We start from the raw sequence: 57,671 nt of genomic DNA, 5'->3' as shown, positions 1-57,671 counted from the left end.
TGCCTTCGACCCGCGTTGCGAGGGTGCGCCTGCCCCCCTGGCCCTCGCCGGAGCGCGGCCGTTGTTCACCTGGGGCCTGGCGGCGGCCGGGCGCGGGCGCAGGCCAGGCGGGTTCCGGCTGATGCTGGCGCCGGACGCCGAGGGGGCGACGGACTGGGAGGCGCCGCTGTGGGACAGCGGCCCGCGCGAATGGACGGGCCTTCCGCAACTCCGGTACGAGGGGCCGGCGCTGGCGCCGTCCACCGCCTATCGCTGGCGTGTGCGGATGCGCGACGAGGCCGGGCGCTGGGGCGGCTGGAGCGAAGCGCGGCTGGAGACCGCGCCCGATCGCTGGCGCGGCGAATGGATCAGCCAGATCCTGCCGCCCGCGCCCTGCTGGCGCCCGCGCCGGCCGGAGTTGCGCGGCGAGATCCATCGCAACCATTTCGGCGCGCTGCCCGCGCTGCTGCTGCGCGGCGGTTTCATGGTCCGGGGCGCGGTGCGGCGCGCGCGGCTGCATGCCACGGCGCGGGGGCTGTACCTGGCCAGCGTGAACGGCGAGGCCTGCAATCCGGGTGCGCTGGCGCCGGGCTGGACCGATTATCGCAGGCGGATCGCGTACCAGACCCATGACGTCACCGCGCTGTTGCGGCCCGGCGCGAACATGCTGGCGGCGGTGCTGGGGGAGGGGTGGTACAGCGGCCGCATCTCCGAACACGCCAAATATCCGGCGGGGCATTATGGCCCGCAGCCCTGGTTCACCTGCCAGTTGATGATCGAATATGCCGACGGCCAGACCGAGTGGCTGGGCAGCGGCCCGCAATGGCGGGTGGCGCAAGGCCCGATCGCCTATTCGGACCTGTTGAACGGCGAGGTGTTCGACGCGCGGCAGGACTGGGAGGGCTGGATGCTCCCCGGCTTCGACGACGGCGGCTGGGCGCCGGTTTCGGTGCGTCCGATCGACGGGGTGCCGATCGAGCCGGACATCGCGCCGCCCGTGCGCACCACCCAGGTGCTGGCGCCGGTTTCGATCATGCGCGAGGGCGGGCGGGCGCTGGCGGACTTCGGACAGAACCATGCCGGGCGGCTGAGGCTCCGGGTGTCGGGCGAGGCGGGGGCGGCGCTGCGAATCCGCCATGCCGAGATACTGGACGCGGACGGGGCGCTCTATTCCGCCAACCTGCTGCGCGCGGCACAGACCGATACCCATGTGTGCGACGGCGCCGGCCCGCGCGATTGGGAGCCGGCCTTCACGATCCACGGCTTTCGCCACGCCGAGCTGACCGGGCTGGACCGGGTGAAGCTGCACGCGATCGAATCGCGCGTGCTGCATGCCGATCTGGACGCGGCGGGCAGCTTCGCCTGCGGCCATGCGATGGTGGAGCGATTGCTGCGCAACATCGGCTGGGGGCTGCGCAGCAATCTGCAGGCGGTGCCCACCGATTGCCCCAGCCGCGACGAGCGGCTCGGCTGGCTGGCGGACGCGCAACTGATCGCTGGGACTGCGGCGTGCCTGTTCGACGTGCGCGGCTATTTCGCCAAATGGTTGCAGGACATCCGCGACGCCCAGGCGGCGGACGGCACCGTGCCGGACATGGCGCCCTTCCTGTCGCCCGCGTTCGACTTCTTCGCGGATGGCGCCGCCGGCTGGGCCGATGCCGCGGTGATCGTGCCCTGGACGCTGTGGCGGCGATATGGCGACCCCGGGCTGGTGGATAGCTGCTGGCGATCGATGGCCGCGTGGATGGCCAGCCTGGACCGGCGCTTCCCGGATGGGCTGCGGCGCGGCGTGGGGAACAACTATGGCGACTGGCTGGCGATCGACGCGGGCACGGATCGCGACCTGATCGCGACCGCGCTCTACGTCCAGGCCGCGGCGATGATGGCGGACATGGCCGAAGGGACGGGGCGCGAGGCCGAGGCGCTCTATTACCGGGCGCTGGAGGGGATGGTCCGGCGGCGCTTCTGCGCGGCGTTCCTAGTGGAGGGCGGCAGCCTGAGCACCCCGACCCAGGCGGGCTATGCCATCGCGATCGGCACGGGGGCCGTTCCCGCCGGGGTGCGCGGGGCGATGGCGGACCGGCTCGCGGGCCTGATCGCTGCGAACGGCGGGGCGCTGTCGACCGGGTTCCTGGGCACCCGCTACCTGCTGGCGGCGCTGAGCGACCATGGGCATGCGCGGCTGGCCTATGACCTGTTGCTGCGCACCGCCTATCCCTCCTGGGGGTATATGATCGGGCAGGGCGCGACGACGCTGTGGGAGCGCTGGAACAGCCTGGGCGGCGATGCGGCGCCCGCGGACCCTTCGATGAACTCGTTCAACCATGCCGCGCTGGGATCGGTGGGGCAGTGGCTGTTCGAGGATGCGGCGGGCATCCGCGGCGCTGCGCCCGGATGGAGCGCAGTGACGATCCGCCCGCGCTTCGATGCGCGGCTCGGCTGGTGCGAGGCGAGCCAGCGCGCGGCGAGCGGCGTGGTGCGCGTGCGCTGGGAGTTTGCGGGGGCGGACGTGCGGCTGGACTTCACCGTGCCGCCGGGCACCCAGGCCGAGGTGCTGCTGCCCGTCGCGCCCGGCGCGATCGGCGGGGCGGATGCGGCGGCGCTGGCCGGGGTGACGGCGCGCGACGGGGCCGGGACGCGGATCGCGGCGGAATCCGGCGATTATTCGCTGCTGATCGCGGGCGTGGGATTGGAGGGATCGAGCCAGGCGTAGAGCCCGCTGTGATCGAAGGCGCCAAGCCCGTCGGCGCACATGCTGTCGAACAGGTCGCGGACCAGCGACAGGGTGGGCAGCGTCACCTTCGCCGCGTCGGCCAGGCCGCGGGCGGTGGCGAGATCCTTTAGCTGGGTGGTGGCATGGCCGCCGGGGCGGAAATCGCCCGCCACCATCCGCGCGCCATGGACGCGCAGGATCGTGGAATCGGCGAACCCGCCCGAAAGCGCGGCGATCACCGCCGCCGGATCGGCGCCGCCCGCGCGCGCCAGCAGCAATGCCTCCGCCACCGCGGCGATGCCGATGCCGACGATCGTCTGGTTGGCGAGCTTGGCGACCTGGCCCGCGCCCACCGGGCCGACATGGGTGACGCGGCCCATCGCCTCCAGCACCGGACGCGCGGCCTTCACCACCGCCGCGTCGCCGCCTGCCATGATCGCGAGGCTGGCCTGCTGGGCGCCGATCTCGCCGCCGGATACCGGCGCGTCGATGAAGGACACGCCAAGCGGCGCCAGCCGCTCCGCCTGGCGCCGCGCGACATCGGGCGGGATCGAGCTCATCACGACGACGGTGCTGCCGGGCCTGAGCGCATCCGCGATGCCCGCGGGGCCGAACAGCACCGCGTCGGCGGCGTCGCCGGTGCTGACCATGAGGACGGTGAGGTCCGCGCCGCGAACCGCCTCCGCCGCATCGCCGGCGATGGAGACCCCCGCCGCGCGCGCTTCGTCCAGGTCGCGGGGGTTGCGGTTCCACCCGCGCACCGCGTGCCCGGCGCGCGCCAGGCATGCGGCCATCGGGCGGCCCATGATCCCCAGGCCCAGGAATGCGATCTCGGCCATGCGTCCCTCCGCGCTCAGAAGCCCGTCTGATGGGCTCCCTTCAGGGAGAGCATCTCGCGGACATCGTCCGGGCCTGCAATGTCGAACGACAGCGCCTCCAGGATCGAGCGCACCTTGCCGACCTGTTGCGCGTTGCTGGTCGCAAGCTCGCCGCGGCCGATGTACAGGCTGTCCTCCAGCCCGACGCGCACCGATCCGCCCATGATCGCGCCCAGCGTCACGAAGCGCATCTGATGCCGCCCCGCCGCGAACACCGACAGATAATAATCGTCGCCGAACAGCTTGTTGGCGGTGTTGACCATATAGGTCAGGTTCTCCGGATCGGCGCCCGCGCCGCCCATCAGGCCGAAGATGCACTGGATGAAGAAGGGCGGCTTCGCCAGCCCGCGCTCCGCGAAATAGGCGAGCGCGTAGAGGTGGCCGATGTCGTAGCATTCATATTCGAAGCGCGTGCCGTGCTCCAGGCCGATCTCGGTCAGGATGCGCTCGATCGTCTCATAGCTGTTGGCCGCGATCCCGCCCCTGAAGGCTTCGAGATAGGGTTTCTCCCATTCGTGCTTCCATTGGGTATCCGGCCGTACCGGCATCACGCCCGCGTTGAACGATCCCATGTTGAGCGAGGCGAGCTCCGGCCGCGCCGCCTTGGCCGCGAGCAGGCGTTCGTCCACCGAGATGCCCGGGCCGTGGCCGGTGGTGATGTTGAGCACCGCGTTGGTCTGTTGCTTGATGCGCGGCAGGAAATCCATGAACAGCGCGGGATCGCCGCTCGGCCGCCCGTCCCTGGGATCGCGCGCGTGGAGGTGGATCACCGATGCCCCCGCCTCGGCCGCCTCCACGGCGGCGGTGGTGATCTGGTCGGCGGTGATGGGCAGGTGATCGGACATGGTCGGCGTGTGGATCGACCCCGTCACCGCGCAGGTGATGACGACCTTGCGGGTCCGCTGCATCGTGAAATTCCCCTTGATGGTCAGCGCCGTGCGGGCGCTTCGAGAAGCTGGCGCAGGCGCAGCAGGTTGCGGTCGCGCCAGCCCATGCGCTTGCGCAGCGCGGCGATCGGCAGCGCGGCGCGCCGGCTTTCGATCGCGGCGGCCACCGCCTCCTCGCGCCAGGGCTCGGCGATGCCCAGCTTGCGGCTGAGCGCCTGATAATCCTTGCCGAACTTGCCGATATAATCGGCGATGCCGCCGTCGGCGTTCAGGTCCATCGTCTCCAGCGGCCCCATCATCGCCCAGCGCAGGCCCAGGCCCAGCCGCAGGCATGCGTCGATGTCCGCCGGGCTGGCGACGCCTTCGCCGATCAGGTGCATGATCTCGCTGACCACCGCGGCCTGGAGGCGGTTGCCGATGAAGCCTTCCACCGGCTTGTGCAGCAGCACGGGATGCTGGCCGAACCCGGCGAGCAGGCGCCGCGCGCGCGCCACCACCTTTTCAGCCGTGCCCGGCGCGGGCACCAGCTCGACCAGCGGGATCAGGTGCGGCGGGTTGAACGGATGCGCGATCAGCGACCGCCATTCGCCCGCCAGCCCGCCCAGGAACTCCGCGGGAGGGATCGACGAGCAGGAGCTGGCGAGGATGCACTCGCGCGGCGCAACCGCGTCCATCTGTTCGAAGATCGCGCGCTTGGCGGCGACGGTCTCGGCGATGCTTTCCTGCGCATATTGCGCGCCGCCGAGCGCTTCGGCCAGGCTGTCCACGGGCAGCAGCGCCGCCTCGATCGCGCGGACCTCGGCCGCCTTCATGCCCTGGCCGCGCAGCGTTTCCGCGATCACTGCGGGCGCGCGCTGGGCGGCGTCGCCATTCTGGTCGTAGAGCCGCACCTCGGCACCGGCGCGGGCGAACACCACCGCCCAGCTCCGCCCGATCACCCCGCAGCCGATTATCGCGACGCGCATCCTGCGCCTCAGCATGCTCATCCCCAAAGCTCCCGTGAAGGAAAGTCCATCCGGCCCTGGTGATAGGCGATCGGGTGATCGACGTCTTCGGACTGGAGCAGCGGCCCATCGAGATCGACGAAGCGGCAGCGCTGCGCGAGTACCGCGGCGGGCGCCATCGCCAGCGAGCTGCCGATCATGCAGCCGACCATCAGCCGGAGCCCCGCCGCCTCCGCCGCGTCGGCCAGCGCCAGCCCCGCGGTGAGCCCGCCGGTCTTGTCGAGCTTGATGTTGACGAAATCGAACAGCGGCGCGATCCGCGCCAGATCGTCCGCATCATGCAAGCTTTCGTCGGCGCAGATCGGGATGCCGCGCGCGATCCCGGCCAGGTCCGCGTCGGCCTCCGGCGGCAGCGGCTGTTCGATCAGCACCACGCCCAGCGCCATCAGATCGGGCAGCAGCCCTTCGAGTTGCGCGCGCGTCCAGGAGGCGTTGGGATCGAGGATGATGCTCGCCTCAGGCGCTCCCTCGCGGACGGCGCGGAGGCGTCGGAGCGGGTTGCCGGCGTCGACCTTGACCTTGAGCAGCGGATAGCCGGCGCGGGCGGCGGCCTTCTCGCGCATCCGTTCGGGCGTGCCGATGCCGATGGTGTAGGCGGAGACCATCGCGCGAGGCTCGGCGATGCCGGCGCGCTGCCAGGCGGGGATGCCGGTCGCCTTGGCCTCCAGATCCCACAGCGCGGCATCGATGGCGCAGCGCGCGCCGCCCTTCGGCAGCAGGCCGAGCAGCGCGTGACGATCGATCCCGGCGCGGATCGCGGGGGCCGCCGCCTCGATCTCGGCGAGCATCGATGCCGGCGTCTCGCCGCGATAGTTGACGCCATAGGCCTCGCCACGGCCCGTGCGGCCTTCGCCGTCGGTTAGCGTGACGATGATCCCGTCGGCGGTGGAAACGGCGCCGCGCGCGATCACGAACGGCTCGCTCATCGGCCAGCTTACCGGCCGCGCCTCCAGCGTCAGCGTCACAGCGTTTCGAGCTGCGCGAGCAGCGGCGACAGATCGTGCTTGATCGGATCGAAGGCGGGTAGCCCGGTCTCGCTCCCGGCCGCGGCGATCGCGGCGGCGGTGGCGGCCTCGTCCAGCCCCTTGGTGTTGAGCGCGACCGCGACGATCCGCGAGTCCGGATTGGTGCGCCGGGCGAGCGGCAGGTGAAGCTCCATCGCCTGGGTGAGCGTGGGCAGGCGATAGCCCTCGAACCCGTTGATGCGCTCGCGCGTGGGGTGGTGGCACAGCACCATCGCGTCGGGTTGCGACCCGTGGAGCAGGCCCAGCGTCACCGCGGCATAGGCGGGGTGAAACAGCGATCCCTGGCCCTCGATCACGTCCCAGTGCGCGGGGGCGGCATCGGGCGAGAGCTGTTCGGCCACGCCCGAGATGAAGTCGGCGACCACCGCGTCGATCGCGGCGCCCTCGCCCGAGATCATGATGCCGGTCTGGCCGGTCGCGCGGAAGCTGGCGTCCCAGCCCGCCGCCTGCATCGCGCGGGTGATGCTGAGCGCGGTGTATTTCTTGCCCAGCGCGCAATCGGTGCCGACGGTCAGCAGCCGCTTGCCGCTGCGCTTGATGCCGGTGCCGACGCGGCGTTCATACTGGCCGTGGCGGATATCGATGAGCTGCCCGCCGGACTTCGCGGCGGCCGCGGCGATCTCCGCGAAGGAGCCGAGCGGAGTGTGGAGCCCGCTCACGATGTCGAGCCCGGCCTCCAGCGCCTCCACCACCGCGCCGATCCAGTGCGCGGGCAGGGCGCCGCCCGGAGGCGCCGCGCCGATCAGCAGCGACTTCACGCCCTTCGCCCGCGCCTCGGCGGGGGTCAGGACCGGCAGCGCCAGGTCGATCGTACAGCCAGGCAGCGACCATTGGCCGGCGCAGGATTCCGGCGCCCAGTCGCGGACGCCATAGGCCGTCTTGGCGTTCACCTCGTTCCGGAGGTCGCCGGTGAACACCAGATAGGGGCGGGGCAGCGCGATCATGCTCAGGCCGCCAGAACCGCGTCGATCCGTTCGAGCGCGGTATCGATCACCGCCTCGTCCATCGGCGTGGAGAGGATGAACAGCAGCGTCGAGGTGCAGAAAATGCCGCTGTCGAGCAGCCCGCGGTGGAGCCGCGCCGCCAGCTCCATGTCGGCGCCGTCGGTCACGATGTCGCGATAGTCGTTCGCGGGCTTGTCCGAGAAGCGGATGCTGGCGAGCGATCCCTGGCCGCGGACCGTGCCGGCGATGCCGCGCCGCGCGAGTATCTCGGCCATCCCCGCGCGCAGCCGGTCGCCGAGCCGTTCGAGCCGCGCGAAGGCCTCGCGATCGAGCATCTCCATCGCGGTGCGGCCGGCCACCATGGTGACGGGGTTCGCGTTATAGGTGCCGCCGTGGACCAGCTTCGGCCCGCCCTCGACGAACACCCGCATCACGTCCGCCCGGCCGCCGACCGCGCCCACGGGCATGCCGCCGCCGATGATCTTGCCCAGCGCGGTAAGATCCGGCCGGATACCGAGCGCCTCCTGCGCGCCGCCGAAGCCGAGGCGGAAGCTGTAAACCTCGTCAAAGATCAGCAGCGCGCCGAGGCGCTCGGTCTCCTCGCGAAGCATCGCGAGGAATTCCGGCGACGTGCCCATGAAGTGGAGCCGCGAGGGCAGCGGATCGATCAGCACGCCGGCAAGCTGCTCACCGGCCTCGCGCAGCAGGCGGCGCGAAACCTCCACATTGTTGTGCGGGATCACCACCGTATCGGCGAGCGACGAGGCGGGTGTGCCGTGGCACAGCGCCACCGCGGCGGGGCGATCGATGCCGCCCCAGTTCTCCGGCGTCGATGCCAGGCTGGTTTCCGAGGGATCGTAGCTGCCGTGGAAGGCGCCTTCGATCTTCGCGATCTTCGGCCGGCCGGTGAAGGCGCGCGCGGCCTTCACCGCGAACATCACGCCCTCCGTCCCCGAATTGGCGAAGCGGATATGCTCGATCGACGCGACGCGGCCGGTGATCAGCTCGGCGAGGTCGATCTCGCTCTCCGTCGGCAGGCCCACCGCGAACAGATCGCCCACCTGGCGGCGCACCGCCTCGACGATCGCCGGCGGGCAATGGCCGTGGATCAGCGAGGAATAGTTGTTCACGAAATCGATGCGCTCGACGCCGTCGACGTCGGTGATGCGGCAGCCGCTGCCGTGATCGGCATAGGGCGGGTGCGGCGGGAAGAAGATCGTCACGCGCGAATTGCCGCCCGGCATCACCTGTTGCGCGCGGCGATAGAGGTCCGCGGACCGGGGGCGCAGCAGCTCGGTATCGTTCTTCTGCAGCGACAGCGTCATGCCCATCCTTTCCGGCAACACCCGGGTGCAGGAGGAGCTGCCCCGTTTTCCTTGAATGGGATATCACCTTGAAGAATATTTATGTCAATATGGAATATTCCTTTTCGGAATGACCTGGCGTGGAAGCGCTTGCCATTTTCTCCGCACAGGATAACCGGGGGTGGAGGAGAGGCAGATTTGCGCAAGGAGAAAGCGGTGAGCGAAAAGACCGGCCCCAGCCTCGGCAAGAACATGCGCAGGCTGCGCACCGAGCGCGGCTGGAGCATGGTGAAGATGGGCGACGTGGTGGGGCTGACCCAGTCGAGCCTGTCGAAGATCGAGAATGATCTGATGTCGCTCTCCTACGAAAAGCTCGTCGAGGTATCGCGCAAGCTGGATTGCGACATCTCCGAGCTGTTCCGCGACGACGAGCAGTTCGGGCGCAACATGGCCGCCTCCGCGCGCATCGCGGTGGACCGCAACAACGACCGCAAGCTCGTCCAGTGGCGCAACATCCGCCACCGCCAGCTCGCCGTCGAGGTCAAGGACCGGCTGATGATCCCGACCTATGGCGAGGTCACCGGCGATGGCCAGGAGCCGACGCTGGAGCTGGGCGACTATTTCGGCGAGCGCTTCATCTATGTCCTGGAAGGCAATGTGACCTTCCACAGCGAATTCTATGAGGCGTACAAGCTCAAGGCGGGCGACAGCATCTACCTGGACATCCGCATGCGCCACACGATGACCACGCCCAAGGGCAAGACCGCGCGGGTGCTGGTGATCACCACGTCGGAGGACAAGAAGTTCCTGGCGATGGAGCGCGCGCTGGCCGCGCAGGGGCTGACCAACATCGCCGAGTTCGAGCAGTTCCAGCGCCCCGCCTCGCGCAAGCGCCCGGAATAGCCCCGCGCGCTATCCGCCGCCCGCCACCGGCAGCGTGACGAAGTCGCTCTGCGTCGGCGGGCCGCCCGCGACGTGGAGCTTAACCGTCTCCCCGATCTCGAACACGGTCGCGCCGATCGTCATCCAATAGGGGTCGCGCTCGTCCAGCTCGGTCTCGCGGCAGACGGGGAAGTCGGCGTCGTCGCGGGCGCGCAGCACCGCCATCGCCTCCTCCACGCTGCTGGCGCCCTGACGCGCGGCGAAGCGCTCCATCAGGCTGTCGAGCCGGCGGCGGCTGCTGGTCTCCAGCAGCGGATCGAGCGCGGCGCGGATGTCCGCGCAGGCCAGCGGATGGTTGGTGTGGACCACGCGGTCCGCGCGATCGCCCAGGCGATATGGCGTGGCACCGGTGCCGCAGCATTCGAGATTATACACGCCCGCGCGCCCGCCGAGCAGATAGTTCTGGCCGGAGGCGTGGGGAATGGCGGTGAGGAAGCGATGGGCATCCTCCAGGCTGGCGCTCGCCAGCGTGCGGCGTACCACCGCCGCCACCGGCAGCCCGCCGGGATCGGGCGCGAGCTGGAGCAGCGTGTTGCAGCACATGCCGAAGCCGCGGCCGCTGACGCCGTTCATCGCCACCATCCCGGCGACGGTGAAGATCAGCGCCTCCGCCCCGTCCTCCGGATCGCGGGTGCGCAGCAGCAACTGCATCCCGTCCGCCCAGGAGCCGACGTCGATGTTCTGGGCAACGATGGCGGGGCGATCGCCCTCGCCGCGCGCGCCGATCGCGCTGCACCGGTCGCCGCGCTCGCCGGGCGCGGCGAAACGGTCACGAAAGAACCAGCGCGCCTCGTCGCCGAGCTGGAAGGCGAGGACGAGGCGCGGGTCCTGGTTGGCGCCCTCGGCAATCCCCGCGATCTCTTCGAGCAGCGCGGGGATGTGGCGGCGAATCTGATCGACGCAGCCGGTTTCGGTCAGCAGCAGTTCCTGCGCATCGGCAAAGCCCATGCCCGGCGGAAGCTGGGCGGTCTCCTGCCACAGGTCCAGAATCTCCGCGATCCGCGCGCGCATCGCCTCGCCGTGCCGCCGCCCGGCCTCGCGCGGCGGGCCGGACAGGTCGATCACGGGCATGTCCTGCGTCCTCATGCCGCCACCTTCTCGAACGCGCCGAACAGCGAATGCTCGAAGCCGGTGACGCGCCCCTCCGCGCTGCGCAGGCCCAGGCGCATCAGATCGCCGTACAGCTCCTGCTCCATGCCGACGAAATCGTGGCGCACCTCGAAATTCGCCGGGCCGACGGGTTCGAGCATGGCGGAGAGCATCGGCCGGTCGGATATCTCCAGCCGCAGCGCGCCGCCGGTCTCCGTCAGCGTGGCCTCGCCGAAGTTCGCGCTGGAATAGCGGCCCGGCGCGTCGGCGGGGAAGGGGGCGGCGTCGCCATCGGGAAAGCGCTTGCGGATGTCCGCGATCGCTTCGTCGACGCGCTTGACGAAGGCGTCGTGCATCAGCGTTTCCCAGTCCTTGCCCCCGGTGCCGAGCATGTGATCGAGCATCAGGTACACCGCGGGCATGAACGCCGAGCTGTAGAGGTTGACGAAGCACGCCACGCCCACCTGCTCCTCCGGGCAGAACATGATCATCGTCGATGCGCCCAGCTCGCTGCCGGTGTGCCGGTAGACCAGCCGGCCGTGGTAATCGAACTGCTGCCACCCCATCGCATAGAGCGAGAAATGCTCGCCGGTCGTCGGATTGGGGACGTCGATCGAATGCGGCTTGCGCGTTTCGCCCAGCGCCTCGCGCGAGATCACCTGGCGGCCGCCGGCCATGCCCTCATTGATCTGGAAGCGCAGCCACTGCGCCACGTCGTTGGCGGACAGGTACACGCAGCTCGAACCCTCCCATCCGACGCACAGCGGATCGGGCAGCGCCAGCGTGCGATCGTGCAGGCGGACATGCGGCCAGAAATGATCGGGATGGCCGGTCAGCACGCCCTCGCTGGATACGGCGGAGGCCATGCCGATCGGGCGGAACAGCTTCTCCGCGATCAGGTCCGGATAGGCGCGGCCGGTGCGCCGGGTGATCAGCTTCGACGCAGCGGCATAGCCGGCGTTCATATAGGTCGTCTTCTCGCGGAAGCCGGCCTCGCGCGGGATGAACTGCATCATCGGGAAATAGTCCTGCGACGGCCGCGACGGGTTGAACCCGAATTCGGGCGCGCCCTCGCGCTTGTAGCCGGTGCGCATGCCCAGCACGTCGCGCAGCCGCAGCTCGCGGGTGATCCAGGGATCGTCAGTGACGAATTCCGGCACCGTATCGGCGACGCGATCGTCCCAGGCGAGCACGCCTTCGTCGACCAGCGCCGCCGCCAGCGTAGCGCAGAACGCCTTGGAGCAGGACGCGATCGAAAAGGCGGTGTCCGGCCCCACCGGCTCCGGCTCGCCGATCCGCTTGGGGCCATGGGTGCGGATGAAGGTCTCGTCGCCCTTCACCGCGACGGCAACCGCTGCCGGAATGCCGAAGCGATCGAATATGGAGGCGAGGCCCGCGTCGAGCGCGGCGGGGAAGTTCGAGGTCACATGTCTCTCCTGAAGCTTTCGTCGGCGATGGCCTGGTCGATCAGCGCGGCGGCATAGGGTGCGAAGGATCGCCAGACCTCGATGTGGAAACGGTCCGCGGCCTGGCGCCACAGGACCACCTCGGCCTTGTGGAACAGCGTGCGGGTGGCGCGGCCGGGCGGGAAGGCGGCGGAATCGAGGTCGAGCGGACAGCCCGCCGCCAGCACCTCGGCGGCACCGGGGCCGGAAAGGGTGAAGCCGATCTGCCGTTCGGATACGTCCACCGCCGAATGCGGCAGCGCGCCCAGCGCATCGCCCGCCGCCGCGACGGAGGGGACGGCGCCGGGCTCGCCGATCAGCAGCCATTCGCCGGGGCCAAGCGTCAGGATCGCCAGCCCGGCGCGATCCGACACCGCGCCGGTTTCGCGCGGCAGCGGCAGTCCGGCCAGCGCCGGCGGGGCGGATTCGGGGCGCAGGCGCAGCGACAGGCGGCGGTATCCGGGCGTGCCGGAGCGCGTTGCCGGGGCGTGGAGGTCAGCCATCGGCGGGTTCTCCGGCAGGATCGAGGAAGGGGAGGGGCGCGGTGCGCACCGGATGGAAGCCGCGATCGCCGGAGACGTACAGACGGTCCGCGCCTGCGCCGCCTCCTTCGACCAGCGCCATCGCGATCGAACGGCCGAGCGCTTCGCTCCAATAGGCCGAGGTGACATGGCCGATCGCGTGCGTGCCCGGCGCGGGCGCGGGATCGTCCACGACCTGCGCGCCCTCCTCCAGCACCAGCCCCGGCTCCTCGGTCAGCAGCCCGACGAGCTGCTTGCGGTTCGCGGCGAGCATGTCGGGGCGGACCAGCGATCGCTTGCCGACAAAGTCCTTCTTGGCCTTGCCGATCATCCAGCCGAGCCCGGCGTCCGCGGGCGTCACCGTGCCGTCGGTATCCTGGCCGACGATGATGAAGCCCATCTCGGCGCGCAGCACGTGCATCGCCTCCGTGCCATAGGCGGTGCCGTCGAGCGCCCGGGCACGTTCCCACAGCGCATCCCACACCGCGCGCGCCTGTGAGGGGGGGACGTTGACCTCGAAACCCAGCTCGCCGGTGAAGCTGACGCGGAACAGGCGGGCGGGCACGCCGATGATGTGGCCGGTGCGAACGCTCATGTGCGGCATCGCCGCGTCGGAAAGGTCGATGTCGCCGACCAGCGGCGCGATCAGCCTGCGCGCGCGCGGCCCCTGCACCGCGATCACCGCCCATTGCTCGGTGACGGAGGTGAGCCAGACGTCCAGATCGGGCCATTCGGTCTGGAGGTAATCCTCCATATGGGCGAGCACGCGCGCGGCGCCGCCGGTGGTGGTGGTGACGTGGAACCGGTCCTCCGCCAGCCGCCCGACCACGCCGTCGTCGAAGATGAACCCGTCCTCGCGCAGCATCAGCCCATAACGGCATCGCCCGGGCTCCAGCTTGCGCCAGGCGTTGGTGTAGATTCGCTCCATGAAGGTGGCGGCGTCCGGCCCCACCACCTCGATCTTGCCCAGCGTCGAGGCGTCGAACAGCCCCACCGTGGATCGCACCGTGCGGCATTCGCGCGCGACGGCGGCGTGCATGTCTTCGCCCGCGCGCGGGAAATAGCGCGCGCGGCGCCAGTTTCCGACCGGCTCGAACACCGCGCCCTGCGCCTGCGCCCAGGGATCGATGGGCGTGCGGCGCAGCGGATCGAACAGCTCGCCGCGCGCCGCCCCGGCCAGCATGCCGAAGCTGACGGGGGTATAGGGCATGCGGAAGGTGGTGAGCCCCACCTCCGGGATCGGCTTGCCCAGCCGCGCCGATGCGATGGCGAGCGCGGCGAGGTTGGACGACTTGCCCTGGTCCACCCCCATGCCGGTGGTGGTGTAGCGCTTGATATGCTCGATCGAGTGGAAGCCTTCCTGCACGGCGATGCGGATGTCGCGCGTGGTGACGTCGCTCTGCAGGTCGATGAAGGCCTTGCCGCGATCGGCGTCCGGCCCGGGGAGCGATACGCCGCCGCCTTCCGTGCCATGCGGTAGCGCAGCGGGGGAGCGCGCCGCCGCGCGTCCCTCCGCCACCGCCGCGTCCAGCGCGAAGCTGCCGTTGCAGGCGCCCGCGCTGCCCACGCCGGGCACGGGGTCGCCGGGCAGGAAGATGTTGCGCGCGGGATCGAAAACCGCCCTGCTGCCCGTCTGGGCGTGGAGATGGATGGCGGGCAGCCAGCCGGCGCTGGAGAGCAGCAGGTCGCAGGCGATCCGCCGCCCGCCGATCGTCACGGCGCGGACGGCGTGGGTGCCCGACACGCCATCGATCCGCGCGCCGGGGCACACCGGGATGCCGAGCGCGGCGGCCCGGGCGGTGAGCTCCGGCGCCACGTCCGCGCGGACATCGGCGATCAGCGCGACCGGCAGGCCCAGCGCGGCCAGATCGAAGGCATCATGCCACGCGCGATCCGCCCCGGTCACCAGCACCGCACGGCTGCCCGCCAGCACGCCGTAGCGCCGGGCATAGGCGCGCGCGGCACCCGCCAGCATCACGCCGGGGCGATCGTTGCCGGGGAAGACCAGCGGCTGCTCGATCGCGCCGGTGGCGAGCAGGATGCGCGCGGCGCGCACCTGCCACAGCCGCTCGCGCGGGCCGTGCGCGGCGGCCGGGGACGGCAAGTGGTCGGTCACCCGCTCGGCGAGCCCCGCCATCCCGTCCGCGAACAGGCCGAACGCGGTGGTGCGCGGCAGCAGGCGGCAGTTGGGCAGCGCCGCCAGCCGCGCCAGCGCGTCGGAACGCCAGCGACGCGCGGGAACGCCCTCCACCAGCGCCTCCGGATCGTCGAGCAGCGACGCGCCAAGCACCGCATTCTCGTCGCACAGGATCACGCGCCGGCCCGCCTCGGCTGCGGTCAGCGCGGCGGCGATCCCCGCCGGGCCGGCGCCGGCCACCAGCAGGTCGCAATGCGCATAGCGGGTGGCGTAGCGGTCCGGATCGGGCGCGGCGGGCGCCTTGCCGAGCCCCGCGGCGCGGCGGATCACCGGCTCGTACACGCGATGCCAGAAGGCGCGCGGCCACAGGAAGGTCTTGTAATAGAAGCCCGCCGTCAGCAGCGGTGCGAACCAGCCCGTCACGGCGCCGACGTCGCGGTGCAGCGAGGGCCAGCGGTTCTGGCTGGCGGCCTCCAGCCCCTCGTGCAGCTCGACCATCGTCGCGCGCAGGTTGGGCGTGGTCCGCCCCCCGCCGCGATCGACGGTGACGAGCGCGTTCGGCTCCGCCGCGCCGATCGTCGCGATGCCGCGCGGGCGATGGTATTTGAACGAGCGTCCGGCGAGCCGCACCCCGTTGGCGAGCAGCGCGGAGGCGAGCGTGTCGCCGGCGAACCCGGTCATCTCGCGTCCGTCGAACTGGAACAGCACCGGCCGGTCGCGATCGATCAGCGGCGCATCGGGCAGGCGGGCGCGGCTCATCGTGCGGTCTCCGGAAGGTCCGGGCGCGGCTGGCCGGCCGGATAGGCGGCCAGGATTCGGTCGCCCGCCGTCTCGCGCAGCAGGTTGAAATAGCGCGCGCAGCCATGGACGTGGCGCCAGCGTTCGGCATGCACGCCCTTCGGGTTTTGCCGTTCGTAGAGGAAGGCGGCCCAGGCGTCGTCGTCGAGCGCGGAAGGATCCTCGGGGCGGGCGACATGCGCCTCGCCGCCATAGGCGAACTCGATCTCGGGCCGGGGGCCGCAATGCGGGCAGGGGATCAGCAGCATGGGACTCGGGTCAGTGCGCGACCGCCGCCGCCGCCGCCTCGTCGATGAGGCGGCCGGTGCGGAAGCGATCGAAGGTGAAGGGGGCGTTGAGCGGATGCGGCTCGCCGCGCGCGATGGTGTGGGCGAAGACATGGCCGGAACCGGGCGTGGCCTTGAACCCGCCCGTGCCCCAGCCGCAGTTGACGAACAGGCCGGGCACGTCCGTCTTGCCGATGATCGGCGAGCGATCGGGGGTAACGTCCACGATGCCGCCCCAGTTGCGCATCATCCGCACCCGCCGCAGCGTGGGGAACAGCTCGCAGATCGCCTCCAGCGTGTGCATCGGCACGTGCAGCCCGCCGCGCTGGGAATAGGAGACATAGGCGTCGGTGCCGGCGCCGACCACCAGCTCGCCCTTGTCGGATTGCGAGATATAGGCGTGGATGGTGTTCGACATGACGACGCAGGGGATCACCGGCTTCAGCGGCTCCGAAACCAGCGCCTGGAGCGGATAGCTCTCGATCGGCGCGCGCAGCCCGGCCATCGCCAGCAGCGTCGAGCTGTGCCCCGCGACGACCAGCCCCAGCCGCCGCGTGGCGATGGGGCCGCGCCCGGTGTCGATGCCGCAGACATGGCCGGCCGCGTCTCGGCGGATGCCGGTGACGGGGCAGTTCTCGATGATGTCCACGCCAAGCGCGGCGGCGGCGCGGGCATAGCCCCAGGCCACCGCATCGTGCCGCGCCACCCCGCCGCGCCGCTGGAGCGTGGCGCCGATCACCGGATGGCGCGCGGCGGGATCGATGCTGAGCGGCGGGCAGAAGGCCTTGGCCTCCTCCGGCGTCAGCCATTCATTGTCGATGCCCGCCAGCCGGTTGGCATGGACGTGGCGCTTGAGCACCTGCACGTCGTGAACCGAGTGCGCGAGCATCATCACCCCGCGCGGCGAGAACATCACATTGTAGTTCAGCGCCTGCGACAGCGGTTCCCACAGGCGCAGCGCGTGATCGTAGAGCGCGGCGCTTTCCTCCCACAGATAGTTGGAGCGGATGATGGTGGTGTTCCGGCCGGTGTTGCCGCCGCCGATCCAGCCGCGCTCCACCACCGCGATGTTCCGCATGCCATGCTCTGACGCGAGATAATAAGCGGTCGCCAGCCCATGGCCGCCACCGCCCACGATCACCGCGTCATAGGCGGCCTTGGGCTCCGGGGAGGGCCATTGCCGCCGCCACCCGCGATGCCCCCCTGCGGCGTTGCGCAGGATTTCCAGAAAGCTGAACCCCACCCCTGTCTCGCTTATGCTGATTACGAAAAAACTATTCCCAAAGCGAATATATTATGCAACTCTCCGTTGCAAGAGATCGAAAGCCTTGGGGGAGAGTATGATTCACGCCGACAAAGCCATCATCACCTGCGCGGTGACGGGCGCCGTCCACCTGCCGTGCCAGTCCGACTATCTGCCGATCACGCCGGATCAGATCGTGGAGGAATCGGTGGCCGCGGCGGAGGCCGGGGCGGCGATCATCCACCTTCACGCGCGCGATCCGATCGACGGGCGGCCGACCACCGATCCGGAGGTCTACGGACAGTTCCTGCCGCGCATCAAGCAGCAGACCAACGCCATCCTGAACATCACCACCGGCCAGCCCGGCACCTTTGAGGAGCGGATGCTGGCGCCGATGCGCTTCTCGCCCGAGCTTTGCTCGTTCAACATGGGGCCGATGAACGCCGCGCTGTTCGCGATGCTGCCGCGCTATGGCGACAAGGTGAAGCACGCCTGGGAACGCGAGTTCATGGCGATGACCAAGGGGCTGAACACCGTCAACACGTTCGAGGGGATGGAATATATCGCCCGCGAACTTGGCGAGAAGCGCGGGGTTCGGTTCGAGTTCGAATGCTTCGATATCGGGCATCTCCACAGCCTGAAATTCATCGCGGACCAGGGGTGGGTGAAGCCGCCCTTCTTCATCCAGTCGATCTACGGCTTCGTCGGCGGGCTGGGCGCCAATCCGGCGCATGTGCTGCACATGAAGCAGACCGCCGACGAGCTGTTCGGCGACCAATATTACTGGTCGAACCTTGCGGCCGGACGTAACCAGATGAAGTTCATCACGCTGGGCGCGATCCTGGGGGGCAACGTGCGTGTCGGGCTGGAGGACAGCTTGTGGGATGCCAAGGGCAAGCCGGCCCGATCGAACGCCGATCAGGTGCGGCGCATCCGCCGCATCCTGGAGGATCTGTCTATCGAGGTCGCGACCCCGGACGAGGCGCGCGCGATGCTGGGCACCAAGGGTGCCGACAAGGTCAACTTCTGAGCGGTGGCGGGCGTGAGCGATATCCTGGATAGCGGCCTGGCCGGTCTGATCGCGGCGTTGCGCGCCGAACGGGGCTTCCCGGGCGCGACCGCGGCGGTGGCGCTGGCGGACGGGCGGACGCTGGTGGCCGCTGCCGGCATGGCGGACCCGGACGCCGGCGCCGCGATGGCGCCGGACGCGGTGATGCTGCAGGCGAGCGTCGGCAAGATGTATGTCGGCGCGATCGCGCGGTTGCTGGCCGATCAGGGCGTGCTCTCGCTCGACGCGCCCGTGGCGGACTATCTGGGCGCCCGGCCGTGGTTCGCGCGGCTGCCCAACCATGCCGCGATGCGGCTGCGCCACCTGCTCAGCCACAGCGCGGGGCTGCACGACTATATGAACGTGCCCGCCTTCGCTCCGCTGGCGGCGCTGATCCTGGGCGATCCTGAACAGTTCTGCGATCCGGAGCGGCTGATCGGCTGTATCCTGGATCTGCCGCCGCTGTTCGCCCCGGGCGAGGCCTTTGCCTATACCGACGCCGCCTTCCTGGTCGCCGGGCTGGCGATCGAGGCGGCGGCGGGCGAGGGCTATTACGATCTGGTCCGGCGGCTCGTGCTTGAGCCCTGGGGCCTGGGCGAGACCTTCGCCGCGGACCGGCGCCGCATCCCCGGCCTGGTGCCCGGCTTCCGCGGGCCGAATCCGATGGGGCTTCCCCGCCGGTCGATGGAGGATGGGGCGCTGACGCTGCATCCCGGATCGGAATGGGCGGGCGGCGGCTGGGCGAGCAGCTCGGGCGACATGGCGCGTTTCGCGCTGCGCCTGCTCGGCGGCCCCGATTCGCGTCACCGCGACGCGGTGAAGGCCTGCGCCCAGCCCGCCGCCGCACCAATCGGCGGCAGCTATGGCCTGGGCGTGCTGGTGTCGGACAGCCCGCTGGGCGAGCGGTTCGGCCATGGCGGCTGGACCCCCGGATACCGCACCGACGTCCATTGCTATCCGGCGCACGGGATGGCCGTGGCGGTGATGGTCAACGCCGACGATCCCGCCTGCGCCTCGGGCGACGACCTGCTTGCCTTCGGCGCGCGCGTCGCCGCCTATGCCGCCGAACACCCGATCCTCCAGCAGGGAGATTCCCGCGATGTCTGATGCCCTGAACCGCCGTACCGCGCTGATCATGATGGGCGCCTCGATCGCGCTGGCCGGCTGCCGCGGCGGCGGCGGCGGGGCGGGGGGCACCAACGGCCGCACGCTGGTGGTGGGCCGCGCGCAGGACAATCGCAACCTGGACCCGGCGTTCGAAGGATCGCTGACCGACGGTTCGATCATGGAGCTGGCCTATGAACGGCTGGTGCGCGAGGAGCTGAGCCCGGAGGGCGTGCCCACCGGCAAGTTCGCGGGCGTGCTGGCGGAGAAATGGGAGTCGGACCCGAGCGGGCTCGTGTGGACCTTCCACCTGCGCCGCGATCACAAGTTTGACGACGGCTCGCCGGTCACCGCCCAGGCGTTCGATTTCAGCTACAAGCGCGCGCTGAAACTCCAGCCGGGGCTTGCCGCCAACTTCTTCTGGCTCAAGCGCTATGCGGTGGTGGACGATTACACGCTGCGTTTCGAGCTGGGCCAGCCTTTCCCGATCCTGCTCAACTTCCTGGCGGTGAGCGGCGTGTTCGTGAACCCCGCGGTGGCGGCCAAGGCCAAGGACGGCGACAGCGCCGCCGCCTGGCTTTCGGAGAACAGCGCGGGCAGCGGCCCCTATCGCGTCGAACGCTGGGAGCGCGGACAGCAGCTCGTGATGGTCGCCAACCCGCACCATCCCCAGCGCGACCGCTATTTCGACCGCGTCGTGTTCCGCTACATCCGCGAGGCGAACGCCCGCCGGCTGGAGATGGAGAAGGGCCGGATCGACGTGTGCGAGGGCGTGGGCATCGACGATGTCGAGCGGTTCAAGACGATCTCCGGCGTCACGCTGTTCAACCAGCCGGGGCCGTCGATGGTGTTCGTGGACATCAACAACCGCAATCCGGTGCTCTCCGACATCCGCGTGCGCAAGGCGCTGGCGCTGGCGATCGACTATGAAGCGGTCGTGAAATCGGTGATGCAGGGCTATGCGACGCCGCAGGCGGGGCCGATCCCGATCGGCATGCCGGGCTATGATCCCACGGTGAAGCATCCCAAGCGCGACGTTGCCGCGGCGCGCGCGCTGCTGGCGGAGGCGGGGCATGCCAACGCGGCCTTCACGCTCACCTATGTGCAGGGCGGATCGACGCTGAACTCCACCGTGCTGATGATCCAGGCCAATCTGAAGGAGATCGGCGTCACGCTGACGCTGGAGCCCGTCGCGCCATCGGCCGCGATGGAGAAGATCATGGGCGGCACCTATGAGCTGGCCATGAACAATTTCGTGGCGGCCATTGCCGACCCGTGGCTGGTCACCTTCCCGCTGTTCTTCTCGAAGAACGCCGGCCCCGGCGGCAACACCGCCTTCTACGCCAATCCTAAGGTGGACGCGCTGTTGCTGCGCGCGCAATCGGAGCCGGACACGCCGGCCCGCCTGGGCCTGTACCGCGAGGCGCAGACGCTGATCGTCGCCGATGTGCCGCGCATCTTCCTGTTCTCCGCCAACGGGCTGCTCGCCTATCGTTCGGAACTGGAGAATGTCGCGTACAGCGCGTGGCGGCCGCTGGTCTATGACGTGGCCGCGATGCGCCGCCGCGCGGGGGGCTGATCCGCCGTGCCGGTTGCCAGGATGATAGGGCAGCGCCTGCTGATGATGATCGGCGTGCTGTTCGGGGTCACGCTGATCACCTTCGCCATATCGCATATCGTCCCCGGCGATCCGGCGCAGATGATGGCCGGGCCGCGCGCCGGGGCGCAGGCGGTGGCGGAGCTGCGCGCCCAGCTTGGGCTCGATCGGCCGCTGTACGTCCAGTACCTCAGCTTCCTGGGCGATCTGCTGCAGGGCGACCTGGGCACTTCGGTGGTCACGCGCCGCCCGGTGCTGCCCGAGCTGCTGTCCTATTTCCCGGCGACCGTCGAGCTGATGCTGGTGTCGCTGGCGGCGTCGGTGGTGCTGGGGGTGGCGCTTGGGGTGGCGGCGGCGGTCTATGCCGATCGCTGGCCCGATCACCTGCTGCGGCTGTTCGCGATCACCGGCGTTTCGGCGCCGCGCTTCGTTACCGCGCTGCTGCTGATGCTGTTCTTCTATGGCCAGCTCAACCTGCTGCCCGGCGGCGGGCGGCTCGATCCCGCGCTGACGCCGCCGCCGACGGTGACGGGGATGCTGCTGATCGACAGCCTGCTGGCGGGCGACCTCGTGGCTTTCGGCGACGCCGCGCTGCACCTGGCGCTGCCCACGCTGACGCTGGCGGTCTCCACCGCGGGCGGATTCATGCGGCTGACGCGCACGGCGATGCTGGAGGCGCTGGGCGAGGACTATATCCGCACCGCGCGCGCGATGGGCCTGCGCCGTTCGACGATCATCCTGCGCCATGCGCTGCGCAACGCGCTGCTGCCGCTGGTGACGGTGGTGGGCATGGCGGTGGGCGGGCTGTTGTTCGGATCGGTGGTGGTGGAGACGATCTTCGCCTGGCCGGGGGCGGGCTCCTATGTGCTCGCGGCCACCTTCGCGCTCGATTTCCCGGTGATCATGGGATTCACCGTGGTCGTATCGGTGGTCTATGTGGTCACCAACCTGATCGTCGACCTGCTGTACCTGCTCGTCGATCCGCGCATCCGCGGGGTGGCATGATGGCGGATCCGGGAGAGACGCTGGCCGGCCCGGCGCCGGGCGCGCGGCTGCTGCGCCGGGTGACCGGATCGCTCTCGGCCCGGATCGGGCTGGGGCTGCTGATCGCCGCGGTGCTGGCCGCGCTGCTCGCGCCGCTGCTGGCGACGCATGATCCGGACGCGATCGACATGGCCGCGCGGCTGCTGCCGCCGGATGCCACGCACTGGGCGGGCACCGACGAGGTGGGCCGCGACCTTTATTCGCGCATCCTGTGGGGCGCGCGCACCTCGCTGGGCATCGGGCTGGGCGTGGTGGCGATCGGCGCGCTGGCGGGGACGCTGATCGGCGGCTTCTCCGGCCTGATGGGCGGATGGATCGACGCGGCGATCATGCGCTTCATGGATCTGGTGATGGCGCTGCCCGGGCTGGTGCTGGCGCTGGCGCTGGCGGCGGCGCTGGGGCCGAGCCTGACCAACGCGATGATCGCGATGGGCGTGCTGGGCGTGCCGGGATATTGCCGGGTGGCGCGCGGCCAGGCGCTGGCGCTGCGCCAGCACGGCTTCGTCCTCGCCGCGCACACCTTTGGCGCCGGGCCGTGGCACATATTGGTGCGCCATATCCTGCCCAACCTGATGGCGCCGATGCTGGTGATCGCGACGCTGGACGTGGGCAACGCGATGATCGGCGTGGCGACGCTGAGCTTCATCGGCCTGGGCGCGCAGCCGCCGCTGGCCGAATGGGGCGCGATGGTGAACGCCGGGCAGAGCTATATCCTGAGCGCCTGGTGGTACGCGACGCTGCCGGGGCTGGCGATCCTGCTGACCGCGCTGGGATTCAACCTGGTGGGCGATGCGATCGGATCGCTCGCCAACCCGAAGGGAGACCGCGCATGAGCGGCGCCGGACCCGCCATCGCGATCGACCGGCTGAGCCTGGCGTTCGATACCCCGGCCGGTCGTGCGGAGGTGCTCGACGCGCTGTCGATCGCGGTCGCGCCGGGGGAGATCGTGGGTCTGATCGGCGAATCCGGATCGGGCAAGTCGGTGACCGCCACCGCGCTGCTGGGGCTGTTGCCCGGGCGCGGTTGCAGCACCGGGGGATCGGTGCGCGTGCTGGGCGAGGAACTGCTGGGCCTGGGCGAACGGCGGCTGGAGGAGATCCGCGGCGCGCGGATCGCGATGATCTTCCAGGAGCCGATGAACGCGCTCAACCCGCTGCTGCGTATCGGCGGGCAGCTAACCGGCGTGATCCGCCGCCACACCAGCGCGAACCGGGCGGAGGCCGAGGCGCGCGCCCGCGAGCTGCTTGCCGACATGCAGATCCGCGACGTGGACCGCGTGATGCGCGCCTATCCCTTCATGCTGAGCGGCGGCATGCGCCAGCGCGTGCTGATCGCGATGGCCTTCGCCTGCGGGCCGGAGGTGCTGGTGGCCGACGAGCCGACCACCGCACTGGACGTGACCGTGCAGGCGCAGGTGCTGCGGCTGCTGCGCGACATGGCGCGCAAGCGCGGAACGGCGGTGCTGCTGATCACCCATGACATCGGCGTGGTGCGCCATCTGTGCGACCGCATCTATGTGATCCATGCCGGCCAGATCGTGGAGCAGGGGCCGACCGCCGCGGTGATCGCCGGGGCCGCGCATCCCTATACCCGCGCGCTGCTCGCCTCGCTGCCCGAGCGGTTCGCGCCGCGCGAGCCGATCGCGAGCCTGGACGCGCCCGCAGTGTCGCCGGTGGCGCCGCCGCCCGGCTGCCGCTTCGCTCCGCGCTGTGCCGAGGCGGTGGCGGATTGTTCCGCGCGGCCGGGGTGGACCGGCATCGGCGACGGGCATCAGGCCGCCTGCTGGCGCCTCCAGCCGGGCCGCGAAGCATGAGCGGAGGCGGGGAAGACATGGTGCTGCACATCGACGCGGCCGAGGTGCGCTATGGCACGGTGCGCGCGGTGGACGGGGTGTCCGCATCGCTGGGGCGCGGCGAGACGCTGGGCGTGCTGGGCGAATCCGGGTGCGGCAAGAGCACGCTGGCGCAGGCGATCCTGCGGCTGGTGCCGCTGGCCGGCGGCGCGATCCGGGTGCGCGGTTTCGACGTGGGGAGCGGGCGGGGCGCGGGCGAGCGCCAGTATCGCCGCGACGTCCAGATGGTGTTCCAGGACCCGCAATCCTCGTTCAATCCCGCGATGCGCGTGGCGGACATCATCGCCGAGCCGCTGGCGGTGCAGGGGATCGGCGACCGCGCGGAGCGGCGCGAACGGGCGATCGCGCTGGCGGGGGCGGTGGGGCTTCCGGCCGCGCGGATCGACAGCTTTCCGCACGAATTCTCCGGCGGACAGCGCCAGCGCATCGCCATCGCCCGCGCGCTGGCGCTGGAGCCCGCGCTGCTGGTGCTCGACGAGCCGACATCGGCGCTCGACCTCTCGGTGCAGGGCCAGATACTGAACCTGTTGCTGGAGCTGCAACGGGCACGCGGGCTGTCCTATGTGCTGATCAGCCACAATGTCGCGGTGGTGCGCCACCTGGCCGACCGGGTGATCGTGATGTACGGCGGGCAGGTGGTGGAGGAGGGCGCGGCGGGCGAGGTGCTGTCCGCCCCGCGCCATCCCTATACGCAGGCGCTGCTCAGCGCCGTCCCGGAAGTGGACGGTCCCGATTTCCTGGAAGCGATCGTTGCCGCCGACGAGCTGGCCGCGCACCCTTCCGGCGGCTGCCGCTATGCCGCGCGCTGCCCGCTGGCAGGCCCGGAATGCGCCCGCGATCAGCAACTTCTCGCCCTGGAAGACGGCGGCTCCTGGCGCGTGCGCTGCTGGCGCGCGGCCCCGGGCGGCAGCCCCGAATAGGGGCGATAGAATATTCAAATTTGGAATTGACATGATTTTTCGGAATACATTATTCTCGTTGGTCAGCGGGGATGGCGGATCACATGCTCACCCCGCCGGGCCGGATAGCGGCCGCTTCGAAACTTCAGGGAAAGGGGGGCCAATGAGCACTCATCGCAACTTCCGGACTGCCCGCGTGGGCATCCTGGCCGCAGCGTCCATCCTCGGCATCGCAACCAGCACCGGCGCGGCCGCGCAGGAGGCCGAGACCGCCGACAAGGACGAGATCGTCGTCACCGCCACGCACCGCGAAGAAAAGGTGCAGGACATTCCGATCTCGATCTCGGTCGAGACCGGCGAGGCGCTGGAAAAGCTCGGCGCCGACAGCCTTCAGGATTTCGCCGGCAAGGTGCCCGGCCTTGAGTTCGCGTCGTTCGGCCCCGGCCTGAACCGCGTGACGATCCGCGGCATCTCTACCCAGACCGGCGAGTCCTCGACCGGCTTCTACATCGACGAGATGCCCGTCACCGCCGATCCGACCGCCCAGCCCGACGTCAAGATGTTCGACATCGACCGCGTCGAGATCCTGCGCGGTCCGCAGGGCACGCTGTTCGGCGAATCCTCGCTGGGCGGCACCGTGCGCATCATCACCCGCCAGCCCGACGCCACCGCCTTCGCCGCGGCGGCGCAGGGCACCGTTTCCAAGATCAAGGGCGGCGGCTGGAACTATTCGCTCGACGGAATGGTCAACATCCCGATCGTGAGCGACACGCTGGCGCTGCGCGTGGTGGGCAGCTACCGTCACGACGCCGGCTATATCGACAATGTCCTGCTGGGGCAGAAGAACGTCAACGACGGCCATTCGCTCAACTATCGCGCCGCGCTCGCCTGGACGCCGGATGCCGCGCTCGAAGTGGTGCTGACCTATCAGGGTTCGAACCAGGAGAATGACGGCGAGTTCATCTCCAACCGCGCCCGCCAGCAGTTCCGCTACCTTCCCGAGGGCCGCGACGACGATTTCGATCGTTACAACCTGACCGTGAAATATGACGGCGGGTTCGCGAACCTGATCTCGTCGACCTCCTATTTCGATCGCGCGACCACGCACAGCATCGACCAGACCGGCGCGGCCACCGGCCTGCTGCCGCCGGGCGTCACCGCGCTTCAGGTGAACGCATCGGACTATAAGATCTTCGTCCAGGAGGTCCGCCTGGTCTCGGCCAAGCCGGGTCCGGTCGACTGGGTCGTCGGCGGTTTCTACAAGAACAGCAAGCGCACCTTCGTCAGCAGCGTGGTGACCAACCCGTATCTCGGCGCGCTGCTCGACGGCGACAACGACTATAAGTTCCGCCAGTGGGCGCTGTTCGGCGAGGGCACCTGGCACGTCACCGACCGGCTGCACGCCACCATCGGCCTGCGCTATTTCGAGGAGAACGACCGGTTCCGCTTCATCAGCAGCGGCGCGCTGACCGGCCCGGGCCTGTCGAACAGCTCGGTCGAGAAATCCTCGGAGTTCGCGCCGCGCTTCAGCCTGAAGTACGACGTGACCGACAGCGCGATGTTCTATGCCACCGCGTCGCGCGGCTTCCGCGCCGGCGGCGCAAACCCCAGCAAGCCGATCTTCGACCTGCTGGGCGTGCCGCTCGCCACCACCTATGCGCCCGATACGCTGTGGAACTATGAAGCGGGCTTCAAGTCGGAGCTGTTCGACCGCCGCCTGACCTTCAACCTGGCGGCCTATCACATGGACTGGAAGGACATCCAGCTTCCGGCCAATGCGGCGGTGTTCACCGGCACGTTCAACGGCGGCAACGCCACCAGCGACGGCGTCGAGCTGGAGCTGGTCGCGCGTCCCGCGACCGGGCTGACGCTCAACCTGAGCGGCAACTATACCGACGCCAAGCTGTCCGACACGGTGATCATCACCACCCCGGGCGGGCCGGTGGTCGCGGCGCTGAAGGGCAACGAGCTGCCGCTGGTGCCCAAGTGGAAGGCCGGGCTGGGCGGCGAATACAGCCTGCCGATCGGCGGGGAGTGGAACGCGGCGTTCCGCGCCAACTGGTCGTTCGTCGGCAAGCGCTACAACTTCGCCGACAACAATCCGGCCGAGCGGCTCGACTCCTATGAGGTGCTGGACCTCCAGCTTGCCTTCGAGGGGCCGAAGTACGACATCGTGCTGTTCGCCGACAATGTGACGGACGAGTTCGCCGCATATGCGACGCTTTCCGATCCGTCGCTGCCCGGCATGGGCATCTACACGGCCAACCGGCCGGCGACCTATGGCGTGACCGTCCGCGCCAAATTCTGACCGCGCGGCGCGGGGCGGCATATCCCGCCCCGCGCCCGCCAATGATACAAGCAACCAATGCAGCCCGGGCTGCCGGAAGGGGGAGAATTGTGATGCCCAACGGTTTCCGCAGGTTCGCCGTCTTCTACGGCTGGACCTTCGCCATCCCGCTGATCCTGGCGCTGTTGTTCGCCTATTATCCCGATCCCTTCTTCCCGCTCCACGGCGGGCCGTTCAAGTTCGTCGAGCTGCTGCAGCAGACGATGGCCAATTCGGGCGTCACGATGCGCGGCGGGGCGCTGATCCCGTTGCTGAGCGCGGTTTCGAGCGAGCCGGTGCTGGTGATCGCGGCGATGGGTTCGATCATCCCGGCGCTGGTCGCGATCGGCGTCGCGGCGAAATATGGCGGCGGCCCGGCGGTGCGCGCGCTGCTGGCGCGGCTGCGCCCGTGGATCGGCGTTGGCGCGCGCAGCGGGCTGCGGAGCTGGCTGTTGCTGTTCGTCAGCCTGTTCGCGCTGCAACTGATCGTATTCGCCGCGCAATCGATGCTGACCGGCACCTTCGGCTGGACGGTGAAGTTCAACCCCGCGCTCCAGACATCGGCGGTGCTGCTGCTGTTGCTGGAGGCGTTCTTCCTCAACCAGGGCGGGCTGCTGGAGGAGCTGGGCTTTCGCGGCTATGCGCTGCCCGCGCTGCAGGAGGTGATGTCGCCGATCAAGGCCGCGCTGCTGCTCGGCTTCGCCTGGGCGATCTGGCACGTGTCGCGCGACATCCTGTTCGCCACGCCTTCGCAGATGGGCTTCGCGCTCTATCTGCTCGCCTATCTGCCGCTCTTCGCGATCTGGTGCATCGGCGGGTCCATCGTGATGGCCTATTTCGTCAACCGGACGGGCGGGAGCGCGCTGGCGGCGATCGCGGTGCATGGTTTCCTCAACGATGGCGCGCTGGTTTCCGGCGTGGTCGAGGGCGGGAACCCGGCGGGCGCGCTGATCGTGCGGGCGCTGGTGGTCGGGCTCGCGGGGCTGTTCGTCTTCGTGATGGCCGGGCCGCAGCTCGGCCGGCGCGACGCCGCCGGGGCCTGAGCCCGGTCCAGTGCCGACCCGTGCGGACTATCGCCCGCCCGCGTGCGATGCGGGCGAGGTGGCGCTGTGGTTCGACCTCGACGCCCGCGAGACGCGGGTGCGGGCGGAATGCAGCTTCCGCCGCAATCCCGCCGCCGCGCCGGGGGAGCCGTTGGTCCTCCACTGGCGCGACATGGAGATCGCGAGCCTGACCGTCGACGGCGTGGCGCAGGCTGTGGGCGGGCGCAGCGGCGAACTGGCGGTGGTGCCGCGGGGCGAGACGCTGACCGTGTCGGCGGAGGTGGTGCTGGACCCCGCCGCCAACACCAGCCTCCAGGGCCTCTATCCGGCCGGAGCGGCGCTGGTAACCCATTGCGAGCCAGAGGGTTTTCGCCGGATCATCCCCTTTCCGGACCGGCCGGACGTGCTGGTGCGGATGACCGCGACGCTGGCGGGCTCGCGCGCGGATTTCCCCGTGCTGCTCTCCAACGGCGAGCGCGAGGCGGAAGGGGCGGCGCCGGGCGGGCGGCATTGGGTGCGCTGGCGCGATCCGGTGCCCAAGCCCTGCTATCTCTTCGCGCTGGCGGCGGGGCCGTTCGAAACGATCGAGGACCGGCACGTCACCCGCTCCGGACGGACGATCGCATTGGCCGCGCATGTGCTGAACGGCCCGGCGGAGCGCGCCCGCTTCGCGCTCGATTGCCTGCGCTCGGTGATGGCGTGGGAGGAGCGGCGGCTGGGCCGCGAATATGATCTGGATACCTATAACATCGCCGTCTTCAGCCCGCTCGCTTTCCACGCGATGGAGAACAAGGGGCTGAATTTCTTCGACGAATCGGTCGGCCTGGTCGATCCCGAAACGGCCACGGACCTGGACCGGCTGGGCGTGGAGATCAACGTCGCGCACGAATATCTGCACCATTGGACGGGCAACCGGGTGCCGTGCCGGGACTGGTTCGAGCTGTGCCTGAAGGAAGGGCTGACGACGCTGCGGCACCAGCTCTACGCCGAGGAGCGGCACGGGCCGGCGATGCGGCTGTGGCCGCTCCGGGTATTCCGCACCCAGCAGCTTCCGGAGGATCTCGGCCCCTCCGCCCGCCCGGCGCGGCCGCCGGAATATGCCGAGCCGTTCAACCTCTATACCCCCACGGCCTATATCAAGAGCGCCGAAATCTTCCGTATGATCAGCGAGTTGACCGGGGCGGAGGGCTTCGCGCGGGGGCTGAACCGGTTCCTCGACGCCTGCGACGGCAGGCCCGCGCGGATCGAGGACGCGCTGAGGGAGATCGGCGCCGGGGCGGGGGTGGACCTGGGCGGGTTCCTGGCATGGTTCGAGACGCCGGGGGCGCTGGCGGTAGCCGCGGAGCCGTTGGCGGAGGATGTGCTGGGGCGGCCCGGAATGGCGGTGCGGCGGGCCGGCGGGGCGGGGGATTCGCGGCCGCTGCCGCTGGGGCGGATGGACCCCGATGTGGAACAAGTGGACGCCGAAGTTGGTGAACAGACGCGCATCGGGGGCGTGCCGGTGCTGCACGGGCGATCGGCCGAGCTGCGCTGGCCCGCGGACGGCCGGGCGGCGCCGATGCTGTTCGACGGGGTCAGCGCGCCGGTGATCCTGCGCGAGCGGCGCGGCGACGCGGCGCTGGCGGCGGCGATGACCGGCGGCGGCGACCCGTGCCGGCGCTGGGACGCCAGCCAGCAGCTCGCCACGCGCGCGATCGCGGCGGTGCTGGCGGGCGCGGCGGCGGAGGACGCGGCGCACGGCCTGGCCGGGGCGCTGGGCGAGGTGCTGGCGCGGGCGGCGGACGATCCGGCGATGGCGGCGGAACTGATCGCCCTGCCGGAGCCGCGCGCGCTGCTGGAGCCGCTCGACTTCCCGGACCCGGAGGCGCTGCATGCGGCCTGGAGCGCGGTGCGCGGCGCGCTGGGCGGCATGCTGGACGGGGCACTGCAACGCGCGCGCGCGGCGGTGCCCGCCCCGCCGCCGGACAGCCATGGACCCGCTGCGATCGGCGCGCGTGCGCTGGGCAACGCCGCGCTGGAGCTGTGGCTGGCGGGCGGCGGCGCGGCGGCGGAGGCCGCGGCGCGGGCGCAGTTCGCCGCGGCGCAATCGCCGAACCAGGAGGTGGCGGCGCTGAGGATGCTGACGCGCACCCATGGCGGACCCGATCCGGCACTGGCCGAAACGGCGCGGCGGCGGTGGGAGCGCCGGCCCGCGCTGCTGCGGCGCTGGTTCGAGATCCAGGCGCTGCGCCCGGCGGCGGATACCGCGGAGACGGTGCGCACGCTGCTGCGCGATCCGGCGTTCGATGCGGGCGACGTGGCGCAGGCGCGATCGCTGTGCAGCGCCTTCTTCGTCCATAACCTGCGCGGTTTCCACGACTCCGGCGGCGGCGGATATGCGCTGCTGGGCGAGGTGCTGCGCGATCTGGACGCGCGCAATCCGGTGGTGGCGGCATGGCTGCTGCGATCGACCGACCTCGGCAACTGGCGCCGCTTCGCCGGGCCGCGCGGCGAGGCGATGCGCGCGCTGCTGGACGGGCTGGCGGGGGCTTGCTCGGCGGCGCTGGCGGATATCGTGGGGCGCTTCCTGGAGTGAGCGGGACGGATATTTCCGGAGCCCCTTGACTCGGAATTGAATATTCCGTTACGGAATATATATTCAATATCGGGGAGAGGTTGATGGACGGGCTCGACTTTGCCGGCAAGGTGGCGGTGGTTACCGGGGGCGGGCAGGGGCTGGGGCGCAGCCATGCGCTGGCGCTCGCCGCGCGCGGGGCTCGGGTGGTGGTCAACGACCTGGGCGGCACGGCCGACGGCGCGGGCAGCGACACATCGGTGGCGCAGCGCGTGGCGGACGAGATCCGCGCGGCCGGGGGCGAGGCGATCGGCGATACCCATTCGGTGCTCGATGGTGCGCGCATCATCGAAAACGCGATCGACAGCTTCGGCCGCGTCGACATCGTGATCAACAATGCCGGCATCCTGCGCGACGTGGCCTATCACAACCTGACCGGCGAACAGTGGCGGCTGGTGCTCGACGTCCATCTGAACGGTACCCATGCGGTGACGCGCGCGGCATGGCCGCACATGCGCGCGCAAGGATATGGCCGCATCGTGATGACCGTCTCCGCGGCGGGCATCTACGGCAATTTCGGCCAGGCCAATTATTCGGCGGCCAAGCTGGGCATGCTGGGGCTGGCGAACACGCTGGCGGTGGAGGGCGGGGCCAAGGGCATCCGCGTCAACAGCATTGCCCCGGTGGCCGCATCGCGGCTGACCGAGACGGTGATGCCGGCCAAGCTGCTGGAAGGGCTGAAGCCCGAGCTGATCACTCCGCTGGTGCTGTGCCTGGCGCATGAGAGCTGCCCGGCGAACGGCGCGCTCTATGAGGCCGGGGCGGGATGGTATGCGCGCGTCCGCTGGGAACGCAGCATCGGCTGGTCGTCCCCGCCCGAGGACGGCGTGACGCCCGAGGCGCTGGCCGCCGCATGGGACCGGATCGAGGATTTCACCGGCGCCATCCACCCGAAATCGGTGGTGGAATCGCTGGCCGAGGTGGGGCGCCAGGCCGGCGTCGACCTGACGCTTTCCCCGCAGTGAGGAGGATCTGATGCGCGAGGTTCTGGTTGCCGGCGTCGGCATGACGCCGTTCGTTCCGCCCAAGGTTTCGCCCGCCTATACCGAGATGGGCGCCGCCGCGGTGCGCGAGGCGCTGGCGGACGCCGGCATCGGCTATGGCGAGGTGCAGCAGGCGATCGCCAGCTATGTCTATGGCGACAGCGCCAGCGGGCAGCGCGTGCTGTATGACGTCGGGCTTTCCGGCGTGCCGATCGTCAACGTCAACAACAACTGCGCGTCGGGATCGACCGCGCTGTTCCTGGCCCGCCAGATCGTGGCGTCGGGCGCGGCCGATTGCGTGCTGGCGGTGGGTTTCGAGCAGATGACGCCGGGCGCGCTGAGCGAGAATTACACCGACCGGCCGCAGCCGCTGGGCAATTTCGTCGCCCAATCGAACGCGCGCTGGGGCGAGACCGGGGCGCCGATGGCGGTGCAGCTCTTCGGCGGGGCGGGCCGCGCCTATCAGGAGCGCTATGGCGCCGGGCAGGCGGCCTTCGCCAAGATCGCGGTGAAATCGCGCCGCCATGCCGAGCGCAACGACAAGGCGATCTTCCGCAATCCGCTGACCGTGGAGGAGGTGCTGGCCAGCCCGGCGATGTTCGATCCGCTGACGCGGCTGATGTGCTGCCCGCCATCGTGCGGCGCGGCGGCGGCGGTGCTGGTCTCCGCCGATTTCGCGCGGCGCCACGGCATCGGCGGCGGCGCGGTGCGCATCGCCGGCCAGGCGATGACCACCGACGGGGCGGAGACCTTCGCCGGCGATCCGATGGAGCTGATCGGCTGGTCGATGGCCAAGGCCGCGGCCGACCGCGCCTATGCCGAGGCGGGCGTGGGGCCGCGCGACATGCAGGTGGTGGAGCTGCACGACTGTTTCACCGCCAACGAGCTGGTCACCTACGAAAGCCTGGGGCTGGCCGAGCGCGGCGGCGCCGAGCGGATGATCGAGGACGGCGACAACAGCTATGGCGGCCGGTACGTCGTCAATCCATCGGGCGGGCTGATGTCCAAGGGGCATCCGCTGGGCGCGACCGGGCTGGCGCAATGCTATGAGCTGGTCCAGCAGCTTCGCGGCAATTCGGGCGCGCGCCAGGTGGAAGGGGCGCGGCATGCGCTCCAGCACAATCTGGGGCTGGGCGGCGCATGCGTCGTCACCGTCTATGAAAGGGCGGCGGCATGATCGACCGCGCGCACATCGGGCTGGCGCTGCCCGCCTATGTCTATCCGGTGGAGGCGTTCCAGCTAAGGCTGTTCGCCAAGGCGGTGGGCGAGACGCGGCCCGAGTATCTGGACAGCGCGGCGGCGCGCGCGGCGGGATATCGCGACATCCCCTGCGCGCCCAGCTTCCCCTTCTGCATCGGCATGAACCCGGCCGATCCGTTCGACATGCTGGCGCCGCTGGGTGTGGACCTGGGCCGCGTGCTGCATGGCGAACAGGCGTTCGATTATGCCGCGCCGATCTGTGCCGGCGATCGCGTGCGCGTGGAGCGGCGCATCACCGACATCTTCGACCGCAAGGGCGGCGCGCTGGAATTCATCGTCATCGAAACCCAGTTCCGCGACGAGGCGACGGGCGCGCTTTTCTGTTCCGCGCGCCAATCGATCGTCGTGCGCAATCCGGAGCCGCGCGCATGACCGCGAACCCGACCAAAATCGAACCCGGCGCCGAATTCGCCGCATGGCAGGCGGCGCCGATCACCCGCACCACGCTGGCGCTCTATGCCGGCGGTTCGGGCGACCATAACCCGCTGCACGTCGACATCGATTTCGCCAGGGAGAAGGCGGGGATGGACGATGTCATCGGCCACGGCATGCTCACCATGGCGCTGATGGGACGCTATGTGACCGCGCTGGTGCCGGGGGCGCGGCTCGACCATTTCTCGACGCGCTTCGTGGCGATGTCGCGTCCCGGCGACGCGGTGCGCTGCACGGGGCGGATCGAGACGGTGGAGGCGCGCGAAGGCGGCACCGCGATCACGGTCGCGCTCGCGGCGGAGCGCGCGCCGGGCGAGGTGCTGGCAGCGGGTCAGGCGGTCCTGTTCCTGAGCGGCGACGCGGCAGGGACCGCCTGATGCCCGCCGGGGTGGAGACCGATGCGCTGCTGCCGGTATTCCGGGACGGGGTCGCGCGTTTCCTCCGCGACACCGTCGTTCCCGCTTTCGGCGAATGGCGGGAACGCTCGGCAATGCCGCGTGCGTTCTTCACCCAGGCGGGGGCGGCGGGCATCCTCTGTCCCGGGGTGCCCGCCGCCTTCGGCGGCGCGGAGGCGGACTTCCGCTTCAACGCCGCCGTGATCGAGGAGCTGGCCCGCACCGGCATGTCGCCGGCGGTGCTGTGCGTCCATTCGGACATCCTGCCCGGATATATCGCCAAATGGGGCACGCCGGCGCAGCAGGCGGCCTGGCTGCCCCGGCTGGTGACCGGCGAGGCGGTGGGCGCGATCGCCATGTCGGAGCCGGGGGCGGGCAGCGACCTGCAGGCGATGGCCACCGCCGCGCGGCGCGTGGACGGCGGATACCGGATCAGCGGGCAGAAGACCTTCATCTCCAACGGCGGGCTGGCCGATCTGGTGGTGCTGGCGGCCAAGACCGATCCGGGCGCGGGGGCGGCGGGGATATCGCTGTTCCTGATCGACGCCGCGACGCCGGGCTTTGCGCGCGGGCGGCGGCTGCGCAAGCTGGGGATGCACGAGCAGGACACCTCCGAGCTGTTCTTCGACGACATGTTCGTGCCCGAAGACGCGCTGCTGGGGGCCGAGGGCGCGGGCTTCCGCATCATGATGGAGGAGCTGCCGACCGAGCGGCTCTCGCTGGCGGTGGGCGCGGTGGCGGCGGCGGAGACCGCGCTGGAGATGACCATCGCCTATGCCAAGGAGCGCGTGATCTTCGGCAAGCCGCTGATCGCCTACCAGATCCACAGCTTCAAGCTGGCGGAGCTGCGCGCGGCGGTGCGCGCGGCGCGGGCGTTCGTCGACGGCGGGGTGGCGCTGCATGTTGCGGGCGGGCTGAACGCCGTGGACGCGGCCGAGATGAAGCTGTTCGCCACCAATCTTCAGTGCCGGGTGGTGGACGATTGCCTGCAGATCTTCGGGGGCTATGGCTATATGGACGAATATCCGATCTCGCGGATGTACGCCGATGCGCGCGTGCAGCGGATCTATGGCGGATCGGACGAGGTGATGAAGCTCATCATCTCGCGCACGCTGTGAGCGGGGGGAACGACGTGCGGCCGCCGCTGGCGGTGGCGTTCGCCGCGCCCGGGCCGCTGGGCGAGGGGCAGGCGCTGGCGCTGCTCTGCGCCCCCGACGGCAGCGTGCTGGGCGGCGAGGGTGCCGCGCGCGCGGCGGGGGCGGAGCTGCCCGGCTATCTGGCGGCGCGCTTCGAGGCGATTGTCGGCAAGGATCGCGTGCATGCCGCGGGCGGGGGTGCGCATCCGCTGCTGGTGCTGCGCGGGCCGGAGCCGGGGAGCGGCGATCCGCGCGGTGCCGAGCTGGCGGGCGCGCGGCTGATCCGCGGCATGCCGCCGGGGATCGCGGCGCATCTGGTGGTGGACGCGAGCGGACTGGCCCCGGCGGAATCGGCGCGGCTGGCGTTCGGCGCGCGGCTGGCGGCCTATCGCTTCCTGCGATACCGCGCGCCGCGCGAGGGCGAGGCGACGCCCTGCACCGCGCTGACGCTGTGGTCGCGCGATCCGGCGGCGGCGGCGAGCGCCTGGGCCGCGCTGGAGAGCGTGGCGGAGGGCGTCGAGCTGGCGCGCGACCTGGTCAACGAGCCGCCCAACGTGCTGACCCCGCCCGCCTTCGTCGACCGGCTGCGCGCGCTGGAGAGCGCGGGGCTGGCGGTGACGGTGCATGACGGCGCGGCGCTGGAGGCGATGGGGGCGGAGGCGCTGCTGGCGGTGGGCCGCGGCAGCCCGCACGGCAGCTATCTGGTCGAGCTGCGCTGGCAGGGCGGCGCGGCGGGTGCGCGGCCGCTGGCGCTGGTGGGCAAGGGCATGACCTTCGACACCGGGGGCATCTCCATCAAGAACGCCGACGGCATGCACGAGGTCAAATGGGACATGGGCGGCGCGGCCACCATGGCGGGCACGATGCTGGCGATCGCGCGCCAGCGGCTGCCGGTGAACGCCGTCGCGGTGCTGCCCATCGCCGAGAACATGCCCGACGGATGTGCCTATCGCCCCGGCGACGTGATCCGCTCGCTCGCCGGGCTGACGATCGAGGTGACCAACACCGATGCCGAGGGGCGGCTGATCCTGGCGGACGCGCTGGCGCACTGCATCGCGGCGCACGATCCCGCGCTGGTGATCGACGCGGCGACGCTGACCGGGGCGATCATCAACGCGCTGGGCGACGGCTATGCCGGGCTGTTCGCGACCGACGCGGCGCTGGCGGAGGGACTGCGCGCCGCGGGCGACGCCGAGGGCGAGCGGCTGTGGCAGATGCCGGTCGCGGAGGATTATCTGGAGGTGATGCGCAGCCCCGTGGCGGACCTGCGCAACGCCGCCGAGCGCAAGGGCGACGCGCTCAACGCCGCGATCTTCCTGCGCCAGTTCGTCGACGGGCGGCCCTGGGCGCACATCGACATGGCCGCCACCGTCTGGCAGCGCCGCCCGCGCGACGTGACCCAGGCGGAAAGCGGCACCGGCTTCGGCGTGCGGCTGCTGACCCGCTTCGTGGCGGAGATGGCGCGGGGGTAGGGCGTCGCGCCGCAAGTCGGAGCCGCGTACTTCGTCAGATTATTGGTGCTCTTTCTGTAGCACCGGGACGCCGGTGCCCCGGCGGCGGCGCTGGCCTTCCGCTATCTTGAATCACGCGAAGGCGCGAAGACGCGAAGAAGTTCTTTGCTTCGCGCAGAGGCGCAGAGCGCACGGAGAGGGATTTGCCGCGACTGGGGCTCTCCATCTTCAGCGCTGCCGCGCGCGGGCTGTGAAATGGACGCCTTCGGCGGAAGCGGGCGATGCATTTCCGTGCCCTTCGCGCCTTCGCGTGAAACATAAACTGAGGTTGGGGATCGGCGCGCGCAGCGGGTTGTGCGCGGGGCCGGCCCCGGGACGCTCAATAGCGTCCCGAGAGCAGCGCGCCGGCGCCGGGGACGCGGGTGTCCAGCCCCAGCCGCTTGAGCATCTGGTGCGTCGTGCAGATCGCGGCCGAGACGACCGGCAGGCCGATCGCGTCCTCCACCTTCTGCACCGCGGGGAGCGAAGGCATCTGGACGCAGGCGGAGAGCACCAGCGCGTCGATGCCCGTCAGGTCCAGCCGCTTGTAATGTTCGAGCAGGTTCGCCGGATCCTGCGCCGCGACCTCCAGATTGTCCGGGATTTCCAGCGCAAGCCAGTCGCTTACGGCGATCCCCTCATTCTCGATATAGGAGACGACGAGCTGGGTCAGCGGCTTCATATAGGGCGCGACCACCGCCACGCGCGCGGCGCCGAGCGCCTGGAGCCCGTCGATCAGCGCGCCCGCGCTGGTGACCACCGGGGCCGGGCGGCCGTTCTCCACCGTGCGCGAATGCAGCCGCGCCTCGGACTGGCGGTGATAGCCATGGCCCATGCTCATGATCGCGACGAGGCAGGCATAGCCGAGCACATCGACCGCGGCATCGGACAGTTCGAGCGCGCAGCGGTCCGAATCCGCGTCCATCGCGCTCAGCTCTTCCCTGGTCACCTTCTTCATCCGCATGCGCGAGGAGTGGAAGGTGAAGCGTTCGGGCGCGATCGCCTCCCGCGCGCGGAGCAGCGCCGGGATCTCGGTCTCCATCGTCACGTTGGAGCTGGGCACGATCTGGCCGACGCGGATGGGGCGGGGGGCGGCCATCGCGCTCACGCCTTCACGATCGGGTTGCGCAGCGTGCCGATGCCCTGGATGGTGCATTCGACGATATCGCCGGGCCACAGGAACTCCTGCGGCGTGCGGCCGGCGCCCACGCCCGCGGGCGTGCCCGTGGCGATGATGTCGCCCGGCTCCAGCGTCATCACGCGCGAGATGTCGGCGATGAGCTGGGGCACGTTGAACAGCATGAAGCCGGTGTTGCCGTTCTGCTTCTCCACGCCGTTGACGTGGGTGGTGAGGTTCAGATTGTGCGGATCGCCGATCTCGTCGGCGGTGACGATGCACGGCCCCATCGGCGCGAAGCCGTCCTGCCCCTTCGACACGATCCACTGGCCCGCGCGGCGGCAATCGCGCGCGCTGACATCGTTGATCACGGTGTATCCGAAGACATGGGCGAGCGCGTCCGCCTCCGCCACGCGGCGGGCGGTGCTGCCGATCACCACGGCCAGCTCGCATTCCCAGTCGAGCTGCTGGGTGACGGCGGCGTCGTGGCGGATCGGATCGTTCCACGCGCTCACCGCGGTCGGCGGCTTGGAGAAGATCACCGGCTCCTTGGGAAGCTGGTCCGAGGTATCGAGCGCGCGGGCGGATTCGGCGACATGCTCCGTATAGTTGAGGCCGATGCCGAAGATGTTCTTGCGCGGGCGGGGGATCGGCGCGAGCAGCGTGACATTGCCCTCCGGCACGCCGGCGGCGACCAGCACGGCATCGCCGGCCGCTTCCAGCGCGGCCTTCACCGCGCGCACCGCGGCAGGGCCGAGATCGATGAACTCCAGCATCGACGCCGGCAGCGCGAGGCCGGAGGCCGCGCCCAGCCGGGCCACGTCGATCACCAGTCCCTGGGTCACCACGCCCAGGCGCGCGGCATCCTGCCGCATCCGATAGGTCACGAACCGCATTGCATCATCCCATGTTGAGTGGCGTTCAGGCGGTCACCGGCTGGTGGCCGCCGTTTTCCGCGAAGGGCTCCTCGATGCGCACGCCGAGGGCTTCCATCACGGGGAAGTCGTTGAAGGAGAAGAGATAGGCCGGGTTCTCCGGATCCAGGTTCACATGCTCGTGCCAGGTCCAGGCGGGCACGCAGAAGATGTCGTGCTCCTGCCAGTCGAACCGCCGGCCGCCGATCACCGAATAGCCGCGGCCGCCCGCGACATTATAGACCACATTGCCGGTGTGGCGGTGGGCGCGGGTGTGCAGGCCGGGGCGCAGCATCTGCATGTTCGCCCCCATCGTCTGCATCGCCCAGCCGCCGGTGAGCGGATTGGAATAGCGGACCATGTGCCCGTCGAAGGGCGAGCCATCGGACACCTGGGCCAGCCGGTGGAGCGCGTCGCGGGTCGCTTCCCAGCGATAGACCATCACCGGCGAATATGGCTTGTCCCAGCCGCCGATCCCCTCTGGCCGGACCGAGGCGCCGCCATAGCTGAGCGGCAGATCGTTGCTGGGGAAGGCCGGGGTCTGCGCGGGCTGATCGTAGACCGCGTAGAAATTGGCCTCGAGGCAGTTCATCAGCGGGATATCGAGCCCGTCCTGCCAGATCGACACCTCGCCATCGGGCGCGACGCCGTGATCGTGCCAGCAGCCGTTGGGCGTCAGCACATAATCGTTGGCGCCCAGCGTGATATGGTGTCCATCCACCACGGTATAGGCGCCGCGCCCCTCCATGATGAAGCGGTGGGCCGATGCGGTGTGCTTGTGCGCGGGGGTGATCTCGCCGGGCTTCATCGCCTGCATGCCGCTGAACAGCCAGCCGCACACCGCGACATTCTCGCGCCCCGCGGGCGAATCGTTGAGCAGCGTGACGACGCGGCGCCCGGCCTCCTCGGGCCGCACCAGCGCGATGGCGCGCAGGCACAGCGCGCGCATCTCCGCCCAGCGCCACAGCGTGGGCTTGTAGCGGCTGTCGGGCTCCCACGGCTCGATGGCGTTGGCGCGCTTCCAGAAGGCGCCGGCGTTGTGGCCCGCGAGCTGATCGTAGAACGCCTCCAGCTCGGGCGTGTCGGTGACGTGCGAGCGGCCGAGCTGAAGGTCGCGCTCGTCGAGGATGGACGGATTATCGCTCATGGTGCGGGGTCTCCGTGGCGCCGGCATCGGGCGCGGTTTCCGGGGCGGGATCGCGGAACGCCGCGGGCGCGCGCGGCGTGCGATCGACGGTCAGCGAAAAGACGTCGAAGCGGTTATAGCCGCCGGTGATGTCGTGCATCAGCTTGGGGCGGACGCAATCGGCCAGGTCGATATCGGCATAGACGATGCCCTCCACGTCGATCAGCGGATCGCCGACCAGGTTGCCGTGCGGATCGATCACGCCGGAGAAGGCCGAATTGGGCCGTTCGAGCAGCGCGCGGTTCTCCGGCCGGCCCTCGCTCATCGCCGCCACGATCTCCGGGCTCACGGTCGAGCAGGCGACGATGGTGAACACCTTCCCCTCGAACGAATGGGCGGTGGCGCGGATGCGGATCGCGTCGGCCATGTTGTACGACGCCGGGGCGACGGGCAGCGCGATATAGTTGGCGACATGGACCAGCTCGCCCTGCGAAAGCAGCGCGAAGCGGGCCAGCGTGTTGGTGTTCTCCCCGCACGCCAGCGTGCCCAGCCGGCCGACGGGGGTGTCATAGACGCGGATCGAGGCGCCGTCGCCGCCCGCCCAGCTCAGCTTCTCCGCCCAGGTGGGCACCAGCTTGCGGTGGCGGCCGAGCAGCGCGCCATCGTCGCCGATGATCAGGTTGGTATTGTAGAGCGTGCCGACGCTGAGCGGATCGCGTTCGTTGATGCCGATCACCACCACGCAGCCATGCTCGCGCGCGGCGGCGCGCAGCCGGGCGACCTGCGGCCCCTCCAGATCGACCGAGGCATGGTAGAGCCGTTCGAACCAGGGCGCGCCCTCGATCGGGTTCATCAGCCAGTTCCAATAGGGATAGGCGGCGACGAACACCTCCGGAAAGGCGACCAGCCGCGCGCCGTTGGCGGCGGCTTCCGCGATCAGCGCGCACGCCTTGTCGACGGTCGCCTCGGGATCGAGGAACACCGGCGCCGACTGGACGGCTGCCACGCGGGACTTGGGCAGGTGGACCATGGGCGTGCTCCTCAGGTGACCGCGGCGCGTTCGCGATAGGCGGGCTTGTCCCAGGCGCGGGTGCGGCAGACGGTTTCGAGCCGGGCGACCGTCTCCACCACATCGGCGTAGCGCAGATAGAGCGGGGTGAGGCCGAAGCGCAGCACGTCCGGCGCGCGGAAATCGGCGACGACGTCCAGCTCCTTCAGCGCCTGGATCATCGCATAGCCCTGGGGGTGGCTGTAGGCGACCTGGCTGCCGCGGCGATCCGCATCGGCCGGGCTGGCCAGCGCGAAGCCGTGATCGCGGCACAGCGGCGCCATCGCCTCGACGAACAGCTCGCCCAGCCGCAGCGACTTGCGCCGCACCTCGGCCATGTCGGCCTCCAGCATCAGGTCCACGCCGCATTCGAGCGCGGTGAGCCCCAGCACCTGGGGCGTGCCGCACAGGAAGCGCTCGATGCCCGGGGCGGGCGCGTAATCCTCGTCGAAGTCGAAGGGGCGGGCGTGGCCGAACCAGCCCGACAGCACCGGCATCGCGCCATGGTGGCGCGCGGCGGCGAACAGATAGGCGGGGGCGCCCGGGCCGCCGTTGAGGAACTTGTAGCCGCAGCCGATCGCGAAATCGGCGTTGGCACCATTGAGGTCCACGGGGATCGCGCCGGCGCTGTGGCTGAGGTCCCATACCACCAGCGCGCCGGCCTGCTGCGCGCGGCGGGTGACCTCCGCCATGTCGCGGACCAAGCCCGACTTATAGTGGACCTGGGTGAGCAGCAGCACCGCGACATTCTCGTCCAGCGCATCGAGCACCGCATCCGGCGCGACGGTGACCGAGCGGACGCGGCCGCCCGAAAAGGCCTCGATCCCCTGCATCATATAGACGTCGGTGGGGAAGTTGGTCTTTTCCGACAGGATCACCGATCGTTCGGGGCGCAGCGACAGCGCGGCGGTGAGCGCCTTGAAGATGTTGATCGAGGTGGAATCGGCCACGATGACCTCGCCCGGCCGGGCGCCGAGCAGGCGGGCGATCTTGTCGCCGATGCGGCGCGGCGCGGTGGACCATTCGGCGCCGAGCCAGGAGGTGATCAGCCCCTCGCCCCATTCCCGGGCCACGGCATCGGCCATGCGCCCCGGCGTGGCGCGGGGCAGCGCGCCCAGCGAATTGCCGTCGAGATAGATCAGCCCCTCGCGAAGCCGGAAGCGATCGCGGAAGCCCGCGAGCGGATCGGCGAGATCGAGGTTGGCCGCGGTGCGGCTCAGGTCGGTCATTCGGAAAGCTCCCGGAGGATGGCGCGGACGGGGCTGGCATCGGCGCCCACGATGCGGAGCGGCAGGGCGATCAGCTCGTACCGGCCCGGCGGCACGGCATCGAGCACCAGCCCTTCAAGGATGCGCATCCCGGCGGACTGGACGGCATGGTGCGCGTCGAGCGTCTTCGATTGTTCGGGATCGAGCGAGGCGGCGTCGGTGCCGATCAGCACCACGCCCATGGCGGCCATCCGCGCGATCACCGCGGCGTCGATCGCCTTGAACGCGGAATCCCAGCGTTCGGACGGGAAGCTCTCATATGTCCGCAGCAGCACGCGCTCGGCGCCCGCCAGCACCTGCCACGGCACGTCCGCCTCGCCCACGGTGGCGCCGGCATGGCGGACGTCGGCGAGCACGCAGGGGCCGATATAGGGATCGAGCGAGCAGGACGCCGAATCCGCGCCCGCAGGATCGTAATGCAGCGGCGCATCGGCATGGGTGCCGGTGTGGACCCCGGCCGCGATGCTGCCCACGTTGATCGGGCAATCGGGGCCGATCGCGGCGAGGCGGGTGTAGGCGAAGGGCGGCTCGCCCGGCCACACCGGCACGCGGGGGTGCAGCGGCTGGGAGATGTCGTGGATGCGCGGCACCGGATCAGGCCTCCGGCGCATCGGCATAATTGCCGCCTTCGCGCGGCGCGGTCATCCGCGTGCGCATCGACCACAGCTCCGGGAAGAAGCGCAGGTTGAGCGACTTGACCAGATAATCGACGCCGGCCGATCCGCCGGTGCCGGGCTTGTGCCCGATCACGCGCGCGACGGTCTTCATGTGCTTGAAGCGCCATTCCTGGAAATAATATTCGAGCGCGGTGATCTTTTCCGCGAGCGAATAGATCGCCCAATGCTTCTCCGGGCTGGTGTAGATTTCCAGCCAGATGTCCTCGATCGCCTGGGACGGGACGTGCGGCCGGGTCCAGTCGCGCTCCAGATATTCGGCGGGTACCGCGAAGCCGTGGCGCGCGAGGAGCTGGAGGACCTCGTCATAGAGCGAGGGCGCGCGATAGGCGGCCTCCAGCACCGCGGTGGCGGCCGGATCGTCGCGGTGGACCAGCATCATGTCTTCCCGCTTGTTGCCCAGCAGGAATTCGAGCTGGCGGAACTGGTGCGACTGGAAGCCCGACGCGCGGCGCAGATAGCCCCGGAAGGTGAGGAAATCATGCGCGGTAAGCGTCGCCAGCACCTCCCAGCTATGGATCATGTGGCGCTGGATCGTGGCGATCCGGTCGAGCGTCTTGCCCGCGGCCTCCAGCCGGTTTTCGCGCAGCGCGGCGACCACCTGGCCGGCCTCGTGAAGCACCAGCTTGAGCCACAGCTCCATCGTCTGGTGCATGACGATGAACAGCATCTCGTCGGGCTTGTCCGACACGGGGATCTGCGACGCGAGCAGCGGCCCGGTCTGGATATGCCGGGCATAGGTGAGCCCGCTGTCCCACTGGATCATCTCGCCGTCGATCTTCGCCTCGAAGACGTCGATGCCGTCGTCCCTGGTCCGCTTGATTTCCATCCCGCTCTCCATGGCCGGGCCGAGCCCGGCGATATTGCTCCCGCGCCCGCGTCAGCCCTTGCGGGGCAGCGCGCCGGCCCATCCGGTCAGCGGCCCGTTGCGCTTGATCGTCTTCAGGCAGATCGTCGAAGCCAGGCGGTGGACGCCCGGCAGCTTCGACAGATCCTGCCGCAGCAGATCGTCGAGATGGCCCACCGACTGGGCGAAGACGCGCAGCAGATAGTCGCCGTCGCCCGCGGTGGTGTGGCATTCGATCACCGCCGGATGCGCCATCACCGCGGCCTCGAACGCCTCATGCGCGTCCAGCTTGATGCGGACATGGACGAAGCTCTGCACCGCCAGCCCCAGCGCCTCGGGATCGATGCGCACGGTATAGCCCTGGATGACGCCGCCTTCCTCAAGGTTGCGCACCCGCGACCAGCAGGGCGATTTGGAAAGCCCGATATGCTCGCCCAGCTCCGCATAGGATTGGCGCCCGTCGCGTTCGAGCTCGCCCAGGATCTTCCAGTCCAGCTTGTCCAATCCAACCCCTCCGGATCGCCACACAAAACGATTAGCCTGTGAAGTGATGGATACTCAAAACGACGTATCGGCGCTAGAAAATACGTAGGGACAACGTTCTGAATTTTCGGCGTTTGGCACGCAAGAACGGCACAATGTTCGATCGCGGAGCGGCTATTCCCGTCATCCTGACAAGCGCAATGCGGAGGATGATGTGGCCATATCCCATGTGTTCGATGCGCCGCCCCCGGGCTGTGCCGCGGACTGGACGATGCCGCAGAACTGGGAGGCCTTCACCGCCCGGGAACATGCGGTGTGGGACAAGCTGCTCGCCACCAATTCGCGCGCGCTGGAGGGCTATGCCTCGCGCGCGTTCCTGAAGGGGCTGGACCTGCTGCAGGTGATGGAGCCGGGCATCCCGGACCTGAAGAACCTGAACCCGCGCCTGCGCGCCGCGACGGGATGGGAGGTGGTGCCCGTGCCCGGCTTCATCCCCAACCAGCCGTTCTTCGAACATCTCGCCAACCGGCGCTTTCCGGCGGCCAATTTCCTGCGATCCGCCGAGGACATGGATTATAGCGAAGAGCCGGACATGTACCACGACCTGTTCGGGCATGTGCCGATGCTCACCGATCCGGTGTTCGCCGAATTCATGGTCGCCTATGGCCAGGCGGGGCTGCGCGCGGAGAAGCTGGGGGCGGCCGATTATCTGGGGCGGCTGTGGCTCTACACCGTCGAGTTCGGGCTGGTGGCGGAGGACGGCGGGCTGCGCGCGTTCGGCGGCGGGCTGTTGTCCAGCTATGCCGAGACGGTGGCGGCGCTGACCGCCCCGGGCGTGCGGCGGCTGCGGCTCGACGTGGCGCGGGTGATGCGCACCAAATATCATTTCGACCGGTTCCAGGGCGTGTATTTCGTCGTTGACAGCTTCGAGCATCTGCTGCGCGTGATGGAGGAGACCGACCTGGCTTCGGTCTATACCCAGGTGGCGGGCAGCCCGGCGCTGGAGCCCGGCGACAGCGATCCGGCCGACGAACCCTATCGCATCGCGGCCTGAGCGAAGCGGATGACCGTTGCGCCGCTGACCCCGGACGAGCGCGCCGCGCTGTTGCCCGCACTCGCCGGATGGGAGCCGGCGGCGGGGCGCGACGCGATCGCCAAGCGCTTCGTCTTCGCCGATTTCATCGCGGCCTTCGGCTTCATGGCGCGCGTGGCGCTGGCGGCGGAGAAGGCGGACCATCATCCCGAATGGTCCAACATCTACAATGTCGTGGACGTGGTGCTGACCACGCACGACGCGGGCGGGATTTCGCACCGCGACGTGGCGATGGCGCGTACGCTGGACCTGCTGGCGGCCACAGGCTGACGGGCGCGGGCTGACGGGTGGGCGCGATGCTGCTATCCGCGGCGCCATCGGCCGCGGCGCCACCGGATCGCGGAACCCAGGCGGAGAAGACCGGATGACCGAGTTTGCGCCCCGGGGCATGCGCCGCCGGGCGGGGGAGCGGGGCTGATGCCTGCCAGCCTGTTCGAACTGTTCAAGATCGGGGTCGGCCCGTCCAGCTCGCACACGATGGGGCCGATGACGGCGGCGTGCCGCTTCGTCGAGGCGCTGGCGCGGCGGGACGAGATGGCGCGGGTGGCGCGCGTCGAGGTTCGGCTGCACGGATCGCTGGCGCTCACCGGGCGCGGCCATGCGACCGATACGGCGGCGATCGCCGGGCTGCACGGCCTGTCGCCCGAGGCAGCCGATCCGGATGCGTCGGCGGCGCTGATCGCGCGGACGCGGGCTGACGGCGTGCTGATGCTGGGCGGCGGGCATCCGATCGCGTTCGACGAGGCGCGCGATATCCGCTGGCATGGGGACGAGATCCTGCCGTTCCACCCCAACGCGATCCGCTTCGCCGCGTTCGATGCGGCGGGGCAGGAACTGTTCGCGTGCTACTATTATTCGATCGGCGGCGGCTTCGTGGTGGACGAGGACCAGGCGCGCGCCAATGCCCGACCGGCGGAGGGACCGGCCGAGCCCTATCCCTATGCCTCTGCGGCGGAGCTGCTCGGCTATGCGGAGCGCGACGGGCTGACGATCGCCCAGGTGGCGCTGGCCAACGAGGACGCGCGGCGGCCGCGGGCGGAGACCGAGGCGGGGATCGCGCGCATCCTGGCGGCGATGGACGCCTGCATCGAGCGCGGGCTGGCGGCCGGGGGAACGCTGCCCGGCGGACTGGGCGTGCAGCGCCGCGCGGCGCGGCTGCGCGAGGAGCTGCACGCGCGGATGGAGCGCAACCTGGCCGATCCGCTGGCGGCGCTGGACCTGGTCAACCTGTGGTCGATCGCGGTGAACGAGGAGAATGCGGCGGGCGGCAAGGTGGTCACCGCGCCCACCAACGGCGCGGCCGGGGTGATCCCGGCGGTGTTGCGCTTCATCGAGCGGGTGCATGGCCTGGGGCCGCAGGCGCGCGCCGATTTCCTGCTGACCGCGGCGGCGATCGGCGCGCTGTACAAGCGCAACGCCAGCATCTCGGCCGCGGAGGTGGGCTGCCAGGGCGAGGTGGGCGTGGCATGCTCGATGGCGGCGGCCGGGCTGGCGGCGGTGCTGGGCGGCAGCAACGCGCAGATCGAGAACGCGGCCGAGATCGGCATGGAGCACAATCTGGGCCTCACCTGCGATCCGGTGGGCGGGCTGGTGCAGATCCCCTGTATCGAGCGCAACGCGATCGGCGCGGTGAAGGCGATCGGCGCCGCGCGGCTGGCGCTGGGCGGCGACGGCACGCATCATGTGACGCTGGACCAGGTGATCGAGACGATGCGCCGCACCGGCCACGACATGGCCGCGCAGTATAAGGAAACCTCGCTGGGCGGGCTGGCGGTGTGCGTGCCCGCCTGCTGACCGGGCGTGCGCGGACGGTTCCCGCGGGACGGCATGGACAAGTGCGGCTCGGTGACATATATACCGAGCGTTATGGAAACAGCCGTCGTCAATGCCGCCAAGGGCCGCCCGCGCGAATTCTGCGTCGATGCGGCGCTCACCTCGGCGCTGCGCGTCTTCTGGACCAAGGGCTATGAAGGCGCTTCCATGGCCGACCTTACCGAGGCCATGGGCATCACCAAGCCGAGTCTGTACGCGGCGTTCGGCAACAAGGAAGCGCTCTTCCAGAAGGCGCTGGACCTCTATGAGCGCGAAAAGCTGGCCTATGTCGGCGAGGCGCTGAAGGCGCCCACCGCGCGCGGCGTGGCCGAGCATCTGCTGAACGGCGCGCTGGAGGTGCATACCGGCGGGGAGAATCCCTGCGGCTGCCTGAGCGTGATCAGCTCGGTCGCGTGCGGTACCGAGGCGGAGGCCATCCGCGAACAGGTGCTGGAACGCGGGATGGCGTCGAAGCGCGCGCTGCTCGAACGGTTCGAGCGCGCCAAGCGCGAGGGCGATCTGCCCGGCCATGTCGATCCCACGGGGCTCACCGCCTTCCTGACCGCGGTGATGCAGGGGATGGCGGTGCAGGCCGGCGCCGGCGCATCGCGCGACGAACTGCGCCAGTTGATCGACACCAGCCTGGCGCTGTGGCCGGGCCGCTGAAACAAGAGTTTGCACCCGCCGATAAAATTTCTATAACGGCCGGTACGAAACTCCCTTGACGCAGTGCCGCATGATTTCTATACCAGTCAGTATAGAAGTCGCTGGACAGATGTCCGGCTGACGAACAGGGATACCGAAGGACGAACCGCAAGCGCGCGGACGGCAGGTGCCGTCCGGCGAACCGGTGGGCGCGCGTAGCGGCCGGCCGGGATGCGGGCCGCCATGGTGAACCCGGAGAGGAAACAACCAGCACCGCGGGCGGCATGCCAGCGGCAGGGAGGAGTTGCGCCATGGCCTTTCTTGCAATCGACGATCACGTCGCCGGAGGCTTCGTTCCCGCTTTCCACGGCGTCCGCGCCGCCGCGCTGCCGGATATCGAGGCCGGGCGGCTTTCCGCGCTTGAATGGTCGGTGGTCGCGGTCGCCCGCAAGGACGGGCTCGCCAGCCTGCGCGAGCCGGGACGGGTATCGCTGGCGCTCGGCACGATCTTCGGCAGCAGCCGCCCGCGGCCCCGGCTGGCCGATCCCCGGCTGGAGGCGCTGCGCCGCATCGCGGTGTTCGCCTGGCTGAAGGGCTATGCCGTGCCCCCGCGCGAGCTGGCGGCCTTTCTGGAGGCCGGCTTCACCCCCGAACAATATGAAACCCTGCAGACCAGCATCGGCCAGGCCCGCGCCGCCGATGCGCGGAGGACCCGTCAATGAACATGTATTCCAAATTCGGCGCGGCCGAGCTGCAGCCGCGGCTGAAGTTGCTGCACGGGCGTTTCCGAACGCTCAAGGGCTGGCAGCGCGGGGCGGTGATCGCTTCGCCGCTGGTGCTAGCGGCGGCCGTGTGGGGCGTGGGCGCGCGCCAAGCGCCGGCCGCCGCAGCCCCGCCGCCGCCCGCGGTCGTGGTGGCCGCCCCGCTCGCCCGCGAGGTGGCGGAGTGGGACGACTATATCGGCCGTTTCGAGCCGAGCCAGAGCGTTGAGGTGCGCCCGCGCATTTCCGGCGCGGTGGTGGCGATCCACTTCACCGACGGCGCGATCGTGCGCAAGGGCCAGCTCCTCTTCACCATCGACCAGCGCCCCTTCGCGGCGGCGCTGGCCGAGGCGCGGGCCGGGCAGGCCAGCGCGCAGAGCGATCTGGCGCTGGCGCGTGCCGACCTGGAGCGCGCGTTGCGGCTGATCGAGGCCGACGCGGTTTCGCAGAGCGAGGTGGACCGGCTGCGCGCCCGCGTCCAGGCGGCCAGCGCCGCGCTGGCGGGCGCCCAGGCGCGGGTCCGATCGCGCGCGCTGGAAATGGAGTTCACCCAGGTCCGCGCGCCGATCACCGGCCGCATCTCCGATCGCCGCGTCGACGCGGGCAACCTGGTATCGGCGGGCGAGGGGCCGGCCGGCACGCTGCTGACCACGATCAACGCGCTCGACCCGATCTATTTCAGCTTCAACGGATCGGAGGCGCTCTACCTGAAGGCCCGGCGCGCGCAGGATGCGGGCGCGGCGCCCTCCCCGGTGGAGATCCGCTTGCAGGACGAGGCCGAGTTCAAGTGGAAGGGCCGGCTGGACTTCACCGACAACGGGCTCGATCCCAAGTCGGGCACGATCCGCGGCCGCGCCGTGCTGCCCAATCCGGACCTGTTCCTGGCGCCGGGCATGTTCGGCAACATGCGGCTTTCCACGGGCGGCTCCGGCCAGGCGCTGCTGGTTCCCGAAACCGCGATCGTCACCGATCAGGCGCGCAAGATCGTGCTGGTGGTGGGCAAGGACGGCACCGTCGCCGCCAAGCCGGTGGAGCTGGGCGCCACGGTGGACGGGCTGCGTATCGTCCGCTCGGGCCTGGCCGCCGGAGACCGGGTGGTGATCAGCGGCATCCAGCTCGCCCGCCCCGGCGGCAAGGTGGACGCCAAGCCCGGCAGGATCGAGCCCAAGGCGGCCGCCGCCACCGAAACCTTCTCCGTACCGACAGCCGGCGCAGCCACCATCGTGGCGCGCTGACCAGCGGCCGCCGCGCCTTCGCCCCCTGAGGCGCGGCGGCTGCCCCCATAAGAACAATTCGACGCGAGGACCTTGCCATGCGCCTTTCGCGCTTCTTCATCGCGCGCCCGATCTTCGCGGCGGTGATCGCCATCGTGATCACGATCATCGGCGCGATCTCCTATTTCGCGCTGCCGGTGTCGCAATATCCCGAGGTGGTGCCGCCGACTGTGACGGTGGCCGCCGTCTATCCCGGCGCATCCGCCGAGACCGTGGCGGAAACCGTCGCTGCGCCCATCGAGCAGGAAATCAACGGCGTCGACGGCATGCTCTACCAGTCGTCGCAATCGACCGGCGACGGGCGTGCGCTGATCACCGTGACCTTCAAGCAGGGCACCGACCTGGACGAGGCGCAGGTGCTGGTCCAGAACCGCGTGGCGATCGCCACGCCGCGGCTTCCGCAGGAGGTGCAGCGGCTGGGCGTCGTCACCAAGAAGACCTCGCCGGACTTCCTGCTGGTGGTGAACCTGATCTCGCCGGATCAGTCGCTGGATCGCGCCTATCTGTCCAACTATGCGCTCACCCGGCTGAAGGACCCGCTGAGCCGGGTCGAGGGCGTGGGTGACGTGCAGCTCTTCGGATCGCGCGACCTTTCGATGCGCGTATGGCTCGATCCGGGCCGCGCGGCGGCGCTGGGGCTGACGGCGGGCGACATCGTGTCGGCGCTGCGCGCACAGAACGTGCAGGTCGCGGCGGGCACGCTGGGCCAGCCGCCGTCGGGCGGCGACGCCTTCCAGCTCAATGTCGAGACCCAGGGCCGGCTCACCGACCCGCAGCAGTTCGCGAATGTGGTGATCCGCACCGATGCCGACGGGCGCCAGGTGCGCCTTTCGGACGTGGGCCGCGTGGAGCTGGGCGCCGAGGATTACGGCACCTCCGCCTATCTCAGCGACCGCGAGTCGGTGATCCTGCCCGTGTTCCAGCGCCCCGGATCGAACGCGCTCGCCGCCGCCGAGGCGGTGAAGGCGGAGATGGAGCGACTGTCCAAGGACTTCCCCAAGGGGCTGGAATATCGCGTCGTCTACAACCCCACCGAGTTCATCCAGCAATCGATCGACGAGGTGGTGAAGACGCTGTTCGAGGCGGTGATCCTGGTGGTGCTGGTGATCATCGTGTTCCTGCAGAAATGGCGCGCGGCGGTGATTCCCGTGGTGGCGATTCCCGTGTCGCTGATCGGCAGCTTCACCGTGCTGGCGCTGGCGGGATATTCGCTCAACAACCTGTCGCTGTTCGGGCTGGTGCTGGCGATCGGCATCGTCGTGGACGACGCGATCGTCGTGGTCGAGAATGTCGAGCGCAACCTGGAACACGGCATGACGCCGATGCAGGCGGCGCGGACATCGATGGACGAGGTTTCGGGCGCGCTGGTGGGCATCGTGCTGGTGCTGTGCGCGGTGTTCCTGCCGACGCTGTTCATGAACGGCCTGTCGGGCGCCTTCTACCAGCAGTTCGCGGTGACCATCTCCACCGCGACGGTGATCTCGCTGGTCGTCTCGCTCACGCTCTCGCCGGCGCTGGCGGCGATCCTGCTGAAGCCGGGCGAGCGTTCGCCGGGGCCGGCGGGCTGGCGGCGTGCGCTCTATGCCGCGGGCGACTGGTTCAACCGCGGTTTCGCGCGGGTGAGCGATCGCTATGCGGCGCTCACCGCGCGGCTGGTGCGCCGCCCGCGCACGATGATGCTCAGCTACGGCGGGCTGATCGCGGCCACGGCGGCGCTGTTCTGGGCCACGCCCACCGGCTTCATCCCGGCGCAGGACCAGGGCTATTTCCTCACCGTGATCTCGCTGCCCCCGGGCTCGGCTACCTCGCGCACCGACGAGGTGATGAAGAAGGTCGCCGATCGCGTGCTGAAGATCCCGGGCGTGAAGGCCACGGTGATGCTCTCCGGCTTTGACGGCCCTTCGGAGACGCGCGCGACCAGCTCGGCCGCGGCCTATTGGGTGCTCGACGATTTCGAGGAGCGCGCCAAGAAGGGCGAGACGCTGGACAAGCTGATGGACGAGGCGCGCAAGGCGACCGCGGACATCACCGAGGCGCGGCTGATGGTGGTCGGCCCGCCGCTGATCCGCGGCATCGGATCGGCGGGCGGATACCGGCTGATGGTGCAGGACCGCGAAGGCAAGGGCTATGCCGAGCTGGAGAAGGCCGCCAACGCGCTGATCGGCCAGGCGAACCAGACGCCGGGCCTCCAGTCGGTCTACACCTTCTTTGATACCGCGACGCCGCGCGTCTATGCCGATATCGATCGCGACAAGGCGGAGATACTGGGCGTGCCCCCGTCGCGCGTGTTCGAAGCGTTGCAGGTCTATCTGGGATCGGCGTTCGTCAACGATTTCAACCTGCTGGGGCGCACCTTCCGCGTCACGGCCCAGGCCGACGCACCGTTCCGCCGCACCCCCGCGGACATCGCCAACCTCCAGACCCGTTCGGACAGCGGGGCGATGGTGCCGATCGGTTCGGTCGCCACCTTCCAGGACAAGACCGGCCCCTATCGCGTCAGCCGTTACAACCTGGCGCCCGCGGTGGCGGTGGATGGCGATACCGCGCCGGGCTATTCCTCCGGCGCCGCGCTGACGGTGATGGAGAAGACGGCGGATCAGGTGCTGCCGCGCGGCTTCTCCCACGAATGGACCGGCATCGCCTATCAGCAGCAGGCGGCGGGCAACACGGCGATGCTGGTGTTCGCGATGGCGGTGCTGTTCGTCTTCCTGGTGCTGGCGGCGCAATATGAGAGCCTGACGCTGCCGCTGGCGATCATCCTGATCGTGCCGATGTGCCTGCTGGCGGCGATGGCGGGCGTGAACCTGCGCGGCATGGACAACAATGTGCTGACGCAGATCGGGCTGGTCGTGCTGATCGCGCTGGCGGCGAAGAACGCGATCCTGGTGGTCGAGTTCGCCAAGCAGGCCGAGGAGCGCGACGGGCTGTCGCCGGTGGAGGCGGCGGTTCAGGCCGCGCGCGTCCGCCTGCGGCCGATCCTGATGACCAGCTTCGCCTTCATCCTGGGCACGGTGCCGCTGGTGCTGGCCACCGGGGCGGGCGCGGAGCTGCGCCAGGCGCTGGGCACGGCCGTGTTCTTCGGCATGGCCGGGGTAACCGCCTTCGGCCTGTTGTTCACCCCCACCTTCTACGTCGTGTGCCGCGCGCTGGGCGACCGCCTGTCGCGCCGGCGCAACCGCCCGGAAGGCGGCGCGGACGAAGCCGCGCTGCAGCCGGCCGAATGAGGAGCATGAAGATGCATCGCTTGCTTGTTGCCGCCTCCGCGCTCGCGCTTGCGGGCTGCGCCGTGGGGCCGGACTATGCCGCACCCCGGCACCCGCAGAGCGCCTCCGGCACCTTCGTCGCGGCACAGGGGCCGGCGGTGACCGCCGCCGAGCCCGTCGCCGGGGACTGGTGGCGCCTCTACGACGATCCGGTGCTCGACCGGCTGGTGGCCGAGGCGCTCGCCGCCAATACCGATGTGCGTGTCGCCATCGCGCGGGTGGCGCGGGCGCGGGCACAGCTTCGCGGCGCGGGGGTGGAGCGGCTGCCCCAGGCCACGCTGGGCGGCGGCGCCCAATATGGCCGCCTGCCCGAGGGGCAGCGCGCCCCCGGCGCCCCGCGTGAGGACTGGACGGTCGATGCCGGGCTCAGCGTGTCCTATGAGGTCGATCTGTTCGGCCGCGTCGGGCGCGGGGTGGAGGCGGCGCAGGGCGACCTGGACGCGGCGCTGGCCGATGCCGATGCGGTGCGCGTGATGGTGGCGGCGGAAACCGCGCGCGCCTATGCCGATGCCGCCTCCTCGGCCGCGCGGCTGGAGGTGGCGCGGCATATCGTCGCGCTGCTCGATCGCTCGCTGGCACTGACCGCCAAGCGCGCCGAGGCGGGGCTGGCCACCCGGCTGGAGGTGACGCGCATCGCCGCGCTGCGCGAGCAGCGCCAGGCCGACGTGCCCGCCATCGCCGCCGAGCGCGACGCGGCGCTGTTCCGCCTCGCCACGCTCACCGGCCGCGCGCCGGGGGACCTGCCGCCCGACGCGGCGGCGCGCATGACCATGCTGGAGATCGCCCGGCCGATCCCGGTGGGCGACGGCGCCGGGCTGCTCGCGCGGCGGCCCGACGTGCGCGCGGCCGAGCGGCGGCTGGCGGCGGCGACCGCGCGGATCGGCGTGGCCACCGCGGACCTCTATCCGCGCATCACGCTGGGCGCCTCGGCGGGATCGACCGGCGACGGCTTCGGCGATTTCCTGGGCGCAGGGCCGCTGCGCTGGCTGGCCGGGCCGCTGCTGAGCTGGGCGATCAACCCCAGCGCGGCACGCGCGCGCATCGCCGGGGCGGAGGCCGGCAGCCAGGAGGCGCTCGCAGGCTTCGACGGTACCGTGCTGGAGGCGCTGCGCGAGACCGAGACGGCGCTCTCCGCCTATGCCCATGCGCTGGAGCGCCGGGTGGCGCTGCGCCGCGCCCGCGACGAGGCGGCGCACGCGGCGGAGATCACCCGTGCCCGCCAGCGCGAGGGCGCGATCGACGCGCTGGAGGCGCTGGACGCCGAACGCACGCTGGCCGATGCCCAGGCCGCGCTGGCGCTGGCCGACGCGACGATCGCGGGCCGCCAGATCGACCTGTTCCGCGCGCTGGGCGGCGGCTGGCAGCAGGCCGGCGGGCAGGGATGAGTTCGGCTGTTGCGTATAACCAAATCGTCTAACAATATGGGGTGAAGGGTTTCCCCGATTCGGTGCGTCGTGCCGTGCGGGCGTGGCCGCGCGCAGACGAAGAGGGGAGGAGCATGGCCGAAACAGAAGGTGCCGCCGCGCCGGCGGGATGGCTGGAGGCGCGGCCGCATCCGATCGCCACCATCGTCGCGCTGCTGCTGGTGTTCGTGCTCTCGGGCATCTTCGTCCAGATCCTGCCGGTGTCGGCGCCGGTGATCCTGAAGGACTGGGCGCTGCCCGATACCGCGCTGGCCGCGCCGATCACGGCGGTGCTGGTGGGATCGGGGATCGGCACGGTGGCGGGCGGGGCGATCGCCGATACGCTGGGCCGCCGCATCTCGATCGGCGCCAGCGTGCTGCTGCTGGGCCTGTTCCTGGCGCTGGCCAGCCTGGCGCAGACGCCGTGGCAGCTTGCGCTGCCGATGTTCCTGGCGGGCCTTGCGATGGGCGGGCTCTATACCGCGTCGATGGCGCTGGTGACCGAACTGGTGCCCGAGGCGAAGCGGCCGATCGTGATCAGTTTCACGGTGGCCTCGCTGCCGGTCGGCTTCGGCCTCTGCTCCACCGTGGCGTCGGCGGTGCTGCCCGCCATCGGCTGGCGCGCGTTTTTCCAGATCGCCGCGCTGGCGAGCGTGCCGGTGTTCCTGGGCTTCTTCCGCTTCGTGCCCGAATCGCCGGGGCTGCTGGCGCGGCTGCCGCGGCGGCGGGGCGAGTATCTGCGCGTGATCGCCCGGCTGGGCCTTCCCGCCGCCCAGGCCGCGCCGGGCGCGGACGATGCGCCGCAGCAGCCGCTGCTGCGCCGCTTCGCCGCGCTGATCCGCGCCAATCCGGGCGCGACGATCGGCATCTTCGGCCTGTTCTTCGCCACCTATATCTTCGGCAACGCGATCCTTAGCTGGCTGCCCGTCGCGCTGGGCAAGCTGGGGCTCAGTATTTCCTTCGCTAGCGGGGCGATGACCGCCTGGACGCTCGCGTCGATCGCGGGGACGCCGCTGGCGGGCTGGTGCCTGTTCCGGCTGGGCGTGCGGCCGGTGTCGGCGTTCAGCGCGGCGCTGGGCGCGGCATCGGCGCTGGGGCTGGCGCTGGCGGCGGCGGGGGTGGTTTCGGGCGAAGGCGTGCTGCTGGCGTTCCTGGCGATGGGCGGGGTGGCCTCCGCCGGGGTGGTCACCGCGCTGCTGACGCTGGCGGCGGAGGCCTATCCGCCGGAGGTGCGCGCGATGGGCATGGGCATGTCCGACGCGATCGGCCGGATCGGCGGCGTGGGCGCGGCATTTTCGGGCATCTACATCATCGCGGGCAGCGGGCCGGCGGTGTTCTTCGGCATCCTGGCGGTGCTGATGGTGGCGGTGGCGGCCTATCTGCTGTGGCTCCACCCGCATGCACCCACATCCCCCGCCGAATGAGGGAGCCGGCCGCCATGACCGCGATCAGCCATGTGATGGACATGCCCGCCAGCGATGCGATGCGGGCCAGCGCCGAGCGCTTCTTCCACCTGCTCTATGTCGCGCATGATTTCCGCGCGGCGATGGAGGGGCATGCCGGCCCGGGCTTCGTCGAGCATAATCCGGATCTGCCCAATTCCCCCGCGGACCAGCTCCGCTGGTTCCAGGAGCGGGCGGAGGCCAACCAGGACACGATCGCCCCCGAAAGCGAATGGCGCACGCGCTTCGTCCACCGCTTTATCGTGGGCGACTATCTGGTGGTCCATTATTTCATGAGCATCGGCCCGCAGGATCGCGGCCGGATGTTCGCCGATTTCTGGCGCTTCGAGGGCGACCGGATCGTCGAGCATTGGGACGTGGTCCAGCCGGTGCCGGAGACGACATTGAGCGGCAATCCGATGTGGTGAAAGAGGGGCGGGTTGCCGCCCGCCCGCTCCCGCTCGCTCAAACTTCCTTCAGCGGAATCGCGGCGTCGCCCAGCCGTGCCGGATCGGGGATCGCGCCGCCCTCGATCAGCTTGCGGCCCTGGACATAGTCCTTCATCGCGTTGACGCAGTCGATCGCGATCAGCCGCCCGTCCTTCAGATAGCAGACCGAGAAGCTGCGCGTGGCCGGATCGCCGCGCACGATCTCGCGGTCATATCCGGCGGAGATGCCCGCGGTCTGCAGCTTCAGGTCATACTGGTTCGACCAGAACCAGGGGAAGGCGGCATAGGGCTTCGCCTCACCCAGGATCGCGGCCGCGGCGGTGATGGCCATGTCGTTGGCGTTCTGCACCGATTCCACGCGCGTCAGGGCGCCGTCCGCGTGCGCGTTGCGATGGAGCGCGCAATCGCCGATCGCATAGACGTCCGCCAGGCTGGTGCGGCACAGCGCGTCCACCGCCACGCCGTTGCCGCCCTCCGCGCCTGCCGCGATCAGCGGCGCCACGGCGGGCACGATGCCGATCCCGGCGATCACGATGTCCGCGGGCAGCAACGTGCCGTCCGCCAGCCGCACGCCGGTGACGCGCGTATCGCCCTCGATCGCCGCGGCAGAGGCGCTGGTGCGCAGGTCCACGCCATGCGCGCGATGCTCCGCCTCGTAGAAGGCGGAGAGCGCTTCGCCAGCGACGCGCGCCAGAACGCGCGGCAGCGCCTCCAGCAGCGTGACCGTGCAGCCGAGCTTGGTCAGCACCGCCGCCGCCTCCAGCCCGATATAGCCGCCGCCGATCACCACCGCGCGGCGCGCACCCGCGTCCAGCTCCGCCATCAGCCGGTCGGCATCGGCGCGGGTGCGGATCGCATGTACCCCGGGCAGGGCGCCGCCGGGGCAGGGCTGCGGGCGCGGATCGCCACCCGCCGCCCAGACGAGGCTGCCATAGGTCACGCTGCCGCCGTCCGACAGCGTAAGCCGGTGCGCGGCGGGATCGACGGCGGTCACCCCTGTCCCCAGGAGCATCGCCACCTGCCGCTCCTCCCAGAAGGCGGGCGGGCGGATCAGCAGCCGCTCCCACGGCTTGTCGCGCGCGAGATATTCCTTGGAGAGCGGGGGCCGTTCATAGGGCAGCTCGGGCTCGCGGCCGATCATCAGGATCGTCCCCGCGAAGCCGCGCTGGCGCAGCGTGATCGCGCATTGCGCGCCGCCCTGGCCCGCGCCCGCGATCACGACGTCGGCGTGGCGCGGCGGGGCATCATTAGCCGCCATGCTCAATCCTCGGGCGCGATCGTGACCGAAAGGCCGTCGCAGCCCTCGTCCAGCACGAGCTGGCACGACAGGCGCGACGTCTCGCGACGATGATCGGAACTGTCGAGCAGGTCGTTCTCGTCGTCCGTCATCGGCGGGAAGCTGTCATAGCCTGCGGCATCGACGAACACATGGCAGGTGGCGCACGACAGGCAGCCGCCGCACAGCGCCATCATCTCGTCGATCCCGGCGTCGCGGATCGTCTCCATCAGGCTCAGGCCCGGGCGGATCGCGACGCTGCGGGTGCCGCCGTCGCGGGTGGTGACCAGTATCTCGCCCATCAGAACACCACGACGCTGCGGATGGACTTGCCCTGGTGCATGAGATCGAATGCGGTGTTGATTTCGTCGAGGCCCA

Annotated in this window: 50 protein-coding genes (1 of these 50 running past the window's edge); 28 read left to right on the top strand and 22 right to left on the bottom strand. The window is 70.3% G+C overall.

Features of this window, described 5'->3' with window-relative positions; genetic code table 11:
* Positions 1-2,692: the 3' portion of a family 78 glycoside hydrolase catalytic domain gene (locus OM513_RS13015; RefSeq protein WP_454616531.1), read on the top strand. The gene continues 23 nt to the left of window position 1, outside the view; only the last 2,692 of its 2,715 coding nucleotides appear in the window; its start codon lies beyond the left edge, outside the window; the stop codon is at positions 2,690-2,692.
* Here the strand turns inward: OM513_RS13015 and OM513_RS13010 are convergent.
* From OM513_RS13010 to OM513_RS12985, 6 genes are read right to left on the bottom strand one after another with little or no spacing between them, the layout of a single operon-like run.
* Positions 2,641-3,531: an NAD(P)-dependent oxidoreductase gene (locus tag OM513_RS13010; protein ID WP_264944840.1), complete on the bottom strand. Its 891-nt coding sequence runs from the start codon at positions 3,529-3,531 to the stop codon at positions 2,641-2,643. The two genes, OM513_RS13015 and OM513_RS13010, sit on opposite strands and share 52 nt — an antisense overlap.
* Positions 3,532-3,545: 14 nt before the next feature.
* On the bottom strand, positions 3,546-4,478 hold the full coding sequence (locus OM513_RS13005) for a BKACE family enzyme (RefSeq protein ID WP_264944838.1): 933 nt from the start codon (positions 4,476-4,478) through the stop codon (positions 3,546-3,548).
* A gap of 20 nt (positions 4,479-4,498) precedes the next feature.
* Positions 4,499-5,443 (bottom strand): 3-hydroxyacyl-CoA dehydrogenase, encoded by a 945-nt coding sequence (locus tag OM513_RS13000; protein ID WP_264944837.1) that lies wholly within the window; start codon positions 5,441-5,443, stop codon positions 4,499-4,501.
* Positions 5,440-6,426: an N-acetyl-D-Glu racemase DgcA gene (gene dgcA / locus OM513_RS12995; protein ID WP_264944836.1), complete on the bottom strand. Its 987-nt coding sequence runs from the start codon at positions 6,424-6,426 to the stop codon at positions 5,440-5,442. The genes OM513_RS13000 and dgcA overlap by 4 nt, the downstream gene beginning before the upstream one ends.
* Positions 6,423-7,430, bottom strand: a complete 1,008-nt coding sequence (locus OM513_RS12990) for a DUF1611 domain-containing protein (protein WP_264944835.1) — start codon at positions 7,428-7,430, stop codon at positions 6,423-6,425. The genes dgcA and OM513_RS12990 overlap by 4 nt, the downstream gene beginning before the upstream one ends.
* A 2-nt stretch (positions 7,431-7,432) precedes the next feature.
* The gene (locus OM513_RS12985; protein ID WP_264944834.1) at positions 7,433-8,755 is read right to left on the bottom strand and encodes an aspartate aminotransferase family protein; all 1,323 of its coding nucleotides are present in this window, start codon (positions 8,753-8,755) and stop codon (positions 7,433-7,435) included.
* Positions 8,756-8,950: 195 nt separating this feature from the next.
* Here OM513_RS12985 and OM513_RS12980 point away from each other — a divergent pair, with 195 nt between their 5' ends.
* Entirely contained in the window at positions 8,951-9,637 is a 687-nt protein-coding gene (locus OM513_RS12980; RefSeq protein WP_264944832.1) for a helix-turn-helix domain-containing protein, read from the top strand.
* A 9-nt stretch (positions 9,638-9,646) separates the two neighbouring features.
* On the opposite strand, the gene OM513_RS12975 is transcribed toward OM513_RS12980, so the two are convergent.
* Genes OM513_RS12975 through OM513_RS12950 form a run of 6 tightly spaced genes read right to left on the bottom strand, consistent with a single transcriptional unit; the run spans position 9,647 to position 17,175 of the window.
* Positions 9,647-10,762, bottom strand: a complete 1,116-nt coding sequence (locus tag OM513_RS12975; RefSeq protein ID WP_264944831.1) for a C45 family autoproteolytic acyltransferase/hydolase — start codon at positions 10,760-10,762, stop codon at positions 9,647-9,649.
* Positions 10,759-12,192 (bottom strand): serine hydrolase domain-containing protein, encoded by a 1,434-nt coding sequence (locus OM513_RS12970; protein WP_264944829.1) that lies wholly within the window; start codon positions 12,190-12,192, stop codon positions 10,759-10,761. The genes OM513_RS12975 and OM513_RS12970 overlap by 4 nt, the downstream gene beginning before the upstream one ends.
* Positions 12,189-12,713: a sarcosine oxidase subunit gamma gene (locus tag OM513_RS12965; protein WP_264944828.1), complete on the bottom strand. Its 525-nt coding sequence runs from the start codon at positions 12,711-12,713 to the stop codon at positions 12,189-12,191. Before OM513_RS12965 ends, OM513_RS12970 begins: the two co-directional genes overlap by 4 nt.
* The gene (locus OM513_RS12960) at positions 12,706-15,627 is read right to left on the bottom strand and encodes a sarcosine oxidase subunit alpha family protein (RefSeq protein WP_264944826.1); all 2,922 of its coding nucleotides are present in this window, start codon (positions 15,625-15,627) and stop codon (positions 12,706-12,708) included. The genes OM513_RS12965 and OM513_RS12960 overlap by 8 nt, the downstream gene beginning before the upstream one ends.
* Positions 15,624-15,914, bottom strand: coding sequence for a sarcosine oxidase subunit delta (locus tag OM513_RS12955; protein WP_264944825.1), 291 nt, complete (start codon positions 15,912-15,914; stop codon positions 15,624-15,626). Before OM513_RS12955 ends, OM513_RS12960 begins: the two co-directional genes overlap by 4 nt.
* A gap of 10 nt (positions 15,915-15,924) precedes the next feature.
* The gene (locus OM513_RS12950) at positions 15,925-17,175 is read right to left on the bottom strand and encodes a sarcosine oxidase subunit beta family protein (RefSeq protein ID WP_264944824.1); all 1,251 of its coding nucleotides are present in this window, start codon (positions 17,173-17,175) and stop codon (positions 15,925-15,927) included.
* Between the two features lie 97 nt (positions 17,176-17,272).
* Between OM513_RS12950 and OM513_RS12945 the strand changes: the two genes are divergently transcribed.
* The 16 genes from OM513_RS12945 to OM513_RS12870 all read left to right on the top strand — a co-directional run bounded on the left by OM513_RS12945 (position 17,273) and on the right by OM513_RS12870 (position 36,380).
* Complete coding sequence (locus OM513_RS12945; RefSeq protein ID WP_264944822.1) at positions 17,273-18,205, top strand: BKACE family enzyme; 933 nt, start codon at positions 17,273-17,275, stop codon at positions 18,203-18,205.
* 12 nt (positions 18,206-18,217) lie between these two features.
* On the top strand, positions 18,218-19,330 hold the full coding sequence (locus OM513_RS12940) for a serine hydrolase domain-containing protein (RefSeq protein WP_264944821.1): 1,113 nt from the start codon (positions 18,218-18,220) through the stop codon (positions 19,328-19,330).
* Complete coding sequence (locus OM513_RS12935; protein WP_264944819.1) at positions 19,323-20,906, top strand: ABC transporter substrate-binding protein; 1,584 nt, start codon at positions 19,323-19,325, stop codon at positions 20,904-20,906. Before OM513_RS12940 ends, OM513_RS12935 begins: the two co-directional genes overlap by 8 nt.
* 21 nt (positions 20,907-20,927) lie before the next feature.
* Entirely contained in the window at positions 20,928-21,929 is a 1,002-nt protein-coding gene (locus OM513_RS12930) for an ABC transporter permease (protein ID WP_264944817.1), read from the top strand.
* Positions 21,929-22,801 (top strand): ABC transporter permease subunit, encoded by an 873-nt coding sequence (locus OM513_RS12925; RefSeq protein WP_264944815.1) that lies wholly within the window; start codon positions 21,929-21,931, stop codon positions 22,799-22,801. The genes OM513_RS12930 and OM513_RS12925 overlap by 1 nt, the downstream gene beginning before the upstream one ends.
* A complete protein-coding gene (locus OM513_RS12920; RefSeq protein ID WP_264944814.1) occupies positions 22,798-23,781 on the top strand; it encodes an ABC transporter ATP-binding protein in 984 nt (327 codons plus the stop codon). Before OM513_RS12925 ends, OM513_RS12920 begins: the two co-directional genes overlap by 4 nt.
* The gene (locus OM513_RS12915) at positions 23,778-24,740 is read left to right on the top strand and encodes an oligopeptide/dipeptide ABC transporter ATP-binding protein (protein WP_264944813.1); all 963 of its coding nucleotides are present in this window, start codon (positions 23,778-23,780) and stop codon (positions 24,738-24,740) included. The genes OM513_RS12920 and OM513_RS12915 overlap by 4 nt, the downstream gene beginning before the upstream one ends.
* 142 nt (positions 24,741-24,882) lie before the next feature.
* Positions 24,883-27,027: a TonB-dependent receptor gene (locus OM513_RS12910; RefSeq protein WP_264944812.1), complete on the top strand. Its 2,145-nt coding sequence runs from the start codon at positions 24,883-24,885 to the stop codon at positions 27,025-27,027.
* 92 nt (positions 27,028-27,119) lie between these two features.
* Positions 27,120-28,088 (top strand): CPBP family intramembrane glutamic endopeptidase, encoded by a 969-nt coding sequence (locus OM513_RS12905; RefSeq protein WP_264944810.1) that lies wholly within the window; start codon positions 27,120-27,122, stop codon positions 28,086-28,088.
* A gap of 10 nt (positions 28,089-28,098) precedes the next feature.
* The gene (locus OM513_RS12900) at positions 28,099-30,663 is read left to right on the top strand and encodes an aminopeptidase N C-terminal domain-containing protein (protein ID WP_264944809.1); all 2,565 of its coding nucleotides are present in this window, start codon (positions 28,099-28,101) and stop codon (positions 30,661-30,663) included.
* Between the two features lie 83 nt (positions 30,664-30,746).
* Positions 30,747-31,667, top strand: coding sequence for an SDR family oxidoreductase (locus OM513_RS12895; RefSeq protein WP_264944808.1), 921 nt, complete (start codon positions 30,747-30,749; stop codon positions 31,665-31,667).
* Between the two features lie 10 nt (positions 31,668-31,677).
* Positions 31,678-32,862 (top strand): lipid-transfer protein, encoded by a 1,185-nt coding sequence (locus OM513_RS12890; protein ID WP_264944806.1) that lies wholly within the window; start codon positions 31,678-31,680, stop codon positions 32,860-32,862.
* A complete protein-coding gene (locus OM513_RS12885) occupies positions 32,859-33,317 on the top strand; it encodes a MaoC family dehydratase N-terminal domain-containing protein (RefSeq protein WP_264944804.1) in 459 nt (152 codons plus the stop codon). Before OM513_RS12890 ends, OM513_RS12885 begins: the two co-directional genes overlap by 4 nt.
* The gene (locus OM513_RS12880; protein ID WP_264944803.1) at positions 33,314-33,754 is read left to right on the top strand and encodes a MaoC/PaaZ C-terminal domain-containing protein; all 441 of its coding nucleotides are present in this window, start codon (positions 33,314-33,316) and stop codon (positions 33,752-33,754) included. Before OM513_RS12885 ends, OM513_RS12880 begins: the two co-directional genes overlap by 4 nt.
* Complete coding sequence (locus tag OM513_RS12875; protein ID WP_264944801.1) at positions 33,754-34,890, top strand: acyl-CoA dehydrogenase family protein; 1,137 nt, start codon at positions 33,754-33,756, stop codon at positions 34,888-34,890. Before OM513_RS12880 ends, OM513_RS12875 begins: the two co-directional genes overlap by 1 nt.
* The gene (locus tag OM513_RS12870; protein WP_264944800.1) at positions 34,887-36,380 is read left to right on the top strand and encodes a leucyl aminopeptidase; all 1,494 of its coding nucleotides are present in this window, start codon (positions 34,887-34,889) and stop codon (positions 36,378-36,380) included. Before OM513_RS12875 ends, OM513_RS12870 begins: the two co-directional genes overlap by 4 nt.
* A gap of 358 nt (positions 36,381-36,738) precedes the next feature.
* Here OM513_RS12870 and OM513_RS12865 read toward each other — a convergent pair whose 3' ends face one another.
* The 8 genes from OM513_RS12865 to OM513_RS12830 are packed head-to-tail and all read right to left on the bottom strand — an operon-like array spanning position 36,739 to position 43,896.
* On the bottom strand, positions 36,739-37,497 hold the full coding sequence (locus OM513_RS12865) for a maleate cis-trans isomerase family protein (protein ID WP_452653641.1): 759 nt from the start codon (positions 37,495-37,497) through the stop codon (positions 36,739-36,741).
* Positions 37,498-37,502: 5 nt separating this feature from the next.
* On the bottom strand, positions 37,503-38,411 hold the full coding sequence (locus tag OM513_RS12860) for a fumarylacetoacetate hydrolase family protein (protein ID WP_264944799.1): 909 nt from the start codon (positions 38,409-38,411) through the stop codon (positions 37,503-37,505).
* A 25-nt stretch (positions 38,412-38,436) separates the two neighbouring features.
* The gene (locus OM513_RS12855) at positions 38,437-39,576 is read right to left on the bottom strand and encodes a cupin domain-containing protein (RefSeq protein ID WP_264944797.1); all 1,140 of its coding nucleotides are present in this window, start codon (positions 39,574-39,576) and stop codon (positions 38,437-38,439) included.
* Complete coding sequence (locus tag OM513_RS12850) at positions 39,566-40,585, bottom strand: carbon-nitrogen hydrolase family protein (protein WP_264944795.1); 1,020 nt, start codon at positions 40,583-40,585, stop codon at positions 39,566-39,568. Before OM513_RS12850 ends, OM513_RS12855 begins: the two co-directional genes overlap by 11 nt.
* A gap of 11 nt (positions 40,586-40,596) precedes the next feature.
* Positions 40,597-41,832, bottom strand: a complete 1,236-nt coding sequence (gene kynU / locus OM513_RS12845; protein ID WP_264944794.1) for a kynureninase — start codon at positions 41,830-41,832, stop codon at positions 40,597-40,599.
* Positions 41,829-42,482 (bottom strand): arylformamidase, encoded by a 654-nt coding sequence (kynB, locus tag OM513_RS12840; protein WP_264944793.1) that lies wholly within the window; start codon positions 42,480-42,482, stop codon positions 41,829-41,831. Before kynB ends, kynU begins: the two co-directional genes overlap by 4 nt.
* Positions 42,466-43,374 carry a tryptophan 2,3-dioxygenase gene (locus OM513_RS12835; RefSeq protein ID WP_264944792.1) on the bottom strand — a complete coding sequence of 303 codons (909 nt, stop codon included), beginning with the start codon at positions 43,372-43,374 and terminating at the stop codon, positions 42,466-42,468. Before OM513_RS12835 ends, kynB begins: the two co-directional genes overlap by 17 nt.
* A gap of 51 nt (positions 43,375-43,425) precedes the next feature.
* Positions 43,426-43,896, bottom strand: a complete 471-nt coding sequence (locus tag OM513_RS12830) for an Lrp/AsnC family transcriptional regulator (protein WP_264944791.1) — start codon at positions 43,894-43,896, stop codon at positions 43,426-43,428.
* 193 nt (positions 43,897-44,089) lie between these two features.
* Here OM513_RS12830 and phhA point away from each other — a divergent pair, with 193 nt between their 5' ends.
* From phhA to OM513_RS12780, 10 genes are all read left to right on the top strand, one after another.
* The gene (gene phhA, locus OM513_RS12825) at positions 44,090-44,929 is read left to right on the top strand and encodes a phenylalanine 4-monooxygenase (protein WP_264944790.1); all 840 of its coding nucleotides are present in this window, start codon (positions 44,090-44,092) and stop codon (positions 44,927-44,929) included.
* 9 nt (positions 44,930-44,938) lie between these two features.
* Positions 44,939-45,238: a 4a-hydroxytetrahydrobiopterin dehydratase gene (locus OM513_RS12820; RefSeq protein ID WP_264944788.1), complete on the top strand. Its 300-nt coding sequence runs from the start codon at positions 44,939-44,941 to the stop codon at positions 45,236-45,238.
* A gap of 147 nt (positions 45,239-45,385) precedes the next feature.
* Positions 45,386-46,762, top strand: a complete 1,377-nt coding sequence (locus tag OM513_RS12815) for an L-serine ammonia-lyase (protein WP_264944787.1) — start codon at positions 45,386-45,388, stop codon at positions 46,760-46,762.
* Between the two features lie 72 nt (positions 46,763-46,834).
* The gene (locus OM513_RS12810; RefSeq protein WP_264944786.1) at positions 46,835-47,446 is read left to right on the top strand and encodes a TetR/AcrR family transcriptional regulator; all 612 of its coding nucleotides are present in this window, start codon (positions 46,835-46,837) and stop codon (positions 47,444-47,446) included.
* A gap of 290 nt (positions 47,447-47,736) precedes the next feature.
* Complete coding sequence (locus OM513_RS12805) at positions 47,737-48,147, top strand: hypothetical protein (RefSeq protein ID WP_264944785.1); 411 nt, start codon at positions 47,737-47,739, stop codon at positions 48,145-48,147.
* The gene (locus tag OM513_RS12800) at positions 48,144-49,421 is read left to right on the top strand and encodes an efflux RND transporter periplasmic adaptor subunit (RefSeq protein ID WP_380916338.1); all 1,278 of its coding nucleotides are present in this window, start codon (positions 48,144-48,146) and stop codon (positions 49,419-49,421) included. Before OM513_RS12805 ends, OM513_RS12800 begins: the two co-directional genes overlap by 4 nt.
* A gap of 77 nt (positions 49,422-49,498) precedes the next feature.
* Positions 49,499-52,684: an efflux RND transporter permease subunit gene (locus tag OM513_RS12795; protein ID WP_264944784.1), complete on the top strand. Its 3,186-nt coding sequence runs from the start codon at positions 49,499-49,501 to the stop codon at positions 52,682-52,684.
* A gap of 11 nt (positions 52,685-52,695) precedes the next feature.
* Positions 52,696-54,108 carry an efflux transporter outer membrane subunit gene (locus tag OM513_RS12790; RefSeq protein WP_380916339.1) on the top strand — a complete coding sequence of 471 codons (1,413 nt, stop codon included), beginning with the start codon at positions 52,696-52,698 and terminating at the stop codon, positions 54,106-54,108.
* A 113-nt stretch (positions 54,109-54,221) separates the two neighbouring features.
* Complete coding sequence (locus OM513_RS12785; RefSeq protein ID WP_264944780.1) at positions 54,222-55,550, top strand: MFS transporter; 1,329 nt, start codon at positions 54,222-54,224, stop codon at positions 55,548-55,550.
* Between the two features lie 14 nt (positions 55,551-55,564).
* On the top strand, positions 55,565-55,996 hold the full coding sequence (locus OM513_RS12780) for a nuclear transport factor 2 family protein (RefSeq protein ID WP_264944779.1): 432 nt from the start codon (positions 55,565-55,567) through the stop codon (positions 55,994-55,996).
* Between the two features lie 37 nt (positions 55,997-56,033).
* Here OM513_RS12780 and OM513_RS12775 read toward each other — a convergent pair whose 3' ends face one another.
* Positions 56,034-57,275 carry an NAD(P)/FAD-dependent oxidoreductase gene (locus OM513_RS12775; protein WP_264944778.1) on the bottom strand — a complete coding sequence of 414 codons (1,242 nt, stop codon included), beginning with the start codon at positions 57,273-57,275 and terminating at the stop codon, positions 56,034-56,036.
* Between the two features lie 2 nt (positions 57,276-57,277).
* Entirely contained in the window at positions 57,278-57,595 is a 318-nt protein-coding gene (locus OM513_RS12770) for a 2Fe-2S iron-sulfur cluster-binding protein (RefSeq protein ID WP_264944776.1), read from the bottom strand.
* Between the last annotated feature and the right edge of the window lie 76 nt (positions 57,596-57,671).

This window comes from Sphingomonas canadensis (assembly GCF_026013525.1).
GTDB lineage: Bacteria > Pseudomonadota > Alphaproteobacteria > Sphingomonadales > Sphingomonadaceae > Sphingomonas > Sphingomonas canadensis.
Note: the sequence above shows the minus strand (reverse complement) of the source record. Positions and strands in the feature narration are given on the sequence as shown.

Coding starts and splice junctions, on each gene's coding strand:
- OM513_RS12885 (WP_264944804.1), top strand. CDS start 32,859: ATGATCGACCGCGCGCACATCGGGCTGGCGCTGCCCGCCTATGTCTAT.
- OM513_RS12945 (WP_264944822.1), top strand. CDS start 17,273: ATGATTCACGCCGACAAAGCCATCATCACCTGCGCGGTGACGGGCGCC.
- OM513_RS12855 (WP_264944797.1), bottom strand. CDS start 39,576: ATGAGCGATAATCCGTCCATCCTCGACGAGCGCGACCTTCAGCTCGGC.
- kynB (WP_264944793.1), bottom strand. CDS start 42,482: ATGCGCCGGAGGCCTGATCCGGTGCCGCGCATCCACGACATCTCCCAG.
- OM513_RS13005 (WP_264944838.1), bottom strand. CDS start 4,478: ATGCAGCGGACCCGCAAGGTCGTCATCACCTGCGCGGTGACGGGGTCG.
- OM513_RS12820 (WP_264944788.1), top strand. CDS start 44,939: ATGACCGTTGCGCCGCTGACCCCGGACGAGCGCGCCGCGCTGTTGCCC.
- OM513_RS13010 (WP_264944840.1), bottom strand. CDS start 3,531: ATGGCCGAGATCGCATTCCTGGGCCTGGGGATCATGGGCCGCCCGATG.
- OM513_RS13000 (WP_264944837.1), bottom strand. CDS start 5,443: ATGAGCATGCTGAGGCGCAGGATGCGCGTCGCGATAATCGGCTGCGGG.
- OM513_RS12955 (WP_264944825.1), bottom strand. CDS start 15,914: ATGCTGCTGATCCCCTGCCCGCATTGCGGCCCCCGGCCCGAGATCGAG.
- OM513_RS12915 (WP_264944813.1), top strand. CDS start 23,778: ATGAGCGGAGGCGGGGAAGACATGGTGCTGCACATCGACGCGGCCGAG.
- OM513_RS12890 (WP_264944806.1), top strand. CDS start 31,678: ATGCGCGAGGTTCTGGTTGCCGGCGTCGGCATGACGCCGTTCGTTCCG.
- OM513_RS12815 (WP_264944787.1), top strand. CDS start 45,386: ATGCCTGCCAGCCTGTTCGAACTGTTCAAGATCGGGGTCGGCCCGTCC.
- OM513_RS12925 (WP_264944815.1), top strand. CDS start 21,929: ATGGCGGATCCGGGAGAGACGCTGGCCGGCCCGGCGCCGGGCGCGCGG.
- OM513_RS12770 (WP_264944776.1), bottom strand. CDS start 57,595: ATGGGCGAGATACTGGTCACCACCCGCGACGGCGGCACCCGCAGCGTC.
- OM513_RS12865 (WP_452653641.1), bottom strand. CDS start 37,497: ATGGCCGCCCCCCGCCCCATCCGCGTCGGCCAGATCGTGCCCAGCTCC.
- OM513_RS12875 (WP_264944801.1), top strand. CDS start 33,754: ATGCCCGCCGGGGTGGAGACCGATGCGCTGCTGCCGGTATTCCGGGAC.
- OM513_RS12895 (WP_264944808.1), top strand. CDS start 30,747: ATGGACGGGCTCGACTTTGCCGGCAAGGTGGCGGTGGTTACCGGGGGC.
- OM513_RS12975 (WP_264944831.1), bottom strand. CDS start 10,762: ATGAGGACGCAGGACATGCCCGTGATCGACCTGTCCGGCCCGCCGCGC.
- OM513_RS12920 (WP_264944814.1), top strand. CDS start 22,798: ATGAGCGGCGCCGGACCCGCCATCGCGATCGACCGGCTGAGCCTGGCG.
- OM513_RS12785 (WP_264944780.1), top strand. CDS start 54,222: ATGGCCGAAACAGAAGGTGCCGCCGCGCCGGCGGGATGGCTGGAGGCG.
- OM513_RS12960 (WP_264944826.1), bottom strand. CDS start 15,627: ATGAGCCGCGCCCGCCTGCCCGATGCGCCGCTGATCGATCGCGACCGG.
- OM513_RS12965 (WP_264944828.1), bottom strand. CDS start 12,713: ATGGCTGACCTCCACGCCCCGGCAACGCGCTCCGGCACGCCCGGATAC.
- OM513_RS12860 (WP_264944799.1), bottom strand. CDS start 38,411: ATGCGGTTCGTGACCTATCGGATGCGGCAGGATGCCGCGCGCCTGGGC.
- OM513_RS12805 (WP_264944785.1), top strand. CDS start 47,737: ATGGCCTTTCTTGCAATCGACGATCACGTCGCCGGAGGCTTCGTTCCC.
- kynU (WP_264944794.1), bottom strand. CDS start 41,832: ATGACCGACCTGAGCCGCACCGCGGCCAACCTCGATCTCGCCGATCCG.
- OM513_RS12835 (WP_264944792.1), bottom strand. CDS start 43,374: ATGGAAATCAAGCGGACCAGGGACGACGGCATCGACGTCTTCGAGGCG.
- OM513_RS12990 (WP_264944835.1), bottom strand. CDS start 7,430: ATGATCGCGCTGCCCCGCCCCTATCTGGTGTTCACCGGCGACCTCCGG.
- OM513_RS12775 (WP_264944778.1), bottom strand. CDS start 57,275: ATGGCGGCTAATGATGCCCCGCCGCGCCACGCCGACGTCGTGATCGCG.
- OM513_RS12795 (WP_264944784.1), top strand. CDS start 49,499: ATGCGCCTTTCGCGCTTCTTCATCGCGCGCCCGATCTTCGCGGCGGTG.
- OM513_RS12930 (WP_264944817.1), top strand. CDS start 20,928: ATGATAGGGCAGCGCCTGCTGATGATGATCGGCGTGCTGTTCGGGGTC.
- OM513_RS12780 (WP_264944779.1), top strand. CDS start 55,565: ATGACCGCGATCAGCCATGTGATGGACATGCCCGCCAGCGATGCGATG.
- OM513_RS12790 (WP_380916339.1), top strand. CDS start 52,696: ATGCATCGCTTGCTTGTTGCCGCCTCCGCGCTCGCGCTTGCGGGCTGC.
- OM513_RS12905 (WP_264944810.1), top strand. CDS start 27,120: ATGCCCAACGGTTTCCGCAGGTTCGCCGTCTTCTACGGCTGGACCTTC.
- OM513_RS12935 (WP_264944819.1), top strand. CDS start 19,323: ATGTCTGATGCCCTGAACCGCCGTACCGCGCTGATCATGATGGGCGCC.
- OM513_RS12880 (WP_264944803.1), top strand. CDS start 33,314: ATGACCGCGAACCCGACCAAAATCGAACCCGGCGCCGAATTCGCCGCA.
- OM513_RS12850 (WP_264944795.1), bottom strand. CDS start 40,585: ATGGTCCACCTGCCCAAGTCCCGCGTGGCAGCCGTCCAGTCGGCGCCG.
- OM513_RS12800 (WP_380916338.1), top strand. CDS start 48,144: ATGAACATGTATTCCAAATTCGGCGCGGCCGAGCTGCAGCCGCGGCTG.
- OM513_RS12985 (WP_264944834.1), bottom strand. CDS start 8,755: ATGACGCTGTCGCTGCAGAAGAACGATACCGAGCTGCTGCGCCCCCGG.
- OM513_RS12910 (WP_264944812.1), top strand. CDS start 24,883: ATGAGCACTCATCGCAACTTCCGGACTGCCCGCGTGGGCATCCTGGCC.
- OM513_RS12810 (WP_264944786.1), top strand. CDS start 46,835: ATGGAAACAGCCGTCGTCAATGCCGCCAAGGGCCGCCCGCGCGAATTC.